Origin of the sequence: Flavobacterium tegetincola DSM 22377, assembly GCF_000425485.1 — a bacterium.
GTDB classification, from domain to species: Bacteria; Bacteroidota; Bacteroidia; order Flavobacteriales; family Flavobacteriaceae; genus Flavobacterium; species Flavobacterium tegetincola.
On record NZ_AUDN01000023.1, the window covers coordinates 1 to 57,671 of the forward strand.

Here is a 57,671-nt window from a genome sequence, read left to right on the forward strand (position 1 = left end):
GCATACAATATTGGTTTTTGACACGAGAGGTCCACCGGCTTGGTATCTTGGCGTTAGCCAAAAGGCAAAGTCCCACCAAAATTAACTTGGAATGGGTAAGGGCACTGTGCTCAAAAGTGAAGGTAAACACTAAAAAATGACCCACATTTTACTGCACAAAAAAAGAGGATCATCTAATCCTCTCGATATTCTTAAAAACGCTTTACGATAACTCCATAAGTGTTGACGGCATGTAATCGGTTCCGTTCAACACAGGTTTCATTGTTCGTTCTCCGAACGCAACGAAACCTTAGCTGTTGTACATAGTTTTTTTATCAGTCATCTGACATGAGTAGTAAAATCGTTTTATTTCCTTTATCTATTTTTACCGTGTCATTATCAATTTCCTTATGGATTCTAAAAGGAGCAGAAATATTAGATATTGTAGGAATAAATTTGGCGTTTTTTGGTCTCCAAATCGCCTTATCATTTGAATTTCCATAATCGTTCCTAATTATGGAAGTAGCACTTGCTATAAAGTATTTATTATTCAGAATATAAGCTCCTCTTTCATTATAAGCGTTTTCCACTTGAATATCATAACTTTTATCCTTATCTATTTTAATTAAGCTTTCACTGAAGTCGGAATTTCTTTTAATAAGATATAACATTCCTATTAGTCCGATTCCCATCATTACAAACACAAAATAGTTGAATTTCATTTTTTTCATTCAGATTGAGTTTTCTTAAAATTATGTACAACTAGCAAATATATGCAAGTTTATACAACTTTTTTCAATATTCATACTTGCTACCTTCTATATCTATCTAATCAGTAAATCATTTGCACTTTAACTCATGTCAACAGCAGGTGTATTTACAGGTGTAGAAGAATGATTTTTGCTTTACTTAGTCGCTTTGCAAACGCTTACAATCTGCTTCAAAAGGTAAGCAGGTACTCGATGCAATCGAGCACCAGAGGGGGAGCATTATTGCGAAAGAAATTTGTCATGCATGCACATTTCTCGCCATTTCATGAAACGGCTGTTAGCGGTTCGGCCTTTTGATATTTTGATTTTTTTCCATTAATTCACTTTTTCTAACCGCTTCATTTATTTCTTCTAGATTTCTGTAATCAATGGGAAATGGTAAATGGGTTGGATGATTTAAAAGTGTGTATTTCACTTCGCCAATATAATTTAAAGGAATATTTTTAAAATGTGTTATTTCAGTTAGCGGAAATTTATGTTTAGAATTAACACTAAGTACAAATCCTAAAGGCGGAAATGTTAGTTCATTTACTAATCCAAAATGATTAGTATACATATTAGTTAAGTTTCTTATTTTACCGACGTTATTTAGATACATAAATACTCTAAATTTTTCCGGTAACTTGTTTTCATTTGGATTTTTTATAAAATTTAGTAGTTCTGATTCATCGTCGGTAAATTCTGCATCATTTAAACAAATAAACATTGCCAATATTTGTTTGAGTAATTTTAGTGGTGAGATTTCAATCGTCGTGAAAATAGCCTTTGAAAAATTTTTATTTTGAAAAATTGCTTTTCCAGTTTGAGCCATTTTAAAATAATCAGGCACATAATTGTTTCCTAAAAAACTATTGCAATTTCTACAAAGACAGTAATTTCCAATTCCTCCTTGTTGTAATTTTTCTGAAGGTTTATAATCTTAAATGTGTGCATTTTTCGCATATTCCAAAAATGGAACGCTTTGAAATTTTGTATACTTATTGAATGCAACTTTCGGAGGAATATGTTCAAAACTTAAATCAGTTTTTTTTTACATATGCGACATATTCCATTCTGCATTTTTCTTCGTGACATAGGTGTTTAAATTTATAAAGTTTTCCCTGCGCAATTTTAGCCTGACCGCTAACTAGCAAATATACGCAAGTTTACACAACTTTTTTCAATATCCATACTTACTAGTTTAATTTCTAATACCCTCATCCGTCTACTTATTTGCTTCATCGTTGAAGCAGATAACCTCATCGAAAAGGCTTTTTTGGTGGTGAATCAGGCACATTGGGTGGTTGTTCAGGCTTTTTGACTTATGAATGACGCTTTTTGGGTGATGGATGAAGCAAAAAGCCTGTTTTTGAACCTGAAATTTTGTGGAATCAAGATTTTTGCTTGAATGTGTAAATGATTCTAAATAAATCATAAATTACTTAATAACCCCGATTGGAGGGAACATCCTCCCGTAATCATTGCGAGGTACGAAGCAATCTACGGGAGATGTGGAGGGAAAGCGGGAAAATGGAAGAGATTGCTTCTAAGCTCGCAATGACAAGCTCAAGCGATTCGCTCCTAATGCTACTTTAAATCGTATTGTTAAGAAAAAACTTCTACTAAAACCTCCAAAGATTTTGGCTTTCTAAAACCGTCGAGATGCAAGGCGTAATACTCTATAATAATTTTGAGTAGCTCTTGTCTTTCCTTTGCATTGAATAAAACTTGGGTAGAATCAAAACGCAATTCGAGTAGTTTTTTAAGTAAGTACGAATTGGTTTTGTTGAGGCAACTTACATTTTCAAAAGGGATGAAAATCCCTTCTCGCATTTCGAAAAAATCATAGTCAGGATTAGAATCTTCGGGATAAAAACCTAAAAATTTGGTGGACTCCATTAATAAAATCAAGTGGAAATTAGCGCTTTGGTCGTGCGTGTCCAACCACATCAAAGCGGCTTCAAGGAACGAGAAAAAGTCCGGATTTGCTTCTTCTTCATGAATGGAATGGTGCAGCATTTCTGACAGGAACATCACGATCGTACTCTTAAAAATATCAGTGGGAATGGAGGAGTACGGCTGACTGATTTTTATTTCTTTAAAATTTTCAAGGGTTCCTTTATTTTTATGAACTGCTTCAATTTCTAACAAGGTCAAGGGTTGAAAATAAGCAATTTTCTGATTGTTTTTTCTGCCTGAAAACGCATCGCGGACAAAGTAGGATTTGAGTCCGTCGGAAAGCGTAAAGCACTTGACTACTAAACTCTTTTCATTGAATTTTAACGCCGATAAAACGATTGCTTTGGTCTTTACCAACATTGTCGGGTGGAGGATTTAGGAATTGAGATTACCTTATGATCATTACTTTTCTAACGGCGGTTTCTACACCATCTGGCGCGGCTATAAAAATCATGTAGACTCCGGACGCCACTTTATATTTGCCAAAAGCGGTGGTGTTCCACTCAATGGTTCCTCCTTCAGAAATAACTTCATGAACTAAATTTCCAGAAATATCGGTAATTTTTACATTGGCTTTATCCAGCAATCCTGTAATTTTTACGGTTCCTGCAAAACCGGGACGAACGGGGTTTGGATAGACGATGACGTTATTTAAATCGCCGCTTCCATCTGTTGAAATTCCTTTGTAAACCACAATTCCTTGAGGTGTGGCAAAGAAAACTTCGCCCGTTATTGGGTTGATGTCAATATCATAAATGGTATTGGACGGCAATGGCGAATTGTCTACGGTAAAACGTTGTAAGGTTTGTTGCCCGTCTGATGAAAATTGAAATACGCCTGAATTTGCGGTTCCTACCCATTTATTATTGGCACCGTCTACGACAATATTGGTGATGAATTGTTCAAATAATAGCTCTTGCGCTACGTCTTCCTCTAAGATAATAATCGGGTTGGCAGTCATCTGACCCTCAGCATTAAACCGGTCCACGCTTGATAAAACGCGCAATCCTTTATTGGTACCAATCCACAGTTGGTTTCGGTTGTCAATGGCAAGTGTACGGATTTCGCGTGAAGGTAAATTTCCGTTTTCGCTTCCTTCTGTAATTACTTTTAAAGTATTTCCGTTTTCATTAAATGCAAAAACACCGTCTCTGGAAGCCATCCATTTGGTATTGTTTTTATCAATAACTAAACTTCCAAAATCGGGTAATTTGGGCAATATGGATTCTAGCGAGAAACTTTGCCATTGACCGTTTGTTTTTAAAACTTTTAATCCTTTAACTACTTTATTATTGGTAAGCCAAAGATTTCCTGATTTGTCAAAAACGGCATTGTTAATCCTAATATCATTCGGATTTCCTTCCACTTGTTCAAATTCTAATCCGTTTGGTGCTGTATTGGTTGCTGTAAATAACATAGAGGCTTCATCATTTTCCAATTTTAATAAACCCGAAAACATGGAGGAAATAAATACCTCATTTTTATTATTTGGATTAATAGAAATATGCGACAAGGCTTTTGCTCCCAAAACTTCGGTGGGCGGAATGTTTAACCACTTTTTATCTACTAGTTTTGAAATACCATATAAAGCTGGTCCACCAAAATTATCGTAATTATAAGGATTATAATCCGAATCATGTCCGCCAAAAACAACCCATAAATTTTCTGTAGAAGCGTTAATAGCAAAAGTGCTGTTCCTGATTGGACCGTCCGGAAGCAGGTAGTTAAAATTAACGGGGCCACTTGTTGAAGCTGTAATGACACCGTTTTCAGTGGTTCCAATATAAGCGGTGGTTCCGATGATTGCGGCACATGTAAATTTTGGCAAAATTAATTGATTTAACTGCGTATCATTTACAGTCAAGATGGGTCCCAATGTCGCATTAAAAAACCGAACTTGATTTGAAAATGTTATTGCCAATTGATTTTCAGTGGCACGCAAATCTACCGCTGGTTGTGCAAATTGTAAAAAGGGTTGAAATGAAGCTCCATTAAATCGTTGTAAGTTGCCACTGGTATTTATGGCTACTAATTCTGCACCTACTTGTGCTATTCCGTTCCATCCTCCGCTATTGATTTCAGTCCATTCTGAGAAATTGATAAGATTTGCACTCGTTATATTCGCTCTCCGGATTCCGTTAAAACTGCAAGAGGCATAGATAAATCCATTGAAAACAGTAGTTTGATTGACTGCAATTTCAGCACCATTGTTTCCAATAAAATACGTATCACCAAATAGCAAAGTGGCCAGATTGAACTGTACAATTCCAAAGTCGCAAGACAAGTATGCGATTCCTTCAAATTCCGTAAAATGATTGATCTTTTTTATGTTGGGCGGAAGCTGCTTGTTGATAATGTCTACCACTTTCTTTATGGAGCCGTCTGCTTCATTAACTACGATGAGTAAACCATTTTCATATCCAATCAAGGTTCTATTGAAAGTTGGACTGTGGTAAATACTAGAAATGGTTTGACCCGAAAGTCCGTCCACGGTATTGGTGGTTTTGATTTCATCCGTAGTAGTACTTCTAGAAAACAGTGCGTTTTCAGAGGCGGCAAAAAATTGAGTTGGAGATTGTGCGATGTCTTTAATATCGTTATATGAAAAATAGCCTTTCCAAGATTGGTTTTTTTGCGCAAAACCCGTTTGGATCAGCAGCATTGAGACTAAGGCTACGAAAAAATATTTCATCAGTATGAGATTTGAAGTGCAAATATACTACAAACGAAATTGTTGGCTTTTAATTCTATTTTGAAATAAAATAATCGTGTTTTCTTTCGCAAATTGCATTTGATTCCAAAAAAAAAAGACCGAATCTGAAGAATCAGATTCGGTCTTTTAAAATATATTGTAAGAATTATACTGCTCCTTGCGCTAACATTGCGTCTGCAACTTTAACGAATCCAGCAATATTTGCACCTTTTACGTAATCTACGTGTCCGTTTGCGTCAGAACCATATTGCACACATGATGCGTGAATATCTAACATAATGCGTTTTAATTTCTCATCTACTTCTTCGCTAGTCCAACCTAAACGTAAAGAGTTTTGTGACATTTCTAATCCAGAAGTTGCAACACCACCTGCATTAGATGCTTTTCCAGGTGCGAATAAAATTTTAGCATTTTGAAAGACAGTAACTGCTTCTGGAATACATGGCATGTTTGCTCCTTCAGAAACACAGATACAACCATTAGCAACAAGCATTTCTGCTTCTTCTTTGTTCAATTCATTTTGAGTAGCACAAGGCAAAGCGATGTCTGCTTTAACTTCCCATGGACGTTTTCCAGCTACATATTTAGCATTAGGATATTTGGTTAAATAATCACTAATACGACCGTAGTTTACGTTTTTAATTTCTTGAACATAAGCCAGTTTCTCAGCATCAATTCCGTCAGCATCGTAGATGTATCCACCAGAATCTGACATTGTAACTACTTTTCCTCCAAGTTCAGTTGCTTTTTCAGCAGCAAATTGCGCTACGTTTCCTGAACCAGAAACTACAATCGTTTTACCATTAATAGTATCGCCTTTGGTTTTTAGCATGCTTTCTGCAAAATACACGTTTCCGTATCCAGTTGCTTCAGGACGCATTCTTGAACCCCCAAATGAAGGTCCTTTTCCAGTTAAAACACCTGTAAATTCGTTTTGAATTCTTTTATATTGACCAAACATGAATCCAACTTCTCTTCCTCCAACTCCGATATCTCCAGCTGGAACATCTAAGTTTGGTCCGATATGACGGTATAATTCAGTCATAAATGCTTGACAGAATTTCATGATTTCGTTGTCTGATTTTCCTTTTGGATCAAAGTTAGCTCCACCTTTTCCTCCACCCATTGGCAAAGTAGTCAAACTGTTTTTGAACGTTTGCTCAAAAGCTAGGAACTTTAAAATACTTAAATTTACAGATGGATGGAAACGAATTCCTCCTTTGTAAGGTCCAATTGCTGAATTCATTTGAATTCTATACCCACGATTTACCTGAATAGTACCTGCATCATCCAACCAAACTACTCGGAAGGTAATGATACGCTCAGCTTCCACCATACGCTCTAAAAGCATCTTGTTCTGATACTTTTTGTTTTCTTCAATAAACGGAATTACAGTCTCAGCAACTTCGTGAACTGCTTGTAAAAATTCTGGCTCGTTAGGGTTATTTTTCGCAACCGCTTCAACAAATGACTTAATACTTTGTGACATGATTTTTAGATTATTAACGTTTAAGAAAACGTTTTCGTTTTAATCGGCAAAGATACTTTAAATAAATCTACTTTGTCACTATTTTTATCCAGAATTTAGATTATTTGCATTTTAGAAAGCACACGCGATACGTTAACAAAAATTACTAAAAACGCTCGTTTTTCAATGTGATATTTAATATATGAACTCATTGTATGTATTAATAATTATTTATATTTGTCCGCTTACCAACATTAACGCTATATGTTTCCTAAAAAACTACTATTGCTCTTACTATTGTGCACTATTTCTGTAGTGCATGCCCAATATGGAAGAACCTACCAAGAGATAGGAATTATGGGTGGTCCTGTCTTTTTTCAAGGTGATTTTGGCGAAAGAGGCACTTTTGAAAATACTACTAAGAACGTTGGGTTCTCCGGAAGCTTAGTATATTTTTTATCTTTAAATGTAAATCGTTCTAGTTTTGCCGAAAACTTTAAAGTTCGTTTTGATGTATCGGGAATGGCGGTAAATTTGCAACATTATGGTCCAACTACCGATTCAAATACCAACACAGGCAAGCAACTTAGAGCCATGCGAAGCGACGTTAAAATTGGTAGTGTTGGTGTGCAATTAGAATTTTATCCATGGAAAACCGATGATTACAGCGATGCCACTTGGAGTCCTTATGTAGCTGTCGGAACACAAATCAATAATTATTCGGCGAAAGCGTACTCGTTTGAAGGTCCAATTAATAATCAAAATGTAGTTCCCGAAAAATACGTGACTGGTTTTAGAAACAGTAGTGGAACCGCTTTTTCTGCTACAGGAAGTGTTGGAATTCGGTATAAACTAACCGATTACAACTATTTAGTTTTAGAAGGTCAAATGAAGTATTACTTTTCAGATTGGATTGAAGGTATGAATCCAGACCGTAACACCTATAAAGAAAACAAAAACAACGACTATTCAGGAATGCTGAATATTGGTTATGTTTACTACTTCAATTAGAAACAAATTCTGTCTATTTTTAATGTTCTTTTTCAGCTAGTTTCCGTTCCAATTCTGCTTGGAATTCTTCCATTACTGGCTTCATTGTACTTTCTGGTATATCTGCAATTCGGATGTACATCAAACCATCTACCGCATTATTAAACAATGGATCTACGTTAAACGCCACTACCTTTGCATTTTGCTTGATATATTTTTTAATTAAAACGGGCAATCTTAAGTTACCTGGTTCCAACTCGTCAATTATTTTGTCAAATTTATTCAAATCCGATTCTGCCTCGTCAAAAATGAAATCTTTGTCAGCATCTTTAAGTTTGACTTTGTAATTCTTTTTAGGATTGATGTATTGAGCAATGTACGGATCATAGTAATTAGACTTCATAAATTCAATCATCAATGATTTTGAAAAATCAGAAAATTGATTGCTAATACTCACGCCGCCAATCAGGTATTTATGTTCTGGATAACGCAACGTGGTGTGCATTATTCCTTTCCAAAGTAAGAATAAAGGCATCGGCTTTTGCTGGTATTCTTTGATCACAAAGGCACGACCCATTTCAATGGATTTGCTCATCATGTCAAATAATTCTGGCTCAAAACGAAATAATTCTTGCAAGTAAAAGCCTTCAATACCATATTTCGGGAAAATTTCTGATCCCAATCCCATTCGATAAGCTCCTGCAATTTTTTGTGCATCTTGATCCCAAAGAAACATGTGGTGGTAGTATTTATCAAACTTATCCACATCAATAGACTCATTGGTTCCCTCGCCTACTTCCCTAAAAGTAATTTCGCGCAGACGACCTAACTCGTGTAAAATGGTAGGAATTTCATTCGCTTTTGCAAAAAACACTTCATAGTTCTTACTTTGCAACAAACGTGCGTCAGCATCCCTCAACTTTGTTACCTCGGCAACAATTTTATCATGATGTGCCGCAGCGGCAATTTCTTTCTTTTTTTTAGGAATTTTTAAGCTTGGGGTTTGCAAAAGTTTACTTTCCTTTTCAAAAGGATTTGCCAACATGTATGTTTTTTTGCGTAAAAATTCGCGATAATCATCAATTGTAACGTGTTCGTTTTGCTCTGCAACAGAGATCGCTTTACCAATTCTAACTTTAATAATTCTACCCTTTTGAGTCAGTAGTTCTGATGGTAGTTTTGCAGTTCTAAAAGTCGGTCCGAGTTTAGAAAACCAGTAAAAAAACCAGCTGTTTTTAGCATGAAAATAAATGGGAACTACAGGAACTTGTGCTTTCCGAATCACTTTAATTGCCCCTTCTTCCCAAGCTTTATCCACCACCAATTTTCCATCTCTATACGTTGAAACTTCTCCCGCAGGAAACATACCCAATGGTTTTCCATCGCTTAAATGACGCAAAGTTTCCTTGATTCCAACCACGCTTGACTTTACATCTTTATGATTTTCAAAAGGATTCACTGGCATGATGTAGGGTTTTAACGGATCAATTCGGTGAAGTAAAAAGTTAGCTATTATCTTAAAGTTAGGCTCCCGTTCTAGCATCAATTTCAAAAGTAAGATGCCGTCAATTCCTCCCAACGGATGGTTGGAAATTGTAATGTAAGCACCGTCTTTTGGTAATCTTTTTAAATCTTCTTCCGGAATCTCAAATTTTATTTTTAAATCGTCTAAAATTGCGTTTAAAAAATCAACATCCGATAAATGCTTATTTCGGTCATACATTTCATTAAGATCCGAAATTTTAAGAATTTTCATCAACAACCAACCTGAAAATTGCCCTAAAATACCGTATTTTTCAGTGTTAATTGCTTTGGAAATTTCCTTTGCAGTTACTAGACCCATTCGTTTTGTTTTATATTGGCGGAAAAACAAAGATAGCAAAACTACTCATTAAATAACATTCCTACTTATAAACATTCGCCTATTTTAGAATAATCAATCCTTTTTATTTACTTTTGAGTGCATAAAATAAAGGCATAAAATGAAAATTATTTCTTATAATGTAAACGGTATTCGAGCGGCAATAACCAAAGGATTCTTGACTTGGCTTGAACAAGCAAATCCAGATGTAATTTGTCTACAGGAAATTAAAGCAATGAAAGAGCAAGTTCCTGTGGAGGAATTTGAAAAATTAGGTTACAAATACAATTACTGGTTTTCTGCACAAAAAAAAGGCTACAGCGGCGTTGCAGTCTTATCTAAAATTGAACCTAAAAACGTTGTAGAAGGAACAGGAATTGAGCACATGGATTTTGAAGGCCGAAACTTACGGTTGGATTTTGATGCTTTTTCTGTGATGAGTTTGTACTTGCCTTCAGGAACAAATGATGCACGATTGGACCACAAGTTCATGTACATGGATGATTTTCAAAATTATATTACAGAATTGAAGAAGGAAATTCCAAATTTAATTATCTGTGGCGATTATAATATTTGCCGCGAAGCCATTGACATTCACGATCCAATTCGATTAAAGAACACTTCTGGATTTTTGCCTAATGAACGTAAATGGCTGGACCTTTTTATGCAAAATGGATTTGTAGACAGTTTCCGTCACTTTAATAGTGAACCCCACAATTATACTTGGTGGAGTTATCGAGCTGGAGCCAGAGGTAACAATAAAGGCTGGAGAATTGACTATATTTTAGTCGCAAAATCACTTGAAGATAAATTAGAACGCGCGGTAATTTTGGCGGATGCAAAACATTCCGACCATTGTCCCGTTATGATTGAAATTAAATAACTTTTCCAAAACAATTAAAACTATGATTATCAAAAAAATTTCGGTTGGACTGCTTATTTTAGGCTTGACAAGTTCTTGCGTTTCCAAAAAATTGTACAATGATTTGGAAAACAAATATGCCAACTTGAAAAAGGAAAGTCGTGACATGAGCGATAGTAATGAGGATTTGGCGAAGGCCAAAAACAAGTTGGAACTCGACCAATCGGCACTTCAGGAAGAATTGAACAAGACCAAAGCAGAACGAGATAAATATCTGGCTGATTTAACTGCAGGTCAGAATAATATGAAAAATCTTCAAAGCTCCTACAGCGCTTTAGAAAAAAACAGTGATGACGCACTGAAAACAAACATGGATAAAAACCGTGAGTTACTTGCAAAACTTGAAGCTAAAGAGAAAGCTTTGGCTGCAGAACAAGAGCGCTTGAACAAATTAATGGCTGATTTTCAAGAACGCTCCAATCGTGTGGCAGAATTGGAAGGCGTGATTAATGCACAAAGCGAAAACTTAAAAAAATTAAAAGCGACACTTTCTAAAGCGTTAAATGCTTTTGAAGGAAAAGGTTTGACCGTTGAACAGAAAAACGGAAAAGTATACGTTTCTATGGAAAACAAATTGTTGTTTCAAACCGGAAGTTGGAATGTAGGTTCAGAAGGTAGAAAAGCCGTTGTGGAAGTGGGCAAAGTTTTAGGTCAAAATCCAGAAATTACGGTTTTAATTGAAGGCCACACGGACAATGATAAATTTGCTGGAGCGATGGGTCAAATTGAAAATAACTGGGACTTATCTACCAAAAGAGCTACCGCAATTGTAAACATTTTGAGCGAAAATAAATCCATCAACAAACAAAGCTTGACTGCTGCAGGTCGTGGCGAATATGCTCCTTTGGCATCCAATGAAACCGCAGAAGGCAAAGCAAAAAACCGTAGAATTGAAATCATCTTGACTCCAAAATTAGATGAAATTTCTAAGATGTTGAATGATTTGTAATTGAGGTTAAAAAGTTAGAAATTTATATTTCTTGCCGCAATAAAATAAGGCTTGATTTTGAAATTCAAAATCAAGCCTTTTTTATGCTCTGTTTCTACTAGTTAGCACTCAACCAAGGTTGTGGATTGGTGTATCCTGAATTCTGAGTTATTAAAAACTTTAAAACCGTTTTGCCGGTCTCGCTACTTGTTCTAATAGTTCCGATGTTTTGTTTGATTGACACTTTTTCTCCCTTTACAACATTTACCGAACTCAAATTATGGTACACAGAGAAGAAATCCCCGTGCTGAATGATCACAGATTTCTGAACAGGCGAAATATATTGAATACTAAATACTTCTCCACCAAATACTGCTCGTGCTTGAGCGCCTGTACTTGTTGTAATTTCAATTCCACTGCTATGCACTGTTAAAAATTTCAATTCTGGATGCGGCTGATCTCCGTAACGTTGCGTAATTTCGCCCGTGGCAACTGGCCAAGGAAGTCTACCTTTATTGGCTTTAAAACTATCTGAAATAATTTTAGCCTCTGGCGTAAGTACAATTTTCTCCGATTTTTCAATAGCACGTGTTTCTGCTACAGTCGTTTTTGGATTTGCTTTTTTCATCGCGGCCGCTGCTTTTCTGTTGGCTTCAGCAATGGCTTCCTTAATTATACGGTCAATTTTTCGGTCAATATCTTTTGACTCTTGCTGTTTCTTTTTGATCTCCTGCCCAATTTTTTTCTTGTCTTTTTGAATTGCAGCAGATAGTTTTTCTTGTTCTACTTTCTCTTTTTGCAAAGCAATTCGTTCTTTTTCTTGTTCAACAAGTAGTTTTTGCTTTTCTACCTTTTGTGCATCTAGCTTTGTATTTAAGCTTACTAATTTGTCACTTTTGACTTTTATTTCTTCACCTTGCGACTTTCTAAAACTCGCATATTGCTTCATGTATTGTGCACGTTTATAAGCTTGCAAAAACGTTTCCGAAGACAAAAGAAACATCGCCCTACTTTGTTCCGAACGACTTTTGTACGATTTGATAATCAGTTTTGCATAATCCGCTTTCAAGACTTTCAATTCCCGGTTGAGCTGATTTACTTTAAGTTGATTGGTATACATTTCGTCCTTTAAGATCTTAGCCTGCTTTTCGGTAGTTCGAATCAAGCTTTCACGCAAGCGGATTTTTTCCCTTTGCTGAATAATTTCAGTTAAAATGGACTTCTGTTTTTTGTCTTGACTGCGCAACAATGCTTCTTGGGCACGAATTTCTTTTTGAATCTGCTCTTTACGTTGTTCCAATTTTTCCTGAGCCGTTTGACTCCAAGCCGAAGCGGAACAAATTAAAAAAACGAGTATGAAAAGGTATTTTGGCATGTTTATAAAAATATTTGTGCAAATTTAGTCAATAAAAGTTCGATCGTAATCACTTGGAACACTATAAGGGAAGGAAATTTCGTCATTAAATTTAACAGAACTGTAAAAAATGCCAATTTGTGTTTTCTTATCTTGATTGAGTGCTTCGATTTTCAAGGCTGTTGGAAACGAAAGTTTATCGTATTGTTGATGGCTGGGATAACCCACTGTCAACGTCCTGTTTTCTGCCAATTGCTGAATTTGCTGTTTTTTTATTAAAAACATAGAAGCCTCAAAAAGAAAGGTTTTCAATGTGTTTTTTGTCGATTTATCTTCTAATTTGTACAGTCCTTCTTCTACTGAACTTTCTAATTTTGCGTTTTCCAAATTGTCAAAAGCTTCACCTATAAGCATGTTCTGCACTTTCGTGAAATCCAAGTCGGTTCCCAACCATTTGCTTAACGTAGTATAATCGCCTTCAAAATAATTGCCACCGCTTTTCTCGTAATACTTTACTTCTGTGGGTGTTATAAGTCCCTTTGCCATAGTAATTCCGAAAAAACGGATACTAATTAGAATTTTCTCGTCTTTCTGAATTCTAATATCTGCTGAAAGATTTAAAGATTCTTTTGGGCCTTTATAATCTACAGCTGCTTTTATGTACGCCGTTTTGAAATCTTTATTCAGTTCATAATGACTCCGAACTAATTTTTCCGCTTTCAAGGGTTTAACCGCATCTGCTTCCGTAATAAATGCTTTAGGTTTACACGCACTTATTGTCAATAGAAACAGTAATGCAAAGAAAGGAAACCACTTTTTTGAATTCATTTTTTTATTTTTTTAATAATTGGTCGGCTTTCTTAAAATACAATTCTTTCTTTTTTTGATCGCCCAAACCGTTGTATGCTTCACCCAATTGAATGTTGAAATTAATTTCCAACGCTTTATTTTCTATAACATAATCTATTCCAGATTCTAAATAATCTTTGGCTTGACTGAATTTTTTAAGCTGGTTGTTTGCTAATCCTGCAAAATAATACAAGTCCGGTTGCGAAGGAAAAAGTTCGGTCATTTCCTCGGATTTCTTTGCCAAAGCTTCAAAATCTTCCAATTTTACGTACGCTTGAAACAATAACAATGCCGTTTCTAAATCATTTGGATTATTGGACAATTGCATCGCATAATAGGTTTTTGCTTGGTTCCAATCCTCTTTACTTTGAAAAAATTTACCTATTTCTTTGGCAACGGCTACTTCTTTATCTTCACTAAAATAAGAAACTGCTTTTTGCAATTCGGCTTCGTAACCTGCATTGTTTTTAGCAAAAATCAGAAACTCGTTCAATACACGGTGTTTTATTTTATTGTCAATTTTATTGCTATCTAGAATCTGATTCATAGCTTTAACGGCTTTTGGTCCGTCATTATTGTTCAAGTGAAATTTGAATAAACTCACTTGAGCCCAATCGGAATCCGGAATAGCTTTTTCCAATTTCTTAGCAACTTCCATTGCTTTTTCTTCCTGATTGCTGTTGGAATACAGATAAATCAAAGCGATGTAATTGGATTCGTCTTTTGGATTTTCTGCAATGGACTTCAACAAATCATCCTTTTCACTTCCTTGAAATCGTGCGTCTTGTAAAATTTGTTTCTTGTAATTTTCCCTCTTTTCTGATTTTCCAACCGTATCATTTAACTCATTGATCAATGCTAAAGCTTTGTCAAATTGCTGTGTATACATATACAATGAAGTCAAATCCTCTCTATATCCTAAATCAAAAGCAACGAGTTTTTCAACAAGAACCACCGCTTGATTGTAATCTTTGGTTTGGAAACACACATCATACATTCCATGCAAATACCATCTATTTTTGGGATCAATCTGAAACGCTTTTTCAAAAGAATCATAAGATGCTTTGTAATCGCGTAATTTCAGATAATTACGACCTAATTCATTATAAACTGCGGCATTGTTGGGTTCTAAAACTAGGCATTTTTTTAAGGATTCAATTGCTCGATCATTGTTTTCAATGCCTTTTTGTTTCAAAGCTTCGTAATAGGACAATTGAAATTCATTAGTTGCCAAAGCAATATCGTCCGGCTCTTGTTGTGCAAAAGTGGTTCCAGACAAACTGAGCAATACTAGTCCTATTACAAATTTTTTCATTGTACTAATTTAAAACAGAATAATCGCCTATACTGATCGAGGTAAAATTACCATCAAATGAAGCGTGATTTCCAATCATGGCATTGTCTAAATTGGCGTTTTTTATGTGGGAATGGGTTTGAACTAAACTATTTTTAATTGTAGAATCAATAACGTGACAACCTTTACCCAAAGACACATTCGGACCAACGGTTGCATTTCTCAAAACAACGCCTTCGCCAATATAACATGGAGAGATGATTGTTGCATTTTCTTTCTTTACATCAGAAGCAATTAAATCCTCGCCATCTGCATGTAGAAAACCTAACATTCTAGTATTGGTATCTACCGTTACTTCTTTGTTACCGCAATCCATCCATTCATCTACTTTTCCGGGAACGAATTTCATTCCCTTGGCCATCATTTGCTTGATACCGTCGTTAATTTGGTATTCGCCACCGTGAATGATATTATTGTCAATAACCAACTGCAATTCTTCTTTAAGAACTGCGACGTCTTTAAAATAATAGATTCCAATAACTGCCAAATCAGATACAAACTCTTTTGGTTTTTCCACCAATTCCACGATCTCATTTTTGTCGTTCAAATTGATAACCCCAAAAGCTTCGGGTTGATCCACTTGTTTCACCCAAATTACACTATCTGCTGAAGTATCCAAGTCAAAATCGGCACGAATCAAAGTATCTGCATACGCAATTACGGCGGGACCGCTCAACGAATCTTTGGCACACATAATAGCGTGACCTGTTCCTAGAGCTTCATTTTGGTAATAAATAGTTCCTTTAGCACCTAATTTTTCAGCAATAGCAATCAAATCCTCTTCCACTTTTTTACCAAAACTTTCGTGAATGATAAAAGCTACTTCGTCTATAGGTTGGTTTAAAACTCCAGCGATATCTTCTACCAAACGGTGCACTATTGGTTTTCCTGCAATTGGAATTAATGGTTTTGGGATTGTTAATGTGTGTGGTCTTAATCGGGAACCTCTTCCCGCCATTGGTACTATTATTTTCATGATTTGTGATTTTTAACGCAAAGTTCGCAAAGGTTTTTCGCAAAGTTCACAAAGATTTTATATTTGTTTAAAATTTAATACTAGTAATTATGTACTATTTTGTCCCCGTGCTTCCAAAACCACCTTCGCCTCTTACGGTTTCTGATAATTCTGTTACTGATTCCCATTCAGCACGTTCGTGTTTTGCAATGATCATTTGTGCAATTCGTTCTCCGTTTTCTATTTTGAAAGGCACATTGGATAAATTTACTAAAATTACACCAACTTCTCCACGGTAATCGGCATCAATTGTTCCGGGAGCGTTTAAAACTGTTATGCCATTTTTAGCAGCCAGTCCGCTTCGTGGACGAACTTGTGCTTCAAAACCGATAGGTAATTCTAGGAACAAACCTGTTTTCACAATTGCACGTTCTAAAGGTTGTAATACAATAGCTTCTGAAATATTGGCTCTTAAATCCATTCCGGCTGAAGCCAAAGTTTCATAATTGGGTAATTCGTGTTGTGATTTATTGATTATTTTAATTTTCATAATGCTTTTTTTTTATGGAACCGAAAATTAAACTTTTCTTTTTAAAATTCGATTGATAAGTTCTTTTTCGTTGTAATAAATAAAATAGGTAAACGCAATTAACATCGGAACGCCTACGAAGTAATTTTCTCTGAAAAGATAAAAATAAACTGCCGAAAATAGGATAGAAATCCCAAGATAGGAACTGATTTTTTTCATGTCGTACGGAATTGGATAATACTTGTTTCCAAGAACATAGGATATGAACATCATCATTCCATAGGCAACAATCGTAGCAATTGCAGCACCCATAAATCCTTGCCCATAATTTTCTTGAAAAACAGGAATCAGTAAAAAGTTTAATACTAAGGTTAAAACAGCACCAACGATAGAAATCCAAGCTCCGATATGCGTTTGATTTGTCAATTTATACCAAACCGAAAGATTGGTATAAATTCCTAGAAAAAAGTTTGCCAAAATAATTAGCGGTACGACTCCCATTGCATCCCAATATATAGAATTTGGAATCATAATAAATTTTAAAACATCTGCAAAAACTATAATTCCTAACGTCATTAATGAACCGAAAATTACAAAATATTTAGTGATCGTTGCATACGTTTGTTTGGCATTTTCATTGGAAGCATAGCTAAAGAAAAATGGTTCAATTCCCAGCGTATATGCTGTACGAAACAATACCATAAATAAGCCTAATTTATAACAAGCGGCATAAATTCCAACTTGTTCCTCTGCTACATCAGCTGGCAAAAGGTAATTGAGCAAAAGTTTGTCCACTTGATCATTAATGGCAAAGGCGATTCCTGCAATAAGAATTGGAAATCCATATTTCATCATTCTTTTCCACAGTGAAAAATCAAATTTCCACTTAATTTGAAAGTAGTTGGGCACAAGCACAAGGAAAGTCAATAAACTAGCCACAATATTGGAAATGAAAATATAGCCAATTTCGAAATTTTCAAAGTAAATTGAGCTAATAAGACCCTTTGGACTATCCGAAGCAATTTCAGGTAAGAGAAGTAAAAAGAAAAGATTCAATCCCAAATTAACAACTACATTTCCAATTTTAATTGCTGCGTAAAATAGCGGTCTTTGGTAGGCTCTTAGCTTTGAAAACGGAATAATAACCAATGCATCTAGAGCCAAAATCCAGATGACATACGTAATGTATTGCACATCAATTTCAAGAAAATCACTTGCAGAATTCCTGAATAATAAGGCGATGGCTAAAAATGAAATCGTGGTCCAAAAGATAGAAACCATCGAAGTTTCTACTACTGACTTCTTATTTTCTTCTGTATTGTAGAAACGAAAAAAGGAAGTTTCCATTCCGTAAGCCAATATCACATTGAAGAAAATAATGTAAACAAAAATCACACTCACGCGACCGTATTCTTCGGCAGGAAGCAAATCCGTATAAAGCCGAACCAGAATGAAACTCAACATTCGCGGAACGACAGTGGCCAGTCCGTAAATGGCGGTTTGCTTAAAGAGGTTTTTGAATAATCCCAAAGTTGCGGTTTTGATTTTTTAGAGTGACAAAGATAGGAAAATTGGATTGGGAATTGGAGCATGAAAATCGGAGAATGGACAGCGTAATTTTACAATTCTTTGCTTAGTTAGCTTTTTTAGTAATTGTACTTTCAAATACAAGATTTGAAACCAATTCAACTTAAAAAATTATATTGATGTGCTTAAAATAAAAATTTCTTTCTAACAGGATTTTAAGCATCCCGTTAGAAAGAAATTTTTAACTTCAAAAAGAAGTTTTAGCGAACTCTACTTCTTTGTGATTCGTTGGATTTCCAAATTTATTTCACATTTCCAGTACAAATATATTTGAGAACCACAAAATCATCTAATCCATAAACCGAACCTTCGCGACCTTGACCCGATTGCTTGATACCGCCAAATGGCGCAACTTCTGTCGAAATTAGTCCGGCATTAAGTCCTACCATTCCGTATTCTAAAGCTTCACTTACTCTAATGGAACGGTTAAGATCATTGGTGTAAAAATAAGATGCAAGACCAAATTCGGTATCATTGGCCATTTCAATTGCTTCTTCTTCCGTTTTGAATTTAAAAATTGGAGCAATTGGGCCGAAAATTTCCTCTTTGGCAAATCGCATTTTGTTCGTCGCATTTGCAATTATGGTTGGTTCGAAGAAATACGCATCGATTTTGGAACCACCTAATTTTATAGATCCGCCATTTTCTTTGGCATCAGCTACAAACTCCACCATTTTGGCAATCGCTTTCTCGTCAATTAAAGGACCAAAATTGACTCCTTCGTCAAGACCATTTCCGATTTTTAAATTCTTAACTTCTTCAACAAATAACTTTACGAATTCGTCATGAACTTCTTCTTGCACTAAAAATCTGTTGATACAAACACATGTTTGTCCAGAAAATCTAAACTTCCCAGCAATAGCACCTTGCACTGCTTCTTGCAGGTTGGCATCTTTAAATACAATGAAAGGTGCATTTCCACCAAGTTCTAAGCTAAGTTTCTTGAGACCTTCACTGCATTGCTGCATGAGTATTTTTCCAACTCTTGTTGACCCCGTGAACGATATTTTGGCTACTTTAGGATTTTCACAAAGTTCTTTTCCCATTGCTGATGAATCAGCACCCACAACCACGTTTACAACTCCTTTTGGAAATCCAGCTTCATGTGCTAATTGAGCCAATGCTAAAGCGGTAAAAGGCGTCATAATACTTGGACGAACAATTACAGAACATCCCACGGAAAGAGCAGGTGCTATTTTTCTAGTAATCATCGCAATTGGGAAATTCCAAGGTGTAATTGCCCCTACAACTCCGATGGGCTAGCGAATTACAGAAATACGACGATCTTCAGTAAAACCTGGAATCACTGTTCCGTTGTTACGCTTGGCTTGCTCTGCAAACCATTGAATGAAAGAGGCACCATAACCAATTTCTCCCTTGCATTCTTCAAGTGGTTTGCCTGATTCTAAGGCCATAATATGTGCTATGGCCTCTTTGTTTTCCATAATCAGATCAAACCACTTCATCAAAATGATGGATCGGTCTTTTGCAGTCTTCCTTTTCCAAATTGGAAATGCTAGATGTGCTGCATCAATAGCTTCCTTCATCGTAGTGACATTACTGTTGTCTACTTGGCCAACAATAGAACCGTCAGCAGGATTATTTACATCAATTTTATCTGCTTTATTCTCTTTCCATTCGCCATTTACGTAGGATTGATGGAACATTAAATCTTTATACGTTTTCATAGTATTCTAACCTTTTTAGTCTGATTACAAAATAGTACCCTTTTTATAAAGGAAAGCTATTTCTATTATTCTAAGTAAAAATAAGCTGTCTGTTAATTTCATTTTCAAATTTATACCTCTTAAAAAAAGTAGTATTAATCGAAAATTATCACTTGCCGAATCGCCTCTCCAGCCGCAAGTCTTTCAAAACCTTCATTTATATCTTCTAGCCTCAAACGGTGCGTAATTAATTTTTCTACAGGAAGTCGACCCGCTTGATACATTGCCATAAAATTTGGAATATCCACTTTTGGAGCACCACTACCTAGGTAGCAACCCTTCAACGTTTTTTCTTGTCCCACTAACGTTAATGGATTAAGTGATAATCGAGCATCGGGATTTGGCAAAGCACCAGTAACCGTTCGGCCACCTCGATTTGTGGCATTAAAAGCAAAATCTAAAGCGGGCATTGCTCCAGCAAATTCAACCGAAATATCTGGTCCGTCATCAGTCATTGTTTTTACTTGCTCTAAAGCCCCTTTCTCACCAGAATTTACCACTTCGTCTGCACCAAAATCCTTGGCTACATCTAGTTTATACTGGCTAATATCTGCAGCAATAATTTTTGAAGCTCCAGCGGCTTTTGCACCCAAAATCGCAGACAATCCAACTCCACCAAGACCTACAACCATAATAGATTCGCCAGCATGCATTTTTGCAGTATTTACAACTGCACCAACGCCTGTCAAAACTGCGCAGCCAAATACGGCTGCAACTTCAAAAGGAATTTTCTTGTCAATTTTAACTAACGAATGGATGGAAGCCACAGAATAATCTGCAAAACCAGATACTCCTAAATGGTGATAGTAATATTCTCCGTCTTTCTTGATTTTTCGTTCACCATTTAACAGCGTTCCTGCAGCATTAGCCGCGGCTCCTGGTTCACAAAGTGCAGCTCTTCCCGATTGGCAATATTTACAGTGTCCACACGAAGGTAAAAAGGCAAAGACAACATGATCTCCGACTTCAAATCCCTTCACGTGGTCTCCCACTTTTTCTATAATTCCGGCAGCCTCATGACCTAGAACCATCGGAACGGGCCTAGGTCTATTACCATCTACGACAGATAAATCAGAGTGGCAAATTCCAGCAGCTTTAATTTTGACTAAAACTTCCTCGTATCCAGGATCTTCTAATTCTACTTCTTCAATTACTAATGGTTTGGTTTCGGTATACGGTCTTTCATGACCTATTTTATGTAGTACTACAGCTCTTGTTTTCATAATTCGGAATTTTATTTATAATATTCTTCTGGTCCTTTTTTGAATTTTTTCCAAGCGTCTGGATCGTGACCGGTTACGACTAGTGCATCGTGAACAGAAGCAATTTCTCTTAATTTTGCAACAGAACGTACCGAATCTACCGCCGAAGCCAAGAATCCAGGTAATGCTTTATCTTCAAAATGGTCTGTGGTATATGCCGCATCTACGGTAAGTAGTATCGACCCATCTTGAGGTAGCGTAATCAAAAAGCTACAGTGGCCGGGAGAATGACCTGGAGTTGGAATCATTTTAATAACACCATCATCAAAAACGTCATAAATTTCGTTTCCTTCAATTTCTAAAAAGTTCCACTTTAAACCGGGACGATCAAAATCTTTTCTAATATATCCGCCTGCTGCAAACCAATCTGCGGTAAAAGCATACTCATATTCTTTCCTTTGAACAATGTGCATGGCATTTGGAAATCTTCCAGTAGCACCGGTATGATCTAAGTGGAGATGTGACTGCAACACATATTTAATAGAGTTTGGATCAATACCCAAACTTTTTATCACATTGACACATCCTTCGGCTTCTGTCATAACAGGCCAATACACTTCCGTAATTCCGCCCCAATGTTCAATTGGATTTGTAGCACATTCAACGGCATTTCCACCATCGATAATTACATTTCCTTTTGGATGCGTAATTAGGTACCACGGCACCGGAATCTCATACGGATCCAAGGACGCATTCATTTTAATGTTGTTTTCTTTACATTTCAAAACACCTGTCTGAAACATATACAATTTAATTTCTGAGCTCATATTTTAATAATTTTAAAAGTGGTTAATAGTAGAAAATTATATGATTAGAATTGTCATCAATTTAAAAATAATCTATTGATGACTATCCCAAATATACTAAAAGTAAGTCACCCAGAAATAAATTTTGAGCACGTCTTAACTGTAAGAGGAAACATTTAACTATTCTATAACTATAGACCACTACACGAAATATCCTTGAATAATGTAGAACTACACGTATTATACTATTGAATTATAGATACATATATTCCAGATTTATAATCAGTAAACACTAAGTATGACTTAAATTTAAGATTTCGAAGCGTTTGTGATTTTAAGCTATCATTTGAACTAAAACTTAAAATTATTGCGTGTGACTACTTCGCGTACTCGAATGCTACCACTATTTTCCGTATGATGAAAGTGGAAAATGAAGTATTCTTTAATCTTTGGCAAGAGCCAAATCTATATAAAGTTGAACGAAAATATAATCCATTATTTGAGGATCAGCAATTGTTCTTCAATAAATAGCGGTTTGCTAAAAAAGAGTTCTAATTGAAGGAGTTTCAATGCAGTTTGGTAAGAAACGCAACTACTAATTTACGCCAATAAAAAAAGAGCCAACATTTGTTGGCTCTCATCTATAAAATATTTGAATAAAAATTATCCAGCTAATGCTTCTGCACCACCAACAATTTCTAAAATTTCATTTGTAATTGCAGCTTGACGTGCTTTGTTATACGTCAACTTCAGTTGATTTCTCAATTCTGTTGCGTTATCCGTTGCTTTGTGCATAGCCGTCATACGAGCTCCGTGTTCTGAAGCGAAAGAATCTCTGATTCCTTTATACAATTGTGTTTTTAACGATTTAGGAATCAATGTCAAAAGAATTTCTTCTTTCTCTGGTTCGTAAAGGTAATCCACATTTGTAGCTGCTGCAGTAGTAACAATTGGTGCAAGAGGCAAAAACTGCTCTGTCATTACAATTTGAGTTGCTGCATTTTTAAATTGATTGTAAACCAATTCAATTCTATCGTACTGACCTGATAAGAATTTTTGTGTCAAATCATCTGCAATTTCAGCAACATTTTCGAAGGTTAGATTGTCGAAAATAGCGCTTTTATTTTCGGTGATGGAACACGTTTTAGTCAATACGTCATTACCTTTTTTACCAATTGCATAAACATCTACATTTTTACCTGCGTAAAATTCCGTTCGACTTTTGATGGCTTTAATAACATTGGTATTAAAAGCACCACACAAACCTCTGTTTGATGTAATAGCAACTAGCAAAACATTGTTTACTTCGCGTTGCGTTGTAAATTCTCCACCCACATCTCCGTCAAGAGTTGCAGAAAGATTTTGCAATAATTCGGTTAACTTTTCGGCATAAGGTCGCATCGCTGTAATGGCGTCTTGTGCCTTTTTCAACTTTGCTGCAGAAACCATTTTCATCGCAGAAGTGATCTGCATCGTTGATGAAACGGAAGTAATTCTATTACGGATTTCCTTTAAATTTGCCATCTTTATTGTATTAAGACGTAAGTATTAAGTATTAAGTACCGTGATAATCTTGATACTTAATACTATTTACTTAGTACTTTTTTTAGTTATATTTTGCTGAAACTTCTTTAGCTACACTTTCGATAACACCAGTAATCTTGTCATCTAATTTTCCTGCTTTCAAAGCATCTAATGTGTCTCTGTGTTTGTTGTTCAAGAAGTCTAAGAAATCTCTTTCAAACTCTCTTACTTTATTTACAGGAACATTTCTCAACAAGTTTTTAGAACCTGCATAGATAATAGCTACTTGATCTTCTACAGTATAAGGATCATTTAAACCTTGTTTCAAGATTTCAACGTTTCTTCTACCTTTTTCAATTACGTTTAAAGTAACTGCATCCAAATCAGAACCGAATTTTGCAAACGCTTCCAATTCACGGAATTGTGCTTGATCCAATTTCAAAGTACCTGCTACTTTTTTCATTGATTTAATTTGTGCATTTCCTCCAACACGAGATACTGAAATACCTACGTTAATTGCTGGACGAACTCCTGAGTTAAACAAATCTCCATCAAGGAAAATCTGACCATCAGTAATCGAAATTACATTTGTTGGAATATATGCAGAAACGTCACCCGCTTGAGTTTCGATAATTGGCAAAGCTGTTAACGAACCACCACCTTTAACGATTCCTTTGATAGAATCTGGTAAGTCATTCATGTTTCTTGCAATTTCATCGTTCGCGATTACTTTACAAGCTCTTTCTAATAAACGAGAGTGTAAGTAGAAAACGTCACCAGGGTAAGCCTCACGTCCTGGAGGTCTTCTTAACAAAAGAGATACCTCACGGTAAGCAACTGCTTGTTTAGATAAATCATCATAAACAATTAATGCTGGACGACCAGAATCTCTAAAGTACTCACCAATTGCAGCACCTGCCATTGGAGCATATACTTGCATTGGAGCTGGATCAGAAGCATTTGCAGCAACAATAACTGTATAAGCCATTGCACCTTTTTCTTCTAACATTTTAGCGATTCCTGCTACAGTAGACGCTTTTTGTCCAATTGCAACATATATACAGAATACAGGTTTTCCTGCATCGTAAAATTCTTTTTGATTCAAAATGGTATCAATACAAACAGTAGATTTACCAGTTTGACGGTCACCAATTACAAGCTCTCTTTGTCCACGACCCACTGGGATCATAGCATCAACCGCTTTAATACCTGTTTGAAGAGGTTCAGTAACGGGCTGACGGAAGATAACTCCAGGAGCTTTTCTTTCTAATGGCATTTCGTATAAAGTTCCACCAATTGGTCCTTTTCCATCAATTGGAAAACCAAGAGTGTTCACTACACGTCCTACCATTTCTTCACCAACTTTAAGCGAAGCAATTCTTTGTGTTCTTTTTGCAGTTGATCCTTCTTTGATACCTGTTGATGGTCCTAAAAGTACCACACCTACGTTATCTTCTTCAAGGTTCAAAACAATTGCTTCAAGTCCATTATCGAATTCTACTAATTCTCCATATTGAACATTTGATAACCCGTAAATACGAGCGATACCATCTCCAACATTTAGAACTGTTCCTACTTCTTCAAGCGTTGCACCAGATTGAAAACCTTCTACTTGCTTTTTTAATATTGCTGAAATTTCAGCTGGGTTAATGTCCGCCATAATTATATAAATAACTAGTTACTTAATTCTCTTTTTAAAACGTGTAAACTGTTGGCAATTGAAGCATTATATTGCTTGTCGCCTATTCTTAAAATAAAACCTCCAATAATGGATTCGTCTACAATATTATGTAGCGTTACGGTTTTAGTTGTAAATTCTTTGACTTTTGCCAATACTTTAGCTTCTAAATCATCTGTCAAAGGAAATGCTGTTGTTACTTCTGCAGTTTCAACATTGTTTACTTCGTCTAATAATTTTTTATACTCAAGTGCAATCGCTTCCAAAATTCCAAATCTCTTGTTCACAAATAGTAAGTGAAACAATGATTTTGTGGTAGCGTTTGTTGAAGCAAAAACTTCTAACAATGCTCCTTCTTTATTATTAGCACCAATCGTCGGGCTTTTAATAAAGTTTTGCAATTCTTGATTGCTATTGATTGTAGATGCAATCAATTGCATATCCGCACCCACTTCTTGAACTGCACCTTTATCGTGTGCGATGTCTAAAATTGCTTTGGCATATCTAATAGCTGCTCTTGTACTTGCCATAGTATTAGTTTAAGGTAACGTCACCTAACATTTTCTCAACCAATTGCTTTTGTGAGTCTTTGTTAGCTAATTCTGTTTTCAATAATTTTTCAGCAATCTCTAAAGATAAAGTAGAAACTTGCGCTTTCAATTCTGACATTGCAGCATTTTTCTCTGCATTGATAGCCAATTTTGCTTGCTCAATCATTCTAGCACCTTCAGCTTGTGCGTCATTTTTAGAATCAGCAATCATTTTCTCTCTCATTTCACGTGCTTCTTTTAGCATCGCGTCACGTTCCATTCTTGCTTCTTGTAAGATTCTTTCGTTTGTAGCGGTAAGATCTTGCATTTCTCTACGAGCTGCTTCTGCAGATTGCAAAGCATTATTGATCGACTCTTCGCGACTTTTTACGGCTCCTAAAATAGGTTTCCAAGCAAATTTTTTCAATAATAGAAAAAAGATGATGAACACTGTAGTAGTCCAAAAAATTAAACTCTCTGGTGAAGTAAAATTCATATAGTTATATTTAAAATATTTTTTTTCAATTTAGAAATAAAAACTTCCTGAAGCCAACCGCTACAGGAAGTTTAAATTTTAATTACGCTACTGTAATTAACGCAACAACTACTGCGAAAAGCGCAACACCTTCAATAAGTGCAGCAGCAATAATCATAGCAGTTTGGATTTTTCCCGCAGCTTCTGGCTGACGTGCAATAGCGTCCATTGCTGAACCACCAATTTTACCAATACCTAGTCCTGCACCAATTACAGCTAATCCAGCTCCGATTCCAGCTAATACCATAACAAAAAATTTATATAGTTAATAAAAAAATAAAATACGTATTAATGATGATCATGCTCTGCTACAGCCTGACCAATAAACAATGCAGACAACAACGTAAAAATATACGCTTGTAACGCTGCAACTAACATTTCCAATACCATCATGAACAATACGAATGCTCCTGAAATTGGAGATACCGCTACGGTTTGGAAAATAAAAATTAATGAAAATAAACTCAAGATGATGATGTGACCTGCTGTAATGTTAGCAAATAAACGAATCATCAATGCGAAAGGCTTAGTCAACATTCCGATAATTTCAACAGGAATCATAATTGGCGCTAACCAAACAGGAACTCCTGGCGTATTAAAGATGTGACCCCAATAGTCTTTGTTACCACTTAAAGTTGTTACTATAAATGTAATGAATGCCATTACAAATGTAAAGTAGATATTTCCTGTTAAGTTGGAACTAAATGGAAAGAAAGGAACTAATCCAATCAAGTTATTGATCCAGATGAAGAAAAATATGGTTAATAAATACGGCATAAATTTCGCGTATTTTTTCTCACCAATGTTTGGTCTAGCAATGTCATCTCTTACAAATGTAATTAACGGCTCTAAAAATCCAGCAATCCCTTTAGGCGCTTTTGAATTTTTCTTATATGATCTAGCAACTGCCAAAAACAATAACAACATAATGATTGCCGACAAAAACATTGAAAAAACATTCTTTGTAATAGAAAAGTTCAAAGGTCTTGCGTCAAAGTTGAAAGCACCTTTTCCTTGCTCTTCTACTGTTAAAGCATCGTATTTATCTTTGTAAAAAATTACTTCGTTGTTACGAACAAATTGTTGTCCGTTAATTTCAGCAACATGATGTCCTGTATTATCATGGTGAAAATTTTCTGAAGAGAAAATCTCCAAACCACTATTCGTCCATAAAATTACTGGAAGATAAAAACTAATAGGATGTCCGTCCCAATCTGCAACATGAAATTCATGTGAATCTCCAATGTGCGAATTGATCAATTGAGTCGCGTTAAATTCTTCTGTTTCATGAGCTGAATCAGCGTGTTGATCTGCAACAACTTCCGTAGCAACAACTGTACTATCTGCCGTAGTATTTGCAATTCCAACAAGTGGAAGGCAAGCTACGAAAGCGGCTAATAGGAATTGAAGTGATTTTTTTGACATTACCATTATTAAAATGTGTATCTAATATTACTATTCAAAATTTTTGCAAAGGTACATATTTAATTTACAATTGAAAATATATCAATTATTTTTTGCGAAATAAACTTTCCATGAACAATTCTTTAATGAATTCCCTCTTTATCACTTATTTATCAATCTTACTGCAAAAATAGTTTCAAATAACAGGAACATAAAGTAAGGGATGAAGAATGCGGCAACATCTGGAACTCGACTTACAACGTCGGATTGGATCATCGGTATTAAAAAGATCACGCACGCCATCATTTTAATCACACCCATCCCCATAAAAGTATAGCCTGCATATTCAGGAAAATTTTTATGAATGAAAAGCAATAGTAGGTATGCTAAAATTGTAATAACGGTATGGAAAAGATAAATACTCCACGTTGAATAAAAGAAAGGAGTTTCAGAAAACACTTGTAAAGTGATAAAATACTGAAGTCCAAAAAGTACTAATGCAAAGGGAAGAAAAAGTTTTATAAACTGTAAAAAGGGTGCTGTCATTCTTTATTTATGTTTTTTACTTGTCTGATTACGTTAAACAATGCAATAAAGACGGATAATAATGATAATACAATGGTAAAAATGGACGAGTCTGTATACTTTTCATCCAACCAAATTCCTAAATATGTAAACGCAAAAATGATGATTCCCATTTGAACAGGAATGTTCAAAAACACCACCCATTTACTAGGCGTGCTTTTTTCTGGCGGTTTATTTTCCATTTAATCTTGTTTTTTAGATGTAGGTTGCATGACGCATGAAGCACTAAAATCAGCACCTGGTTGTACCGACAATTTTCCGCACGTTACTTCGCCACTAATAGAGGCTTTTGATTTTACATTTAGGATTTCTTCCACCTTCAATATGCCATCAAAGTTGCCCTCAATATCTGCATTTTTGCAAATTACGTCTCCTTTAATACTTCCCGTTGGTCCGATGACAATTTTTCCAGATGTGGTAAAATTTCCTTTTAACTGGCCGTCCAATCTGAAATCTGCTTCCGAAATAATATCCCCGTTGATTACGGTTCCTTCTACAATCCGATTGGTTTTTCCTAAAAGTTCGGTATAAGCTTTGGCTTTTTTATCGCTCATTTTATGGTTTTTTAGCTGGTTCACTAACCTCTTCAATAGATCCCGGAGGTCCAAATTTTTCGGAACTTCCTTCTGGAGTGCTTTCTTTTTTGCTAGCTGGCTTTAATTCTGCCTTAGTCTCATTTTGTACTTGAGTTTTAGCATCTGGTTGACCTTCCGTTTTCCCTTCCAATTTAGCCGTGGTTGTACCTTCTTGCTTCTGCTCGGTTTTAATTTCGGTTTTCACTACCTCTTGACTTTTTACATAGACGTCCAACGTTTTCTGAATTTGTATTACTTTATAGTTTTCAGAGGAAACAATAATTACCGGTTGCTTAATTTGAAAATCTTTATAATCTCTCAAAATAGTTGCAATGTCTTTTGCTTTTTCTTCAGTTGGAATTCCGTGCATGATCAGTAAAATCTCATCCATATAATAGTTGTCTATGGAATAAGAAAGTTTTTCGACCGTTCTTTCTGACGTAAATTTTTTAATTTTGTCTATCAAAGATTTGTTTTGGGTGCTAAGCGTATCAGCGACTTTATAGACTAATTTCCACGACGTAGCTTTCTCACTATTCAATTTTAATTTTTGTAAATATGGAATATTTTTAGCCAACAGCGTTTCGGCAGTTTTGCCTTCTTGACTGTTTGGGTAATTTAAAGCCACAAAATTAAGTGCCGTTTTAAACTCTTCAACACCTTTTAATTTTCCAACAATCGTTGCTTTAAGCAATTCAAATTTAGATACAATTTCATCTCCAGTATACAAATCAATTGCTTCTTCTACTTCATTAAGTAAAGCGACATCAGTATTGATCTCATACTTTTTATACAACGATTCATATTTTGCTTCTGGCGTCTGACTCAATTGTTCGGCATTTAAACCGTCATTCGCTATAATTTGCGCATAACGCGAATCCGGATATTTGGATACAATTTGTTGCTTCATCGCCAACGCTTTTGCTGGATTAATGATTTCATAAATTTTAAACAAATTATACATGGACGGCAAAATCAACCGCTCCTCCGGGTTGTTTTCCAAAAGTTTTTCAAGCTTAGCAGCCGCTAACTCATATTCTTTAAATTTCTCCTTATAAATAACACCCAATTGATAATATGCAAAATTCCGGTCCTTAATTAACAAGTCGATAGCTGCTTTTTCAGTAGGCAATTGTTCAATATAAAAAGCCGTAGTATATGCCGGATTTTCCACCTGTTCACCGTCCACTAACTTCTCCTTGTCGGCAGCTAAAAGTTCGGTCTTCTCCTCTTTTAAATTCTTAGTATCGTTGGATTGCGCATTTTGAGACCAACGCCAGTTGTCGTTTAAATTCCTTTTGCCCCACTTTTTTCGAAATTCATTTTTCCCGAAAGCAACAGTGGATGGATTATAGAAATAAAAACTTTCATTGCTTTTAGGCCCAATTTCACGTGGAGGTCCGTTGGTGTTTTTCATTGCAGCACCCGGATTGTCTTCCGATAAAAGTGCTGAATTGGATTTAATTTCCGCAATTTCTTGTTGTCTTTTTAGCACTTCAGCAGCTTTCTTGTCACTGGCTTTTAAATCCGTAATGTATTTTTCAAAATAAGCAGTTTGACCCGCCTTTGACATTTGCACTAAGTTTAAAATACTGTCGTTGGCTTGTGCAATTGCTTCGTATTTAATAACATCCTCTAGATTTTCACGTTTTTTCTTGATGGATTTATGTTCACGCGTTCGTGCATCTAAGACGGTGAGTGTACTGTCATAGTATTTTCCAGCCGTCGGATATTTGGCATCGTCAAAGTTCAGCGTTGCTAAATTTCTGTAATTCGAGGCTACTAAATATTGGTCTTGTCCTTGCGCTTTAAGCGACTTATTGTAAAATTTGGATGCTTCTTTATGATTGTCTTGCTTGTCATAAAAAAGTGCCATTTGATGGTTTAGATAATCTAAGAATGGTCGGTTTTCGCGATCTTCAAGCAAGTCGTTGAATTTTTCTAAAAACGCAATGGTGTCTCCTTTTTTATAATCAAAAGCGCTCGCTTGTTGCAAATGTGCTTGAATAACGTAGCGTCTTGGCGATTTTCTTTTCATGTCAATGACCGATTGAAAGGAAGCAAATGCACTGTCTTTCTGACCCATTCCATTCAATAACTGACCTGTAATAAATTGATAACGCGCTTTTTCCTCATCTAATTTAGTAAACTCCGTTGCCACTTTAAGCTTAACTAAAGCGCTGTCTTTTTCCTCCAAATTTAAAAATGCTTGTGCTAAAGTAGCATTGGCATCCGCAAAAATTTGATCTTTAAATTTGATTTCGCGCAGCAACTTTCGAAGATTGACTACAGCAATAGCGTCATTTTCCATACGCATATTGGTTTTTTCACGCCAAATTTTAACTTCGTAAATCTTATCACTTTCAGGATATTTGTACAAAACGTAATTGAAAGCTTCTAGTGCTGGAACAAAACGTAAGTCATAATAACGTGCTTTTCCGAGCAAAAGGTGGGCTTCATCCATTTGCGAATTTACTTCTCTGCCGTCAATATTCATCGAGCGCCTTTGGATTGCTTTTGTAGCTTTTTCTTCGGCGCGTTCAAAATTTGCATTTTTTGTATTTTCACCAGGCAAGTTATTGTCTTTAGAAACCACCATCCGTTCTACCGGAAGCAATTGCCAAAAATCATCGTTGTATTGCGATTTTAAATCTTCAATTCCCTTATCCAAGGCCAAATCTCCGTTATACAAAACATTGTACTGAGTGTTCAAAGCTTGGAATTTCCGATTTAAAAACCGGTCCTTTTGGGTAGAACAAGCGATCAAAATTCCGAAGATTCCGAAGAGAAAAAGTGATTTAATTAGTTTGTTTTTCAATGTAAAACGTTTTTATTCTTAACTTTTAAAAGTTCATTTTAGTATATCAACGGGTAAAAATACGTTTCTTTTTGTTATGTCGTAAAGATAGAAGCTGTTTTTTGAGAAAAGTAACTTCTGAATTCAAATTAAAAAACTAAAAATTGGCTAAAATTAGATCGTTTATAATTGAAAAAACCCACGGATGAAACCGTGGGCAATGGTATTTAAATCAAAAAAACGTTATAGATTTCAGTTTGATACAATTGTACCAATAAAAAAGCTGACCATCAATTTTCTTGCTAAACTAGTACAATTCGCAGTACAAAAAATTGAAATTTAAACCGCAAAAAATTCTTCCAGTTCACGTAAAGTTTCTGCAGAAGTTTTAATGTCTTTTACCACTTCTCCCTTGTGCATGGCAACAATTCTATTTGAAACTTCCACTGTATGTTGCAAATCGTGACTTGAAACCAAAACCGTAACATTGGGATCGTCTGCTAAGTCTTTAATGATTTTTTTTAGACGGAATTGCGTGGTCGGGTCCAAATTAGCAAACGGTTCATCTAAAATTACCACTTGAGGATTTCCAATTAAAGTGGCAATAATTCCTACTTTCTTCTGGTTTCCTTTGGATAAATCGCGCAAATATTTTTTATTGTTCAAAATTTCGCCGTTGAAAAATTCGGTATGCTTTAGTAACAATACATCAATATCTGCTTTATTTTGACCTCTTAAATCCCCGATGAAATAGAAATATTCTTCAGGAGTCAAATAGCCAATCAGGAAACTTTCATCAATAAAAGAAGCAGTAAAAGGCTTCCAATCTTCACTGGTGTTGACTTGAACGCCATTGTTTATAATTTCGCCCGAACTCGGCTGAATTAAATCTAACAGCAAACTGAAGAAGGTAGTTTTTCCAGCACCATTATTTCCTACTAATCCAAAACTTTCGCCTTTAGGAATTTCTAAATCATTAATTTTAAGTACGGTTGTTCCGTTATATGTTTTTGAAAGATTGTTAACTTTTATCATGGTTTGGTTTATTTTTGGTTATGCGCTTTTTTGTTTATACGAATCTAGAGCTGCGTATTTTTCGTTTTTGTAAATTTTGACAATCAAATCGAATGCTTTGTTTTTGAATGCCAATCCTAGAATTCCGGCAAGTGCTACGAATAGTAATCCTGCATTTGGACTTATCAAATAATGTCCAAGTGCATAAAATGCCATCGGTCCTCCTAATTGCGGAATCGAAATCAACATTGTTTTTATATTGAACGCTTTTTTATCACCAAAAGCCCCTTTTGTTGATGTCAAATCAATTGGTGTTTTCGTGTAAGCTCCACCTAAAAGTACTAAAAGAGAATTTACACCAATGTTATAAATAGCTCCTGCAAGAATCATCATGTAAATATGAATTCCAAAGTACAAATAGAATGATGCGACTACTGCAGTAACCGCCGTTCCAATAACCATAAGCCACCATTTGGAATTTAAATAATCACGGTAAGAAATGTTTTGCGTCATCATTAATCCGTAATACGAACTGTCCCAACTAGGAACAAATTGACCAAAAGTAATCAAGAAACCTCCTGAAACAAAGACTCCAGCAAACATGTGCATTGCAGGACTATTATACGCTTCAATTCCAGTTCCATAGAACAAAAGACCGTAAAATAAAAACATCACACTCATAAAAACAGTTGTTTTAGAACGCTTGTTTCTCTTGATTAATTTAATGTCATTTTTTAGAAACGTTCCCATTACCCCGTATTGGTTTAACCAAGCATAGTTTTCTGTTTTAGCAATATCATGTTTTGAAGCCAATCCTGCATCAAGGTATAAATTGCTTTTGAAGTAATTGAAGGTAACGAAATACAAAATTACAAGTACAATTAATGGTACTGCAATCATCCATTTTATATCAAAAAAGGATTGGTAAAATGGCCCTGTGTAAAGCGTGACGTCAAAAATTTCATAATATTGCGAAGCTCCAAAAAGTGCCGTAATTGCAAGAAAAAGGATAAAAAGCTTGTCCTTATTATTCAATAAAATATTTAGAAAATTATTGATATAAAGTAAAAATACAATAGAAAACAGCCATAAAATGACGCTTACCACATCGTATCCATTTAGTATTAAAACAATGGCAAACGGAAGAAATATAAATGCATGGAGTGTATTAAAAAACGACAAATAAGTTTTTCCAAGTGAGAAATTAACTATTGTAGCTGATTTAATGGGCAAAGTCAGTAAAGGTCGAATGTTCATAACCGGCATTTTTTGCAACGCCAATCTGAAAACCAAGTCAAAAACAAAATAATAAATCAAGTATTTATTAATAATGACCAATGGATCCGGGAAACTATCTTTAAGACCATAGTAGGCCAAAACACCCAATCCCACGAACATTACAGCAAAATAAATAACTCCAAAACCCATCAGGATTTTCAGTGCTAAATTTTTGGCAAAGGAAGCTGATCGGAAAAATGCTTTCCATTCGAGCATTAAAAATTTTTTAAACATAGTTTTGGTTTTATGGTTACTCCATTGGTAACCGAAAAACGACTTTTGTTACAAACTATTTTAAAAATTGATATTTAGTTTAGGTTTCTATAAAGTATTGTTCGGCTTTTTTGGGAATAAGACTAGAACGATGTAGTAAAATCAATTTACTAGAAAGCATCAACAAACACTGAAATAATGCTATTCACAAAATGTTGGTCCGTGAATTGGTCTACTTCTTCGCTACTTATTTTCACTAATTCCATAACGATTCATACTTTGATTTATATTCTTTTTTACTCTCAAAATAAAAAATATAATAGAAAAATGACAATACCATAAAAAAGCTAAAAACAGGAACCCACGTCCAAAGGCTTCCACTTCTTATAAATGGAAGAAAAACAAAAATATAGCTGAATAAAATTAAATTTGTAGCTGAAAGCAAGCCAATTAAGTCGCGAGATTTTGATTTTGAAGCAAAAGTCGTATACAGCAAAATTAATGTAATCGGACCAGGAAGAAGAATCGGAATTAATTCTAAATTATATAAAAACTGATCACTTCCAACGTTGTTTACGACTAAAACGATGAATAAAACAAAAAAGAAATAAGCAATCAAAAACCGTTTGGAAAATATATTTCTAAATAAATTTCGGAAACCATTACTTAATTCTAATTTCTGGAAACTCAACTGCATTTGTTTCAAAAAGTCTTTTGAGTTATCCAGTAATAATGGAAAATTTGTTTCAAAATCTCCATCCATTTTTTCAAGTTCAGACGCAAAATGATCGATGATCTCAATTCGAATATCGATGTAATGAACTCCGTTTTTTATTAATGTTGCATTAATAACTTCAATGTTTTCTTTGGTAAGTTTCATATTAAATTGATTTAATAAATTTGAAATGTGCTTTATAATTTTGATATAGAAAAACAGAGCTTATTAGATTTGCAATCAGAAAAGTTAATGATAAAACAGTAGGTCTTGAGGTTAAAAAAAAGACAACGGTCCATAAAAAAACAAAATAAAAAGCACGTTTAAATACATATTTATAGGTTGTAAATCCTTTTGAAAAAAATAGAATCAACCCAAATGCTGTGGCAATGAAAAACCAAATTCCGTAAACAATTCTAAAAGCATTGGTGTTCTGACTGTAAAAATCAATAACTTCTGAAAAATTATGATCTACAATGCCTCCAACGATCATAATTACAGCAAACGTGATCAGTTGCGGGATAAACAGCTGCTTCAATTTACCTAAAATAATTTTCGGAAAACGAGCTCTTGAACTCACCCATAAACTATCGGAAAGTTGAATTTGAGTTTCCCACTTTTTCAAAACAATTTTAATGGCATCATGAAAGGGAATTTCGCTATAGTTTTCTTCCACATCACTTGCAATATGATCGATAATTTCAAATCGCATATCGTCAAAAACTACTTCGTTTTTCACTAAAAATGAATTGATTAATTCTACTTGTTCTTTATCTAATTCCATATCAATAACTCAATTTAGGATTCACAATAGATTGCATATTTTTAATAAAATCTTCTAACTCTGCCAATCTGTTTACGGTTTCTGTCGTACCTTTTTCAGTCAGTTTGTAGTATTTCCTCAAACGATTATCTACTTTTTCCATCTCAACATCCAGTAAACCTTCGGCTTCCAGTTTATGCAAAGCGGGATATAATGCTCCTTCGGTGATGTTCAATTCGCCTTGGGTAATTTCCTTGACTTTTTGCGTAATTTCATAGCCGTACATTCTGCCTTTTTCCTCGAGAAGCTTCATGATTATGGTGTTGAGACTTCCTTTATATAGTTGTGAATTTTTCATATTGGTTGTTTTTGAAATCAAATTAATTTCATTTGCTTTTACAAACATACATAAAATTCTTATACATTAGAAACTTATGTATAAAAATTCTGATAATTATCATTTTTAGAAAACTAAAGCATTTAGTATCTTTACCAAAAAAAATTAATGTCATCATTCTATAAATTAAATGTGCAAGAAGTACGTCGGGAAACTCCCACGTCGGTATCTATTGCATTCAACGTTCCTAACGAATTAAAACCCAACTATAAATTCGTAGCTGGACAATATGTAACGCTAAAAATTACTTTGGACGGTACTGAAATTCGTCGTGCATATTCCATTTGTTCCTCACCCGATTCTGGTGAATTACGAGTGGCGGTAAAAGCAGTTAAAAACGGTGCTTTTTCGCAATTGGCAAATTCCAAATTAAAAGCAGGAGATTTAATCGAAGTTGGAACTCCAGAAGGAACTTTCACTTTTGAACCCAATTTGGACCGCCAAAAAAACTACTCCGCCTTTGTGGCTGGAAGCGGAATCACGCCTGTTTTGTCTATTTTGCAAACCGTTTTAAGCAACGAACCTAAAAGTACATTTGTATTGGTTTACGGAAATAAATCGCCTGAAGAAACCATTTTTCACCAGATTTTGCATGACTTACAATTGAAATATACAGGCCGCTTTTTTGTTCATTATGTGTACAGCCAGTCTAAATCTGATAATGCTCTTTTTGGCCGAATTGAAAAATCTACGGTGAATTTTGTGTTGAATAACAAATACAAAGACATTGATTTTGACAAATTCTACCTTTGTGGTCCTGAAGAAATGATTACTATTGTAAGTGATGTTTTGAAAGAGCATAATGTTTCGGAGAAAAACATCAAGTTTGAATTGTTTACTTCATCGGCAACTGAAAATAAAATTGATCAATCGCTTGAAGGACATACAAAAATCACGGTTTTAGTAGACGATGAGGAAACCACTTTTGAAATGTCTCAGAAGCAAACGGTTTTAGAAGCGGCTTTAAAGCAAGGTCTAGACGCTCCGTATTCTTGCCAAGGTGGAATTTGCAGCAGCTGTATTGCAAAAGTGACTCACGGAACCGCAGAAATGAAGAAAAATTCGATTCTTACGGATGGCGAAATTGCTAAAGGTTTAATCTTAACCTGTCAAGCTCATCCAACTTCTGCAGAACTATATGTGGATTATGATGATGTTTAGTCTTTAGAATGGATTTAAAGATTGAGAGATAAAAAGATAGAAAGATAGGAACGGAAGATTAAAAGATAGAAAGACGAAAAGACAAAAAGACAAAAAGACAAAAAGACAAAAAGATAGAAAGATAGAAAGATAGAAAGACAAAAAGATAGAAAGATAGAAAGATAGGAACGGAAGATTAAAAATTAATTCTTTTCCACAGTCTTAATTCTTAATACTTCTATCTTAATACATTTCGTGTCTTACTACTTGATACTTAAATCTTAATACTTTTCACATTGAAAAACAAACTCGAAATATTCAAAAATGCTAAATTGTTGTTGGACGAACCAGAAGTCCAACAACTTTTGGCTTATTGTGAAAGTTTGGAAGATGACTTGGTTGAATTTAAATTTGAAAAATCCAACAATAAAGAACTTATCATGCTTGATATGCTGAAAGAAGTGGTGAAAAGTTGTGCGGAAATCCAAAAATTGGAAATGGAACACGAGCGTTTTGGGTATGCACTTCCTGATTATTCAGAATCCATTCGGAATTTGAGAAATTATATTTTTGAGATGAACCGAATTAACAAACTTCGGTTATAGAAGTTCATTCACTTTTTCAACCACCATTTCGGGGGTAATTGTTCGCATGGCATCTTGATAGCCTTCAACGATTTTATTTCCATAAACCGAAGTTGGTAATAACGGATATTTTTCTCTGTCTGAAGTTAAGCAACGTTCTAAAGGTTGGTTAAAAGGCATAAATCCAGCATAAGGATGGGTCGCACCCCAAAGTGTAATTACCTTGGTTCCTAAAATTGCAGCAATGTGAGCGTTTCCAGAATCCATTGAAAGCATCACATCTAGATTGCTGATTATTTGCATTTCCTGCGGAAGTTTTACTTTTCCAGCAAAATTTTCCACGTTTGATTTTCCGTCAGCCAAAATATTTAGTAACGCTACTTCTTTTTTTCCACCGCCAAATAAAAAGATTTTATTTTCTTGGCTTTGTGCCAAAAGTGTCACTACTTCTTGCATCAAATCAAACGGATACACTTTCGAATCGTATTGTGCAAATGGAGCAATTCCGATCCACTTTTGAGTTTTTTCAGTTGTCAAATTCTCAAACTTCGGAAAACTTGGATTGCTTAAATCTATCGAAAGGCCCAATTTTTTAAAAACATCTTGATGCCTTTGAACCATTGAAGTCAGTGGCTTAAAAATTTTATTTTCAGCTTGTGTCAATTCTTTTTTACCTTGTCTTCCTTTATCAACTGTAGCGGTTTTGAAACCATTTAACTTGAAAAATAAGGTCACCATTTTTGAACGCAACACATTGTGCAAATCGGCTAAGGCATCTACACCAAGTGCTTTCAATTCCCTAAAAAGTCGGAACAAACCTATAAATCCCTTGTGTTTTTTTTCTAAATCAATTGGAAAGAAATGAACTTCAGGAATCGTATCAAAAAAAGGTTTGAAGAAAGGACGCGAAACTACTGTGATTTTCACGTCAGGATGTTGCGCTACGAAAGCTCTAATAACGGGAACAGTCATCGCGACGTCTCCCATTGCGGAAAGTCGGATGACTGCTATATGTTTAATGGTAGTGGACAAAATTTATTTTTTATTCTGATACAAAACTGGGTTCAAATCATCATCATTGTACATTTTCATTTGCTTGTACACTTTCATGAATTTATCGCCATTTTCAATATCGGTCAATAAATCATCAATTGCCGTTGACAAATCACTTCTTTGTTCTAAAAGCGTGTTCAATTTCTCTTGACATTTGTCTCTATGTTCTTGCGAAGCCTCTACCCTATTGGCTTCTTCTTGCATGTGGTAAATTTTCAATGCTAAAATAGACAAACGGTCAAAAGCCCAAGCTGGACTTTCAGAGTTGATTTTTGCATTCTCTTTGACATTTACAGCTGCAAATTTTTGCAAGAAATAACTGTCAATATATTCCACCATATCGGTACGTTCTTGATTGGATGCGTCAATTCTTCTTTTCAATTTTAAAGCGGCAACGGGATCAATATTTGGATCACGAATAATGTCTTCAAAATGCCACTGAACCGTGTCAATCCAGTTTTTAAAATACAGCAAATGCTCAAATTTCTCTTTAGGAAAAGGGTTAAGGATCGGTTGATCAACATTGTCGTATTTATGGTAATCGGCGATACTTTGTTCAAAAACGGAATAGGCTAATTTAGAAAACATATTTTAAAATTTAGAAAGACAAATATACTTTTTATACATTTACAATCTAAAAATAGTCCTGTTTAATTGAACTTTCAAACTCATTTTCATGCAAATTCACTACTTATCAGAAAAAAATAGCGTCCTAAATCACTTTCTTGGACAAATTAGAAATGTCAATGTGCAAAATGACAGCATGCGGTTCCGAAGAAATATCGAACGCATCGGTGAAATTATGGCATATGAAATGAGTAAAAATTTGAATTACCGTGCTGTTGAAATTCAAACTCCGCTTGGAATTAAAAAAACGACCGAAATTGACGATGAATTGGTTTTATGTTCCATTTTAAGAGCCGGATTATCACTTCATTTGGGTTTTCTAAATTACTTTGATAACGTAGAAAACGGCTTTGTTTCGGCTTACCGCCATCATTATAATAACGATGCTGCTTTTGACATTAAAGTGGAATACCAGGCGGTTCCTAAAATTGATAAAAAGAATCTAATTTTAATTGATCCTATGTTGGCAACCGGTCAGTCTATGGTTGCCGTTTTAAATAAATTATTAGAAAAGGAAACTCCAAAAGAAATCCATATTGCCGTAGTTATTGCCGCTCCGGAAGGAATTGCATACTTGCAAGAGCAGTTGCCCGACAATTATCATTTGTGGATTGCTACGTTAGACGAGAGATTAGATGCTAAAAATTACATCGTTCCAGGAATTGGTGATGCAGGTGATTTGGCGTACGGCCGTAAACTATAATTGCATAAAAAACGATAAAAAGCTCAATCCAACAACGATAATCGCAGTTACTTCTTGGGTCCATTTTATTTTAATTCCTTCAAAATAACTTGTTGCCATAACAGCTAGTGGCATAAAAGTATAGATTAAAACACTATTGTTTTTGTCTGGAGAAACGATGTAGATGATAAAGCCGATAAAAAACGCAAAAATTATTTTCTTGTACGAGTTGTGATGTACCAATGGTTTACTTGGATAAGCCACAATTTGCGAAAACAAAAATAATGCAGTGATTGCTGCATAAATGGAGATGGCAATGTTTTGAAATTTATTGGTAAAATAATCAAAATCAAAACTAAAAGTAGCTCCTTTGAGCACATAATCCCAAAGAGCAGGATCATACATCAAAATGAATACTGCCGCTAAAGTTGATATGGTAAATAAAGCGATGTAAGGCAACACCCAACTTCTATAATCGCGAGCCGAATGCAAAGCAATGGATAAAAATACCAATGCGATGAATAAGATACTCCAAAAATGAAATAAGGCGGCTAGAAAAATCCACATGGATGCGTCAAAAATTTTCTCTTTTGGCGTTACAAGTGATTGCAATGATATTAATCTTCGCAATGCTAGAAGAATGAAAAAATTGGAGATTATAAGATTTGAATTTCCTAAAGTAGTGGGAAATAATATCAGAAACATAAAGAAAAACAGGAAGGGATAAGTATTGTCTTTACTCAATCCATTTTTCTTGGTAATAAAATTTGAAATAAAAAGAGAAGCGACCAATAATCCCAGTAATACAGCCTTCTTACCAATAGATTCAGCAGACTGCAACCACTCTGTAATTTTTAATTGATACAAAAAGAAGCATAAAATGAGCAACGTGGTTACCAAAACGTAATTAAATGGTCTTGATTTGCTAAAAATTGTTGTAATCATGGGGATATTTTATACTTTTGTAAATGTAAATATAATACTTGACTAAAATGAAAGCATTTTTTAATGGAATAGCATCTTTATTCGTTGATTTTCTTTTAGCTCCGTGGGATTTCTTGAGATCTTTAGAGCTTAGTAGTTGGTTCACTGCCAACTTAGTAAACTGGATTTTCATGGCTATTTGCGCTTCTGCAATGGTGTATTGGATCTTGCAATTGCGCAATCACAAGAAAAACAATGAAGAATACCAAGATACAACGGCTCATTCCTTTTTTAAATAATAAACCCAATTCCTTTAAATTATAAAGGAACCAGGTTCAAATTATTTTTAAAGGTCAAATCCGATATCTTTTCTAAAATACATCGTGTCAAAATGTAATTTATTTATATTTTGATACGATTTTTTTATGGCTTCATGATGATCTGTTCCGAAGGAAGTAACGGCCAAAACCCGTCCACCATTGCTCAAGACTTGTCCGTTTTCTGATTTAGTTCCCGCATGAAACACCAATGAATCGGTAACCGTTTCTATTCCTGATATTACTTTTCCTTTTTGATATTCTTCTGGATATCCTCCTGAAACAAGCATGATAGTTGTTGCGGCACGTTCGTCAATTTCCAAATCAATTTCGTTTAAAGTTTCATCAGCCACCGCTTTAAAAAGCGCTACTAAATCCGTTTTCAATCTCGGAATCACAACTTCAGTTTCAGGATCACCCATTCTTACGTTGTATTCAATCACGTATGGATCGTTATCCACGATGATAAGCCCAATGAATACAAAGCCTTTATAGGTAATTTTATCATGGTTCAATCCATCAATTGTTTGCTTAATGATTCGGCTTTCAATCTTTTCAAGTAATTCTGGCGTTGCAAAAGGTACTGGAGAAACAGCAGCCATTCCACCGGTATTTAAACCTGTATCGCCTTCGCCTATTCTTTTATAATCTTTAGCTGTAGGCAAAACCTTGTAGTTTTTACCGTCTGTTAAAACAAAACAGCTCAATTCAATTCCATCTAAAAACTCTTCAATGACCACTTTTGAACCAGCCGTTCCAAATTTGTCATTCAGCAACATATTGCTCAATTCAAATTTTGCTTCGTCCAAATCACTCAAGATTAAAACGCCTTTTCCAGCCGCTAATCCATCTGCTTTTAAAACGTAAGGTGGTTTTAAACTCTCTAAAAAGTGAAAGCCTTTTTCCAATGTCTCTTTTGTAAAACTATGATACGCTGCAGTTGGAATTCGGTGTTTTAGTAAAAATTCCTTTGCAAATTCTTTACTACCTTCTAATTTTGCTCCTAATTTTGACGGACCAATTACTGGAATGGATTTCAAAAATTGATCTTCTTGGAAAAAATCATAAATTCCTAGAACTAAAGGATCTTCTGGACCCACAACAACCATGTCAATTCTCTCTGCCAATACTAACTTTTTAATCTCACCAAAATCGGTTGGAGAAATCGCTACGTTTGTGGCAAAGGCTTCTGTACCAGCATTTCCTGGGGCAACAAATATTTTTTCACAAAGCGGACTTTGTGCCATTTTCCATGCCAATGCATGCTCTCTTCCTCCAGATCCTAATAATAAAATAGTCATTGTTGTGTGTCATTTAGTTGTAGCGCAAAAATACCTCGTTTTGCACGGATATAATAATAATTTTAAAATTTTATTCATTTCGTGCACTATCTTATAGACAATATGTATTTTTGAGTAAATCTAAATCTTGATGGGAATTTTTGAATTATCGCTTCGGTTGGCTGGCTTTCCAATAAAGAAGGCACAAACTGCTTTTGAAGCAATACTTCAGATTCCTGAAACTGACTATCAAAATTTTATTGAAAATAAAAAAACAGAAATTGTTCATTTTCACCTCAAAAATAATTCTTTCTACAGTGATTTATGCAAAGGTAAAAACATTGAAAATTGGAATGACTTACCTGTTTTAACCAAAGCCGACTTACAGCAACCGCTTTCGCAACGGCTTTCAAAAGGTTTTTCGGAGCCAAATGTTTTTGTAAATAAAACATCGGGGTCAAGTGGCACGCCGTTTATTTTTGCAAAAGATCGAATGGCTCATGCACTCACTTGGGCTCATATTATCCATGTTTTTGGTCAACATGCAGTCGATTTCAACACTGATTTTCAAGCGCGTTTTTACGGAATTCCAAAAGCGTATTGCGGCAATCGGAAAGAACGTTTAAAAGATGTTTTAAGCAATCGATATCGTTTTTCAATCTTTGACTTGTCCGATGCAGAATTGGAAAAGATATTGAAGAAATTTGAAAACAAAAAATTTGATTACATTAATGGATACACCAGTTCAATTGTTTTATTTGCAAAATACCTCGAAAGCAAAAATATAATTCTGAAAAAGATTTGTCCTTCGCTGAAGGTTTGTATCGTTACTTCTGAAATGCTGTTTGACGCTGATAAAGTAGTACTCGAAAAGCAATTTGGCATTTCCATTGTCAATGAATACGGCGCTTCTGAATTGGGTGTTATTGCGATGCAAAATTCCAAACAAGAATGGGCCATCAATTCTCAGACGCTTTTTGTTGAAATTCTTGACCACAATAACCAACCTGTTCCTCACGGAATTGAAGGTAAAATTGCAGTCACTTCTCTTTACAATAAAGCCCATCCGTTTATTCGCTACGAGATTGGCGACACCGGAATTCTTGACGAGAAAAGTACTGCGAAATTTCCGATTCTAAAGAAGCTTATTGGTCGTACAAATGATATTGCCATTTTACCGAGTGGCAAAAAATCGCCTGGATTGACGTTTTACTACGTAACTAAAAGTATTATTGAAGATGATGGAAACGTAAAAGAATTTGTAATCAAACAACTTAAAGCAGACACATTTGAAATTGAATACATTAGTTTAAAAGCACTTGAAACAACTCAAATTGAGAAGATAAAGGCAGCGATTGACCTCTATTTAGAGCCCAATTTGAAGTTGATTTTTAGTAAAAAAGACTTTTTAAAACGGTCCAAAAGTGGTAAGTTGAAGCAGTTTGTGTCTTTGATTCAGTAGTAAAATTAAATCATTGAAGTGCACAAATTATGGTCTCCAAATTAAAATTTTTATATTTAATCGTCCTGTTTTGTTGTGCTAAAACTGTAAAATCTACTCCTTTCAATTTACTTAGATTACATGTTAAATCAACATTATATTTTATAACTTAGCAGTGCTAATTAGCTTTTAAACGCCAAATACGTTATTATGGGAAATTCTATTTTATCAGAAGAAACCATTTCTAACAAAATTTATTTTATTAGAAATCAAAAAGTAATGCTTGATCGTGATTTAGCCAAACTTTATGGAATAGAAACCAAACGCTTAAAAGAACAAGCAAAACGCAACAGTTTTAGATTTCCCGAAGATTTTATTTTACAATTGACAAAAGAAGAATTTGCGAATTGGAGGTCGCAAATTGCAACCACCAATTCCGACAATATCGGTCTACGCTATGCACCAATGGCTTTCACTGAACATGGCGTTATAATGTAATCTAGTATTTAAACATTGATAAAGCGATACAAACCAACACTCAAATTATGCGTATTTTTGCAAAAGTCCGGCAAATGCTTCTAAACACGACAGAAATTAGACTTGATATTGCAGAAATGCAAAAGAAGTTAGAAAATAACAGCAAAAATATCGAATTGATTTTCTCCTATTTAGATGAATTCTCGGATAAGGGAGACACGATAAAGCCACGAAATACAATCGGTTACAAAAACTAATTTTACGCTTCCTTTCTAACAAATTTAGGTTTTAAAACCAATTGTGTAAATAAAAAGCCGACCATACAGATCAGTGAATGGATGAGATTCAATCTATGGTACTTTCGATATACATTGAAATTGTATTTTAATAATTTCAATTTTGAAGCCGAAATAGAATTTTGATGCACTCTGTAAAAGGCTAAACTTTCAGGAACAACGTAAGCCACTTTGATTTTCTTCAAAATAGTGAGCCACATGGTCCAATCTTGTCTTTTTCGAACCGATGAAATTTCAATTTTCCCAAAATATTCGGTATCGTATATTCCTGTTAAGTTTCCCACATAATTACAGAAAAACAGTTGTCTGTAGGTCAGTTTTAATGGAGCTTCTACGCTTTTTCCTATTAATTTACCTCCTTCATTTATACAATCATAAAAAGAAAAAGTAAAAGGAATTTGCTTTTCATTTAGAAAATAGATTTGCTTCTCGAGTTTGTTAAATTTCCATAAATCATCGGCATCTAAAAATGCAATGTATTTTCCTTTTGCTTTACCGATGGCGAAATTTCTGGCAACTCCTGCACCTAAATTGATTTCCAATTCATGAAACTGAATTCTAATATCCTTGTAAGCTTCTACCTTTACTACTTTTGCTGTATCATCTGTAGATGCATCGTCCACAATAATCAATTCCCAGTTTTGATACGTTTGCTCTTGAACAGAGCGAATGGTTTCTATAATGAAGGCTTCAGAATTGAATGTTGGTGTAATTATGGAAACGAGCCCTTCCATTAATATGCTTTTGCTTCGCCCTTGATAGCGTTGAATAATGTCATGAAAACAATCTTAATATCAAGCAGTAAAGACCAATTTTCCATATAAAAAATGTCGTATTTTACGCGGTAGATTATGTCTTGATCATTTTCTACCTCTCCTCTAAAACCATTGGTTTGAGCCAGTCCGGTAATACCGGGTTTGATGAAATGCCGCACCATGAACTTGTCCACTTTTGCCGCATACATTTCTGTATGACTCACCATGTGTGGTCTTGGTCCAACAACTGACATTTCTCCCAGAAATACATTGAAAAATTGAGGTAACTCGTCAATACTTGTTTTTCGCATAAAGCGACCGATTTTGGTAATTCGCGGATCATTTTTAGAAACCTGCTCAATGTCAGCATCTTCGTTGGGTGTCATGGATCGGAACTTATAGCAATTGAATTCTTTGTAATTTAAACCGTTCCGCATTTGCATAAAAAATACTGGTCCTTTAGATTCTTTTTTTATAAAGTAAGCTAATATTGGAATTAACCATGACAAGACAAAAACAATGATAATCAATGAAAAGACAATGTCAAATGCTCTCTTAATCAGCTGATTGATCACGTCGTCCAGTGGAATACTTCGCAACGATAGCACCGGAATGTATCCGTAATAATCCAATTTTAAATTTCGTGCAAAAAACTCTTTATTGTCCGGCAAAAACTTTAAAATTTTCAGATTATTGTCGGCAAAGTTAATTAGGTCATTCACTTGTGTATTGTTCAAATCAAACAAGGAGACATAGATTTCATCAACTTTTTCTTCTTTTACAAATTTGTAGCATGCTTCAATAACTGCTTTTTTATCGGTTTCGGTGGAGAAGTTCTTAACCAACTTGTATCCATAATCCAGATTCTCATCAAAAAAAGTGGCCAATTGTGCCACTCTTTTCGGACTTCCTAAAATGACTACTTTTCTATAGTTTCCGCCATATAAAGTTCGGTATTTTCGTAAAAAATAATAAATAGAAATCTTAAAAAGGGCAATCAGTAAAATGGCACTAACGGTATATTTAATGGTGTCTTGTGGATTAGGATCTTTGACATACATTCCTAAAAAGGCAAAACAAACAAGTGTAAAGAGTGCAAATTGCTTCAGAATCCGATTTCCGATAGCGACCACTTTTGTAAAACGATACACTTCATAGAACCCAATATTGAGCGAGATTATAATCCACGACGCTGAAATGAACACAGCAAAATAGAGCGAATAAAACCTTTCCGACAATGTTAGAAATGCAAATAAATTAATAATTGCTAAGTCTAAAACGTACGAAAACGGACGAATATAAGCCGAATATCTACCGGTTTTGCTTTTCATATTTAATTGATGAACTTAGAGAAATCTTTGTGCTCTTCCTTGAGCAATTCTTCCGTAGAAAGCGATTTAAAATAATCATACGTCATTTTCATCCCTTCAGCCCTACCGATTGTGGGTTCCCAACCTAATATTTGTTTTGCCTTGGTAATATCGGGTTGCCGCTGCAAAGGATCATTTTCAGGTAACGGACGGTACACAATTTTTTGATTGGTTCCGGTAAGCTTTATGATTTCTTCTGCAAAATCTTTTATGGTAATTTCATCAGGATTTCCCACATTTACAGGATATACATAATCGGAATGCAGCAATCTGAAAATTCCTTCCACTTGATCACTTACATAGCAAAAAGAACGGGTTTGCATGCCATTTCCAAAAATGGTTAAATCTTCGCCACGCAAAGCTTGACCTATAAAAGCGGGAATAACACGGCCGTCGTTCAGACGCATTCTTGGTCCGTAGGTATTGAAAATCCGTAAAATTCGGGTTTCTACACCGTGAAAAGTGTGATAAGCCATCGTTATCGATTCTTGAAAACGCTTGGCTTCATCATAAACACCTCGTGGCCCGATGGTATTTACATTTCCGTAATATTCCTCCGTTTGGGGATGAACCAGTGGATCTCCATACACTTCTGAAGTAGAAGCAATAAGGATTCGCGCATTTTTAACCCGAGCCAATCCCAACAAATTATGTGTGCCTAATGAACCCACTTTCAGGGTTTGAATGGGAATTTTTAAGTAATCAATGGGACTTGCAGGTGAAGCAAAGTGTAAAATATAATCCAGCTTGCCAGGAACTGTAACAAATTTAGTGATATCGTGATGGTAAAACTCAAAATGTTCCAGCTTAAATAAATGTTCAATGTTCTTCAAGTTGCCCGTAATCAGGTTGTCCATTCCAATGACATGATAGCCTTCGGCAATAAAGCGGTCGCACAAATGAGAACCTAAAAAGCCAGCTGCACCTGTTATAAGAATTGTTTTCATACGTAGATTATAAAAATTATTTAATAGTCCTGATATTGCAACAGGGAGGAATTATATTCGTTTTAATTTCGAAATTATAGTGTCAAACCTTGTTCCGAATGTCGATGGCAAAGTTATACTCATTTCACTGAAATCTACTGTTTTAAATACTTTTCCTGAAAATTGGAATTGAACAAGCAATATAACATAATGAAAAATGTTATTCCTCTTTGACGGCAGAAAAATGATTCTGTCAAAAATAAGATAATCATCGTAATTCCAAAGGCTATATGTAAGAAATTTCTACTTGAATACGCTTTTTTTAGTGTAGTATAAATCATTGCAATAAGTAGTAAAAAGCCAAAAATTCCGAGTTCTGCAAAAGTTTGCGTGTATTGATTGTGAAAATTGAATTCGCCATAGCCGTCGTATAATTTGTACTGTTTGGCTTTTTTTAGAATTTGCTCTTGCGTCGCTTCTAGACCAAAACCCGTCATAACTACCGATTCCTCTTGCATTATTTCGGTAAAAATTCGAAATTGATACACCCGTAAAGCGGTTCCGGGGAAAAACTGGTTGGCTTGAAATTCTGGATCGTTCCACGCTTGCTGCAAGCTCACATTGTATACATTTCCGGTTTCATTGCCAATTTTTTCATTGATGGTATTGTCTACAAAAGCAGTTTCGTACTCCAAAAGAAAGCGCTCTCTGACTTCTTTGACAAAAAATAGGGAAAAGAATAAAAAACCACTTATGGCGGTCATAGTAAGAAATCTCACACTTTTTGGAACGTCAGAGAAGAACGAATAATAACAGATTATTAAAATAAAATCGATTAAAATGATGCTTTTTGACGAAAGTAAGAAGATCATAATTGCGAGAAAACCGATGATGATTCGCGTGTAGTCATTTTTCTTTTTTTTATCGACAAAGTAAAATAAGGCGAATGAAGTAAATACCGAAATGTAAATAGCATTGACTTCTAAGGTAACCAATTCATGGTAGAAAAAAACGTCTTTAATGCCCGTTGCTGCAAACCTGAATACGGCTTTCGCCAAATAATAAATGCAGTATAAAACCATTCCGTAGCTGAATAAGCCCAAGATTTTATAGCGTTGCGGCAAAGTCAATTTGGGCATGAACAAAAAAGCAATCGGAATCAGCAGAAAAACAAGTTCTTTTTGTAAACCCGCTAACGAAAGTTGGAAATCGCGCGTCCATAAAAGCGACAGCACCATTATGCTGTAAAAAGCAATGGGAAGTACTAATGCTTTGGTAAAAGCAAACTTATTTCTTCTAAAATTGACAAGTACGGCAACTAAAAAAAGTATAATGCTGATACTTCCAACAATATGTTTGAGCGGAATTGCTACTAATATAAATGCAATTAAAAAAACAAAAACTTCATTATCCCGTCGTAAGTCACTGATTTTCAGAAATCGATTTTTCAAATAATTGTAAGTATTGGCCATTTATCAAATCCCAGTTGAACTCTTGCGCAATTGCCAAGAAGTTGTTCTCAATAAATTGCAAGTTATCACTTTTTTTGATTTTTGATGTTAATTTTTGCACGTCTTCTGCATCAGAAAAATAATGTGCGTTTTGCTTTAGAATGGCTTTATTAAAATCATTATCATGAGCGATAATTAATGCCCTGGAAGCCATTGCCTCCAACAAGGAGGGATTGGTTCCTCCTACAGAATGACCGTGAAAATACAGGTTGGAATAATACCTTAAATTGTCCAAATGGTTCATATTATAAACTGCACCTAGAAACCGAATAGTTGGTGTGGCTTTGAACTTATTTTTTAAATAAACTCCAAATTTGGTTTCATGTTTTCCAATGACTAAAATGGGTGTTTCCGTCTTGCTTAAAACAATGCCGTCTAAAATGGTTTCAATATTATTTTCGGGCTCCAATCGTGCCAAAATCATGTTGAACTCTTGTGGTTTTACCTTATATTCCTGTAAAATCGAAACATCGGAGTTTAAGAATTGATGTGCTCCATAAGCGATGTAGGTAGAATTCTTTTGGTATTTCTTTTGCAAATACTTTTGAATCCCGATTGAATCTGAGACCAAATAATCACTGCTTTTTACCGCCAATTTTTCGGCAAATTTCAAGACTTTTTGAACGGGTTTTGAATATTTTGTACGTTTCCATTCCAAGCCATCCATGTTAGTGATGATCAAGGCTTTTTTTGGTAAAAGAAAATACCAAACCGAACTACTGGTGTAACCAAGTTGTAAAATGATGTCGAAATTTCTTTTTCTAGAGTCTAAAATACAGTTTAAATCATAGATGAACTGACCTGCAGTTCCTACTTTAAATTCCGGATCGTATTGGTGTAAGATATGAACACCTATGTACATTTTTTCTTGAAACGGATGATTGTGTGAATTGTAGACATACACTTCATGTCCTTTTTTAGCTAAGAACACCGAGAAAAAGTCGGCAAATTGCTCAAAACCTCCGTAATGATTTGGAACACCACGCGTTCCGAGAATGGCTATTTTCATGAAATAATTCTCTTTAAAAGAAGTGCAAAAGTACTTTATTTAAAAGTCAAATGAAAACGCAGATGGCTTTTAAATAGTACACTTAGCTTGTAATTAATGATTTTTAATTGCCTTCAATAATATTTCAGCAGATAACTTCCAATTATATTGGGCTTTAAGTAATTCGATTTTATTAAAATCAAATTCCTCCGCTAAAGTTTTTCTGATAATTACCGCCATATTTTCTTTATCTTCCGGATTGAATTGGTTTCCGTCTAAAAAATGAAAATCCTGCATCGCTGTAGTGTTTGAACATACCGTAGGAATTCCGGCGGCAATTGATTCTAAAGGCGGAATGCCAAAACCTTCTGCATACGAGGGATAAACCGACAAATCAGCACCTCTCAAAAGCAATAGTAATTGTTGAAAATCGACCTTATTCAAAGTTAGGATTTTGGATTTAATTTCGTCTGATAAAGTCAGGTAATACTCATTATAGGCTGCATTTTCAATCGATTTATCACCAATAAAAACTAGAGAATATTCTTTGTAAGATTGATTTTTAACAAAAACCTTCAGTAAGGTATCGTGGTTTTTTCGGGGTTCCCAACGACTGATGTAGATCCAATATTTATCTAAGTTGTACTTTTCTTTTACTTGTTGTTTGCAAACAGCCTTATCATAACTTTCATAATAAATGGGGTCTACAGCATTTGGTGTTATTAAAATATCTTGAATTCCAAAATGTTGTTGAATTTCATTTTTTGAAAATTCTGAAACCGTCAAATTAATATCGGATTTTTTTGCACTCCATTTAAAAAGCCATTTATTTTTGATTTGGTAGGATTTTGGAAAATAATTGGGGTAATCCAAAAACAAAATATCGTGAATCGTGTTTATGTATTTGCAATTTTTTATGGGTGGAACGATGTATTGAAAATGGGCAAAATCAATTGTATTTTCTTTGATTAATCTTGGAATGTCAATCAATAAACGGTAAAATTTGTTGTGTGAACGGTATTGTAAATAATGTACATTTTCTTGATGGCCAAAGATTGCTTGGATTTTTTCTTGATTATTGGCTGCAAAAAAGAATTGAATGTTGCTGTCTTTAATCATTTCCAAATAAAGCCCTTTCAAATACGTAGTAGTTCCTTGGAAACTTCCATCGAAAACGTGGCAGTCGATGAAAATTCTATGTTGCATGATTCACTTTATTTAATTTTAGTTCTTGATTCGATCTTTTTATGATAAGTTCTCTATAACACATTAAAAATCCAATTAGTATAGACTTATTATCCAACTTGAGATATAATCCTAGTAAAACCCAATTCGCCACAATTAAAAATATTCCTGTACTGAACAATAATACGTTTATTTGTTGTACAATTGGAATATTCGATTTCTTTTGTCGGCATAGGTATACGACGGAGAGGATTAGGAAAAAAACACCTACCAAGCCTGCTTTTAGAAATACGGTTGAATTGGCGTTGTGCAAAATGGCTTGTTTTCTTACAAAGGTTCCTTCATTGGTTCGTACTTCCCTACCCATGTTTACTGTTGCCCCAAGTCCCTTACCAAAAATAATAGCTTGTGTTCCCGTATTTGCTACTTGCTTTACCGTTCTAATAGTTTCATAAGAGCGGTAATTGTCATTAAAATCGGCCCAATCGTTTGGATCTACTTTTGTTTTAAAAGGTTCGATTGGTGCATTCTTAATTTTAAACAACAAGGCTTCCATTCCTTTACCATTTCTTGAAAGATTCATATTATAAATAACCGAATATCCGATTAGTAAAAATGCCGTAAATAGTGAGAATATGACAATAGATTTTTTATTTAAAGACAAAAAACCTTTCATTGCCAAATAAAATATGACAAACTGAATGAAATTTGTTCTGGAAAGATACATAAACGATGATAAGGCCAGTATAGCAATAATTATCCAAAATTGTCGAGTTGAAAAAACCAGGCCTAATTGCTTGTAAAACATAATCAAAATTAAAGAAAATACCTCAAAATCACTAAAGTAGCCCCCTCGCATTCTTAAAGCATGAATATTAACTATTCTATAAATTACAACACTGTGCATTAAGATACTCAAATGTATAATAGCGATGGCAACTCCCGTGTAAATGATGGTTTCAAAGGGTTTTATATCATAATTTCGACACAATTGATATCCTACTAGCAGGCCTAATATGGGTTTTATTAAATAGGTAACATCCCGAATAGACTCATAAAAACTGTTATCATAAAAGAAAGTAGCAATAAAAGCAATTATAAAAATGGCGACAAAAAATGAGGTATATTTTAAAAGATCTATGCTGTAACTTTTCTTAAACGTTATAGCAATAGTAAATACCCATACTGCAAAATTAAGTTCGTAAATATTGAGGTAAGTTACCCCAATACAGAGTCCAAACAAAATTTGATACGGTAAATTTTTTGAAATTTTAATTCTCATTTTTAATTGTTATGTTTCCCTTGAAATGTTTCATTAAAATAATATTGTAAACGATGATAATTATAATTTCAATAAGTATTATCGATAAAAAAGCACCTCCTAAACCATAGTATTTTGTAAATAGCAATAATAGGATGAAATTTAAAATAGTGGTAATTATTGTAATTCTTATGTAACTTTTATTTTCGCTAAAAGCAAACATCAACTGTCTTAAAGGCTGTGATATGGAAACAAGAAACGGAACAATTATTCCAATTCTGAAATACAGAACATTTTTAGCTAAGTCTTCAGCGTCTATTTTAAAATAAGTCAAAATTAACTCTGCATTATAATAAAAGACCGATAATATAAAAAACAAAAATAGAAAATTAAGTCCGTTATATTGCTTCCATACCTTTAATCCTTGCTTTACTTCCTTGCTTATTTCTAAACAGATATTGGCATACACAAAATAGAAGAACATATTCAAATAGGTTTTGAATATTGAAACAATCTGATCGATAACTTTAAATTGTCCAGCCACAAAATCTCCAGCCACATAACTAATTAAAAGAATAGGCGAATATTGATAAAGCGAAAGAAATAATTGAGAAACGCTAAAACTAAATTCATTCTTAATGATATCCAAGGCTGGTTTTAGTTCGAAGGAAGTAACAGAAAATGAATATTTTTTGATAAGCCAAATTAAACCAATAACATTTCCGATTATCGCTCCCAAACCTAAGAAAAAATTGACATAAATATAATCAGATGCTTCATGTAATAATATAAAGACTAAAACAATATAAATAATTTTTGAAGTAACGTTTATAAAGGAAATCAGTTTAAAATTTTCGATACCTTGAAAAAACCATATTGGATTTATAAATTGGCCAATTACAATAAAAAAGCTGTAAAAATAGAGCTTTTTGTCTTGTTCAAAAAAAGGTACAAATAAAATTAGTAAAGTAAAAACGAAGAGAACACCTACTAACAAGATAAATTTTGATAAGTAAATGGATTTAAAATGATATTCTAAAACCTTCTTATTAGTCCTGTTAATAGATATGTCCTTTACACCGTTGATATAAGATCCATAATCTATAATTCCGCTGAGAATAAGTGCTAAAGACATTCCAACTCCTACTTTTCCTAAACCTTCTTGGCCACAAATATAAATGATGTAAGGCAATATCAAAAGTGGACTAACAATGTTAATTGCTTGTCCTAGTCCGTATATAAAAAAATCTTTTATTTTCTGTTTGTTAAAAACACTCATACTTTTTTAGAATTGCAAAAGAGACTGCAATTTAACTGTGGGGTTTTTATTCTTCTTTGATGTAAAAACTGTTCATATCTGTTATAGATTTTGATTTCATAAATGGATTGATCAAATAAAACGAAGCGTATAAAAGATGTTTAGAATATTTAAATTTCAAAAAACTAGTTCCTAAAAATCCAATTTTTTGTTTTGTCAGAACATGCACGTTCATTGCATTGTAGTAGTTCAGTCCAAATTTTTTAGCAATTTCCTTAAACGACTTCTTTGAATAAAATGCTACGTGTTGTCCGTGTTCAGACGCATAATACCACCAGTCTTTATGGGCAGGTGCTGGCACTGAAATTAAATCGGTTGTTAAAATGATTGTATCGGTAACTTTAAGAATTTTCTCAATTTCTTGCAATGGGTTTTCAAAATGTTCAAAACTCTCAAAAGTAGTTACTGCTTCGTATTTACGATCTAAACCTCCCTCAAAGCCTCTGGCCAATTCATTTTTGGTATACGGATCATTCCAAAGAAAATCAAATCCAATATCTCGCATTTGACGTGTAAAAACGCCCAAACCTCCAGCATAATCAAGAAAAGTTCCTTTTTTATTGAAAAATAGAGTAATTAACGTTGTAGTAATTTTAGACATTCGTTCACTTCTAAACATAACACCTGTATCAGATAAATTCATTGGACTAATGTAGGATTCCGCAAGCCAATAAGGCTCTTCTGTTTGTCCAAAACCGCAATTAGTACATTGATAATACTTTACATCGTATTTATATAAGACAACTGCATCAAAAATTACCTTTGATTCATTGTTACAAATTTTACATTTCATTCTAAAACTATATCTATCATTTATTTTCCAAATATACTGTTTAATATGTTTTTAGCATACAAAGAATATTAGATATTCCATTAAATAAATTCTGAAAAACCAGCCTGATCTATTTCTAATTATCGATTTCCAGTAGCTACACTATATATTAAATTCATACTTCTTTTAAAAATAAAACCTACAAAAACACAAATCAAAATGGTAATTACTGGTGCTACAAGAAATACTATCAAACTAGTTAAACTATTAATGGATAACGCTGCGAAAAGAACTTTTTTTACAATGGTTAACAAAGGCTCGTGGAAGAGGTAAATGAAAAAAGAAAAGGTCATTATTGATATAAACACTTTATTTCTTCCTAAACGAATAATACTACCGTCTAAAAACCACCAAAATGCAACAATTCCAACTAAAATGGACACTTTTAATAGAATAGATTCTAAAAACACATTCACTATAAAAAGAGGCAGAAATGTTTTCAAACTTAAAATTAAAATCCAAATGGATATCATTAAGCAGTTTTTATCACTTTTCACTTCAATACTCTTAGGTCTAAATAAAGAAAGATAAATACCTGTAGAAAAAAACAAAAGAGCTTCACTTGTTAAGAAAATAGCATCTTGACTCAAGATCCAGAAAATAAAAATCATACTTAAATAAAGCATTTTTAATTTCTTAACGGCCAAAACAATTAGAGGTGAAATGAACACCATTACAATCAAGTCTTTCAAAAACCACAGCTGATACGGAATGGGTTGGACAAAAATAGCATTAAGCCATTCCGCCAAATTATAATCTTTAATCAATTTATTGGTAAAAAAACCTTGACTTTGCGGGATACTTTGCATGATAAAATACATTAGTAATCCAAAAAGCGTCCAAAATAAATACGGGATAACCAGTGTTTTTAAACGTTTTGCGATCTTAACTTTATAATCTTCTAAAGTAAAAGTGGAAGAGCGAACAAACAAAAATCCCGAAATTAAAAAAAATAACGGTACGGCAATTCGGGTAATTCCATTGGAAACAAAATTTTGAATCAGCCAGTTAAAATCTTTCTCAACAAAAATAAGTGCATTTCCTTGCTTCATATCCAGATTATAGCTGTGCAAAAACACTACCATAATCATCAGCAGAAACGAGGAAATCTTTATCTTTTGTGAAGTATACTCATCCATAGTTAACATAAAAAAAACCTTAAACTGATTTGCAATTTAAGGTTTTCTCTTTACTTAATTATTTTTTGAATTTCTTCATAAAGACCCAATTCAGAATAAGTTATTGGATCGTAATTGCCATTTTCAAGAATTTTAGGCTTTAAAGAAGAATTTGCTACATCTTTAGTGATAGTTTGTTCGTTAACAACAAAGTAATTAAAAAAAGAACTACCTTTTGCTTCAAAAATCTTATCAAAATAATTTATTTTAAAGTTTGTAATAACAATGTCAGACTGCTCTTTATTTACGCCAAAATCAATTCTTAAAAAATTAGGAAGTTCATCCTTAGGTAATTTAAAAACAATATCTTGAGAAACTGGACTTCCTTTTATATCAATAAAAAAGGATTTATTTTCGTCAAAAGGCTGACTATCATCATCCATATAATACAATTGAAAAGAATCGTCTTTTGTAACAATAGCACTTAATGTTACCTTAAAAAGTTCTTTATCATCTTCAATTTTTTCTGTTTCATTTGTGTCTTTTGATGTTTTGTTTTCATTACAAGAATACAAACAAAACGTTAGCACTAGGCATACTAAAATCGTTTTTAATTTCATTATTTCTGAATTTTATAGGGTACAAATCTAAACTAAAATAATTGACAATTGAAAAAAAAATAATCCATAAATTTAAAAAATTTATTTATTTATTTTTTTTGAAAAGTTTTATCTGTCATTACTAATTCTTCCTCTTTAGTTTCGGTATTTATTATCATAATTGCTACTGTATATTCCCCGACCGGTATTCTTTCAGTTTTCAAAATTGTTTGAAATCCTGAATTATCAAAATTAAAATTTCCCTTATTTGCTTTTGAAACATCTGGTCTATATACACTTTGAGCTTGGATTCCTAAACATCTTTCATCCTTAGATACAAGAAGGACTTTAGTACGTAATTTTATAGAGTTTTGTCTTTCTATATATGCCCATCCCGATAAATTTATAGAGTCTCCAACAATTTCGAAATTTTCAATCCAGTATTTGATTTTACTTTTTGATTTTTTTATTAATCTATCAAAATTACTAACATTAATTTCTTTTAACTTATTCTCTCCAATAACATAATGTTTTGTCCAAGCATCATAATAATCAATACTGTTTTCAATTGTAAAGTATTTCTCGAGATACTGTGTTGCTTCACTGCTTAATACAAAGGGTTTTGAATGCGCATCAGCATACCAAAATGAAGCTTTTTTTGTTGAATCTACCATCATTTCATCAACAAATAATTGTAATGGTTTATCAATGATTATTGTTTTGAACTTGTCATTATTTAAATAAAAATTAAAGTAGGGAGCTAAACTTGTTGCAACAGGTTCATCTGAACTTTTATTTTCTATTATAAAATTAGATACTTCTCTAAATTGTGATTTATAGGGTGTGAAGTAAAATTTTTTTACAATCAAAATATCAGTTAAAGAAAAAATAATAATAAATGATAAAAAACTTGTTTTAACTATATTCGATTTTATACTTTTCAATCCGATGGCAATTAAAATAAGAATAGCAGGCAGAATATTTATAAAGTATCTGTTGATGAGTATTGGCAAGCTTGTATATGTTCTGATAAGAGGTAATAGTAAG

Annotated in this window: 55 protein-coding genes and 1 pseudogene (1 of these 56 running past the window's edge); 10 read left to right on the forward strand and 46 right to left on the reverse strand. The window is 34.3% G+C overall.

Annotated elements, in window-relative coordinates:
* Positions 1 to 314: 314 nt before the first annotated feature.
* The 5 genes from H602_RS0106040 to gdhA form a co-directional block, all read right to left on the reverse strand.
* Entirely contained in the window at positions 315 to 710 is a 396-nt protein-coding gene (locus H602_RS0106040; RefSeq protein ID WP_026977205.1) for a hypothetical protein, read from the reverse strand.
* 316 nt (positions 711 to 1,026) lie between these two features.
* Complete coding sequence (locus tag H602_RS19290; protein ID WP_026977206.1) at positions 1,027 to 1,560, reverse strand: hypothetical protein; 534 nt, start codon at positions 1,558 to 1,560, stop codon at positions 1,027 to 1,029.
* Positions 1,561 to 2,333: 773 nt separating this feature from the next.
* Positions 2,334 to 3,047 (reverse strand): DNA repair protein RecO, encoded by a 714-nt coding sequence (recO, locus tag H602_RS0106055; protein ID WP_026977207.1) that lies wholly within the window; start codon positions 3,045 to 3,047, stop codon positions 2,334 to 2,336.
* Between the two features lie 28 nt (positions 3,048 to 3,075).
* Positions 3,076 to 5,379, reverse strand: coding sequence for a type IX secretion system anionic LPS delivery protein PorZ (gene porZ, locus H602_RS0106060; protein ID WP_026977208.1), 2,304 nt, complete (start codon positions 5,377 to 5,379; stop codon positions 3,076 to 3,078).
* 166 nt (positions 5,380 to 5,545) lie between these two features.
* Positions 5,546 to 6,889 carry an NADP-specific glutamate dehydrogenase gene (gene gdhA, locus H602_RS0106065; protein WP_026977209.1) on the reverse strand — a complete coding sequence of 448 codons (1,344 nt, stop codon included), beginning with the start codon at positions 6,887 to 6,889 and terminating at the stop codon, positions 5,546 to 5,548.
* A gap of 243 nt (positions 6,890 to 7,132) precedes the next feature.
* Here gdhA and H602_RS18260 point away from each other — a divergent pair, with 243 nt between their 5' ends.
* Positions 7,133 to 7,879: a THC0290_0291 family protein gene (locus H602_RS18260; RefSeq protein ID WP_051224222.1), complete on the forward strand. Its 747-nt coding sequence runs from the start codon at positions 7,133 to 7,135 to the stop codon at positions 7,877 to 7,879.
* Positions 7,880 to 7,898: 19 nt separating this feature from the next.
* On the opposite strand, the gene H602_RS0106075 is transcribed toward H602_RS18260, so the two are convergent.
* Positions 7,899 to 9,701 (reverse strand): GNAT family N-acyltransferase, encoded by a 1,803-nt coding sequence (locus H602_RS0106075; RefSeq protein ID WP_026977210.1) that lies wholly within the window; start codon positions 9,699 to 9,701, stop codon positions 7,899 to 7,901.
* A 139-nt stretch (positions 9,702 to 9,840) separates the two neighbouring features.
* On the opposite strand from H602_RS0106075, the gene H602_RS0106080 reads away from it, so the two are divergent.
* Together H602_RS0106080 and H602_RS0106085 are read left to right on the forward strand one after the other, a co-directional pair.
* Positions 9,841 to 10,602, forward strand: coding sequence for an exodeoxyribonuclease III (locus H602_RS0106080; RefSeq protein WP_026977211.1), 762 nt, complete (start codon positions 9,841 to 9,843; stop codon positions 10,600 to 10,602).
* A gap of 25 nt (positions 10,603 to 10,627) precedes the next feature.
* Complete coding sequence (locus H602_RS0106085) at positions 10,628 to 11,590, forward strand: OmpA family protein (RefSeq protein ID WP_026977212.1); 963 nt, start codon at positions 10,628 to 10,630, stop codon at positions 11,588 to 11,590.
* 97 nt (positions 11,591 to 11,687) lie between these two features.
* Here the strand turns inward: H602_RS0106085 and H602_RS0106090 are convergent, their stop codons facing one another.
* From H602_RS0106090 to H602_RS0106215, 24 genes and pseudogenes are all read right to left on the reverse strand, one after another.
* Positions 11,688 to 12,944 (reverse strand): murein hydrolase activator EnvC family protein, encoded by a 1,257-nt coding sequence (locus tag H602_RS0106090; RefSeq protein WP_026977213.1) that lies wholly within the window; start codon positions 12,942 to 12,944, stop codon positions 11,688 to 11,690.
* A 24-nt stretch (positions 12,945 to 12,968) separates the two neighbouring features.
* On the reverse strand, positions 12,969 to 13,751 hold the full coding sequence (lolB1, locus tag H602_RS0106095) for a lipoprotein insertase outer membrane protein LolB1 (RefSeq protein ID WP_026977214.1): 783 nt from the start codon (positions 13,749 to 13,751) through the stop codon (positions 12,969 to 12,971).
* A gap of 4 nt (positions 13,752 to 13,755) precedes the next feature.
* Complete coding sequence (locus H602_RS0106100) at positions 13,756 to 15,087, reverse strand: tetratricopeptide repeat protein (RefSeq protein ID WP_026977215.1); 1,332 nt, start codon at positions 15,085 to 15,087, stop codon at positions 13,756 to 13,758.
* Positions 15,088 to 15,091: 4 nt separating this feature from the next.
* Complete coding sequence (locus tag H602_RS0106105; RefSeq protein ID WP_026977216.1) at positions 15,092 to 16,102, reverse strand: sugar phosphate nucleotidyltransferase; 1,011 nt, start codon at positions 16,100 to 16,102, stop codon at positions 15,092 to 15,094.
* 94 nt (positions 16,103 to 16,196) lie between these two features.
* Complete coding sequence (dut, locus tag H602_RS0106110) at positions 16,197 to 16,631, reverse strand: dUTP diphosphatase (protein ID WP_026977217.1); 435 nt, start codon at positions 16,629 to 16,631, stop codon at positions 16,197 to 16,199.
* 27 nt (positions 16,632 to 16,658) lie between these two features.
* Positions 16,659 to 18,140 (reverse strand): lipopolysaccharide biosynthesis protein, encoded by a 1,482-nt coding sequence (locus H602_RS0106115; RefSeq protein WP_026977218.1) that lies wholly within the window; start codon positions 18,138 to 18,140, stop codon positions 16,659 to 16,661.
* Between the two features lie 299 nt (positions 18,141 to 18,439).
* A pseudogene (locus H602_RS18265) lies at positions 18,440 to 19,885 on the reverse strand (NAD-dependent succinate-semialdehyde dehydrogenase).
* A 134-nt stretch (positions 19,886 to 20,019) separates the two neighbouring features.
* Positions 20,020 to 21,147 carry a zinc-dependent alcohol dehydrogenase family protein gene (locus H602_RS0106125; protein WP_026977219.1) on the reverse strand — a complete coding sequence of 376 codons (1,128 nt, stop codon included), beginning with the start codon at positions 21,145 to 21,147 and terminating at the stop codon, positions 20,020 to 20,022.
* Between the two features lie 11 nt (positions 21,148 to 21,158).
* Positions 21,159 to 21,953, reverse strand: coding sequence for an AttM family quorum-quenching N-acyl homoserine lactonase (gene attM / locus H602_RS0106130; protein ID WP_211224039.1), 795 nt, complete (start codon positions 21,951 to 21,953; stop codon positions 21,159 to 21,161).
* Positions 21,954 to 22,595: 642 nt separating this feature from the next.
* Positions 22,596 to 23,456 (reverse strand): ATP synthase F1 subunit gamma, encoded by an 861-nt coding sequence (gene atpG / locus H602_RS0106140; RefSeq protein WP_026977221.1) that lies wholly within the window; start codon positions 23,454 to 23,456, stop codon positions 22,596 to 22,598.
* A gap of 82 nt (positions 23,457 to 23,538) precedes the next feature.
* Positions 23,539 to 25,116 (reverse strand): F0F1 ATP synthase subunit alpha, encoded by a 1,578-nt coding sequence (gene atpA, locus H602_RS0106145; protein ID WP_026977222.1) that lies wholly within the window; start codon positions 25,114 to 25,116, stop codon positions 23,539 to 23,541.
* 14 nt (positions 25,117 to 25,130) lie between these two features.
* Complete coding sequence (atpH, locus tag H602_RS0106150) at positions 25,131 to 25,664, reverse strand: ATP synthase F1 subunit delta (protein ID WP_026977223.1); 534 nt, start codon at positions 25,662 to 25,664, stop codon at positions 25,131 to 25,133.
* A gap of 4 nt (positions 25,665 to 25,668) precedes the next feature.
* Complete coding sequence (locus tag H602_RS0106155; RefSeq protein ID WP_026977224.1) at positions 25,669 to 26,160, reverse strand: F0F1 ATP synthase subunit B; 492 nt, start codon at positions 26,158 to 26,160, stop codon at positions 25,669 to 25,671.
* A gap of 82 nt (positions 26,161 to 26,242) precedes the next feature.
* Positions 26,243 to 26,446, reverse strand: a complete 204-nt coding sequence (gene atpE, locus H602_RS0106160) for an ATP synthase F0 subunit C (protein ID WP_026977225.1) — start codon at positions 26,444 to 26,446, stop codon at positions 26,243 to 26,245.
* A 41-nt stretch (positions 26,447 to 26,487) separates the two neighbouring features.
* Complete coding sequence (gene atpB, locus H602_RS0106165) at positions 26,488 to 27,630, reverse strand: F0F1 ATP synthase subunit A (protein ID WP_211224046.1); 1,143 nt, start codon at positions 27,628 to 27,630, stop codon at positions 26,488 to 26,490.
* Between the two features lie 135 nt (positions 27,631 to 27,765).
* A complete protein-coding gene (locus tag H602_RS0106170) occupies positions 27,766 to 28,149 on the reverse strand; it encodes a hypothetical protein (protein WP_026977227.1) in 384 nt (127 codons plus the stop codon).
* Positions 28,146 to 28,370, reverse strand: coding sequence for an AtpZ/AtpI family protein (locus H602_RS0106175; RefSeq protein ID WP_026977228.1), 225 nt, complete (start codon positions 28,368 to 28,370; stop codon positions 28,146 to 28,148). Before H602_RS0106175 ends, H602_RS0106170 begins: the two co-directional genes overlap by 4 nt.
* Positions 28,371 to 28,742: a bactofilin family protein gene (locus H602_RS0106180; protein WP_026977229.1), complete on the reverse strand. Its 372-nt coding sequence runs from the start codon at positions 28,740 to 28,742 to the stop codon at positions 28,371 to 28,373.
* A gap of 1 nt (position 28,743) precedes the next feature.
* Positions 28,744 to 31,581 carry a type IX secretion system periplasmic lipoprotein PorW/SprE gene (gene porW, locus H602_RS18270; protein ID WP_157504938.1) on the reverse strand — a complete coding sequence of 946 codons (2,838 nt, stop codon included), beginning with the start codon at positions 31,579 to 31,581 and terminating at the stop codon, positions 28,744 to 28,746.
* A gap of 318 nt (positions 31,582 to 31,899) precedes the next feature.
* A complete protein-coding gene (locus H602_RS0106195) occupies positions 31,900 to 32,595 on the reverse strand; it encodes an ABC transporter ATP-binding protein (protein WP_026977230.1) in 696 nt (231 codons plus the stop codon).
* A gap of 18 nt (positions 32,596 to 32,613) precedes the next feature.
* Complete coding sequence (locus H602_RS0106200) at positions 32,614 to 34,086, reverse strand: DUF5687 family protein (RefSeq protein ID WP_026977231.1); 1,473 nt, start codon at positions 34,084 to 34,086, stop codon at positions 32,614 to 32,616.
* 235 nt (positions 34,087 to 34,321) lie between these two features.
* Positions 34,322 to 34,945: a hypothetical protein gene (locus H602_RS0106205; RefSeq protein ID WP_026977232.1), complete on the reverse strand. Its 624-nt coding sequence runs from the start codon at positions 34,943 to 34,945 to the stop codon at positions 34,322 to 34,324.
* Between the two features lies 1 nt (position 34,946).
* Positions 34,947 to 35,564, reverse strand: a complete 618-nt coding sequence (locus H602_RS0106210; RefSeq protein WP_026977233.1) for a hypothetical protein — start codon at positions 35,562 to 35,564, stop codon at positions 34,947 to 34,949.
* Position 35,565: 1 nt separating this feature from the next.
* Entirely contained in the window at positions 35,566 to 35,901 is a 336-nt protein-coding gene (locus H602_RS0106215) for a PadR family transcriptional regulator (protein WP_026977234.1), read from the reverse strand.
* Between the two features lie 147 nt (positions 35,902 to 36,048).
* Here H602_RS0106215 and H602_RS0106220 point away from each other — a divergent pair, with 147 nt between their 5' ends.
* Together H602_RS0106220 and H602_RS0106225 are read left to right on the forward strand one after the other, a co-directional pair.
* The gene (locus H602_RS0106220; protein ID WP_026977235.1) at positions 36,049 to 37,101 is read left to right on the forward strand and encodes a ferredoxin--NADP reductase; all 1,053 of its coding nucleotides are present in this window, start codon (positions 36,049 to 36,051) and stop codon (positions 37,099 to 37,101) included.
* Between the two features lie 275 nt (positions 37,102 to 37,376).
* On the forward strand, positions 37,377 to 37,685 hold the full coding sequence (locus H602_RS0106225; RefSeq protein WP_026977236.1) for a hypothetical protein: 309 nt from the start codon (positions 37,377 to 37,379) through the stop codon (positions 37,683 to 37,685).
* Here the strand turns inward: H602_RS0106225 and H602_RS0106230 are convergent.
* Together H602_RS0106230 and H602_RS0106235 are read right to left on the reverse strand one after the other, a co-directional pair.
* Complete coding sequence (locus H602_RS0106230; RefSeq protein WP_051224226.1) at positions 37,680 to 38,651, reverse strand: glycosyltransferase family 9 protein; 972 nt, start codon at positions 38,649 to 38,651, stop codon at positions 37,680 to 37,682. The genes H602_RS0106225 and H602_RS0106230 overlap by 6 nt on opposite strands.
* A 48-nt stretch (positions 38,652 to 38,699) precedes the next feature.
* Complete coding sequence (locus tag H602_RS0106235; RefSeq protein WP_026977238.1) at positions 38,700 to 39,305, reverse strand: DUF4254 domain-containing protein; 606 nt, start codon at positions 39,303 to 39,305, stop codon at positions 38,700 to 38,702.
* 88 nt (positions 39,306 to 39,393) lie between these two features.
* Between H602_RS0106235 and upp the strand changes: the two genes are divergently transcribed.
* Positions 39,394 to 40,047: a uracil phosphoribosyltransferase gene (gene upp / locus H602_RS0106240; RefSeq protein ID WP_026977239.1), complete on the forward strand. Its 654-nt coding sequence runs from the start codon at positions 39,394 to 39,396 to the stop codon at positions 40,045 to 40,047.
* On the opposite strand, the gene H602_RS0106245 is transcribed toward upp, so the two are convergent.
* Complete coding sequence (locus H602_RS0106245) at positions 40,042 to 40,971, reverse strand: hypothetical protein (RefSeq protein ID WP_026977240.1); 930 nt, start codon at positions 40,969 to 40,971, stop codon at positions 40,042 to 40,044. The two genes, upp and H602_RS0106245, sit on opposite strands and share 6 nt — an antisense overlap.
* Before the next feature lie 47 nt (positions 40,972 to 41,018).
* On the opposite strand from H602_RS0106245, the gene H602_RS0106250 reads away from it, so the two are divergent.
* Positions 41,019 to 41,249 (forward strand): DUF6341 family protein, encoded by a 231-nt coding sequence (locus H602_RS0106250; protein WP_026977241.1) that lies wholly within the window; start codon positions 41,019 to 41,021, stop codon positions 41,247 to 41,249.
* Between the two features lie 47 nt (positions 41,250 to 41,296).
* On the opposite strand, the gene purD is transcribed toward H602_RS0106250, so the two are convergent.
* Positions 41,297 to 42,568, reverse strand: coding sequence for a phosphoribosylamine--glycine ligase (gene purD, locus H602_RS0106255; protein WP_026977242.1), 1,272 nt, complete (start codon positions 42,566 to 42,568; stop codon positions 41,297 to 41,299).
* Positions 42,569 to 42,695: 127 nt separating this feature from the next.
* Here purD and H602_RS0106260 point away from each other — a divergent pair, with 127 nt between their 5' ends.
* The 3 genes from H602_RS0106260 to H602_RS20330 all read left to right on the forward strand — a co-directional run bounded on the left by H602_RS0106260 (position 42,696) and on the right by H602_RS20330 (position 44,722).
* Complete coding sequence (locus tag H602_RS0106260) at positions 42,696 to 44,009, forward strand: phenylacetate--CoA ligase family protein (protein ID WP_026977243.1); 1,314 nt, start codon at positions 42,696 to 42,698, stop codon at positions 44,007 to 44,009.
* A gap of 189 nt (positions 44,010 to 44,198) precedes the next feature.
* On the forward strand, positions 44,199 to 44,486 hold the full coding sequence (locus tag H602_RS20325; RefSeq protein WP_245574927.1) for an ORF6N domain-containing protein: 288 nt from the start codon (positions 44,199 to 44,201) through the stop codon (positions 44,484 to 44,486).
* A gap of 74 nt (positions 44,487 to 44,560) precedes the next feature.
* Positions 44,561 to 44,722, forward strand: a complete 162-nt coding sequence (locus tag H602_RS20330) for a hypothetical protein (RefSeq protein WP_245574928.1) — start codon at positions 44,561 to 44,563, stop codon at positions 44,720 to 44,722.
* Positions 44,723 to 44,724: 2 nt separating this feature from the next.
* On the opposite strand, the gene H602_RS0106270 is transcribed toward H602_RS20330, so the two are convergent.
* From H602_RS0106270 to H602_RS0106325, 12 genes are all read right to left on the reverse strand, one after another.
* On the reverse strand, positions 44,725 to 45,495 hold the full coding sequence (locus H602_RS0106270; RefSeq protein WP_026977244.1) for a glycosyltransferase family 2 protein: 771 nt from the start codon (positions 45,493 to 45,495) through the stop codon (positions 44,725 to 44,727).
* On the reverse strand, positions 45,495 to 46,847 hold the full coding sequence (locus H602_RS0106275; RefSeq protein ID WP_026977245.1) for an exopolysaccharide biosynthesis polyprenyl glycosylphosphotransferase: 1,353 nt from the start codon (positions 46,845 to 46,847) through the stop codon (positions 45,495 to 45,497). The genes H602_RS0106270 and H602_RS0106275 overlap by 1 nt, the downstream gene beginning before the upstream one ends.
* Positions 46,848 to 46,849: 2 nt before the next feature.
* Positions 46,850 to 47,833 carry a UDP-glucuronic acid decarboxylase family protein gene (locus tag H602_RS0106280; RefSeq protein ID WP_026977246.1) on the reverse strand — a complete coding sequence of 328 codons (984 nt, stop codon included), beginning with the start codon at positions 47,831 to 47,833 and terminating at the stop codon, positions 46,850 to 46,852.
* 134 nt (positions 47,834 to 47,967) lie between these two features.
* A complete protein-coding gene (locus H602_RS0106285; protein ID WP_026977247.1) occupies positions 47,968 to 49,284 on the reverse strand; it encodes an O-antigen ligase family protein in 1,317 nt (438 codons plus the stop codon).
* Positions 49,235 to 50,332: a DUF1972 domain-containing protein gene (locus tag H602_RS0106290; RefSeq protein ID WP_026977248.1), complete on the reverse strand. Its 1,098-nt coding sequence runs from the start codon at positions 50,330 to 50,332 to the stop codon at positions 49,235 to 49,237. Before H602_RS0106290 ends, H602_RS0106285 begins: the two co-directional genes overlap by 50 nt.
* A 93-nt stretch (positions 50,333 to 50,425) precedes the next feature.
* Positions 50,426 to 51,517 (reverse strand): glycosyltransferase family 4 protein, encoded by a 1,092-nt coding sequence (locus H602_RS0106295; protein ID WP_035759046.1) that lies wholly within the window; start codon positions 51,515 to 51,517, stop codon positions 50,426 to 50,428.
* Positions 51,507 to 52,778 (reverse strand): hypothetical protein, encoded by a 1,272-nt coding sequence (locus tag H602_RS0106300; RefSeq protein WP_026977250.1) that lies wholly within the window; start codon positions 52,776 to 52,778, stop codon positions 51,507 to 51,509. The genes H602_RS0106295 and H602_RS0106300 overlap by 11 nt, the downstream gene beginning before the upstream one ends.
* Positions 52,768 to 54,036 carry an oligosaccharide flippase family protein gene (locus H602_RS0106305; protein ID WP_026977251.1) on the reverse strand — a complete coding sequence of 423 codons (1,269 nt, stop codon included), beginning with the start codon at positions 54,034 to 54,036 and terminating at the stop codon, positions 52,768 to 52,770. The genes H602_RS0106300 and H602_RS0106305 overlap by 11 nt, the downstream gene beginning before the upstream one ends.
* 46 nt (positions 54,037 to 54,082) lie before the next feature.
* A complete protein-coding gene (locus tag H602_RS0106310) occupies positions 54,083 to 54,868 on the reverse strand; it encodes a class I SAM-dependent methyltransferase (RefSeq protein WP_026977252.1) in 786 nt (261 codons plus the stop codon).
* A gap of 119 nt (positions 54,869 to 54,987) precedes the next feature.
* Positions 54,988 to 56,046, reverse strand: coding sequence for an acyltransferase family protein (locus H602_RS0106315; protein ID WP_169516023.1), 1,059 nt, complete (start codon positions 56,044 to 56,046; stop codon positions 54,988 to 54,990).
* A gap of 50 nt (positions 56,047 to 56,096) precedes the next feature.
* Positions 56,097 to 56,645, reverse strand: a complete 549-nt coding sequence (locus H602_RS0106320; protein ID WP_026977254.1) for a hypothetical protein — start codon at positions 56,643 to 56,645, stop codon at positions 56,097 to 56,099.
* An 89-nt stretch (positions 56,646 to 56,734) separates the two neighbouring features.
* Positions 56,735 to 57,671, reverse strand: the 3' portion of a protein-coding gene (locus H602_RS0106325) for a glycosyltransferase family 39 protein (protein WP_026977255.1). It continues 920 nt past the right edge of the window; the window shows 937 of its 1,857 coding nt (coding positions 921–1,857); the start codon falls outside the window, past its right edge; the stop codon is at positions 56,735 to 56,737.

Excerpts from the sequence above, each read along its gene's own strand:
- H602_RS0106040 (WP_026977205.1), bottom strand. The coding sequence starts at position 710 with ATGAAAAAAATGAAATTCAACTATTTTGTGTTTGTAATGATGGGAATC.
- H602_RS19290 (WP_026977206.1), bottom strand. The coding sequence starts at position 1,560 with ATGGCTCAAACTGGAAAAGCAATTTTTCAAAATAAAAATTTTTCAAAG.
- recO (WP_026977207.1), bottom strand. The coding sequence starts at position 3,047 with ATGTTGGTAAAGACCAAAGCAATCGTTTTATCGGCGTTAAAATTCAAT.
- porZ (WP_026977208.1), bottom strand. The coding sequence starts at position 5,379 with ATGAAATATTTTTTCGTAGCCTTAGTCTCAATGCTGCTGATCCAAACG.
- gdhA (WP_026977209.1), bottom strand. The coding sequence starts at position 6,889 with ATGTCACAAAGTATTAAGTCATTTGTTGAAGCGGTTGCGAAAAATAAC.
- H602_RS18260 (WP_051224222.1), top strand. The coding sequence starts at position 7,133 with ATGTTTCCTAAAAAACTACTATTGCTCTTACTATTGTGCACTATTTCT.
- H602_RS0106075 (WP_026977210.1), bottom strand. The coding sequence starts at position 9,701 with ATGGGTCTAGTAACTGCAAAGGAAATTTCCAAAGCAATTAACACTGAA.
- H602_RS0106080 (WP_026977211.1), top strand. The coding sequence starts at position 9,841 with ATGAAAATTATTTCTTATAATGTAAACGGTATTCGAGCGGCAATAACC.
- H602_RS0106090 (WP_026977213.1), bottom strand. The coding sequence starts at position 12,944 with ATGCCAAAATACCTTTTCATACTCGTTTTTTTAATTTGTTCCGCTTCG.
- lolB1 (WP_026977214.1), bottom strand. The coding sequence starts at position 13,751 with ATGAATTCAAAAAAGTGGTTTCCTTTCTTTGCATTACTGTTTCTATTG.
- H602_RS0106100 (WP_026977215.1), bottom strand. The coding sequence starts at position 15,087 with ATGAAAAAATTTGTAATAGGACTAGTATTGCTCAGTTTGTCTGGAACC.
- H602_RS0106105 (WP_026977216.1), bottom strand. The coding sequence starts at position 16,102 with ATGAAAATAATAGTACCAATGGCGGGAAGAGGTTCCCGATTAAGACCA.
- dut (WP_026977217.1), bottom strand. The coding sequence starts at position 16,631 with ATGAAAATTAAAATAATCAATAAATCACAACACGAATTACCCAATTAT.
- H602_RS0106125 (WP_026977219.1), bottom strand. The coding sequence starts at position 21,147 with ATGAAAACAAGAGCTGTAGTACTACATAAAATAGGTCATGAAAGACCG.
- attM (WP_211224039.1), bottom strand. The coding sequence starts at position 21,953 with ATGAGCTCAGAAATTAAATTGTATATGTTTCAGACAGGTGTTTTGAAA.
- atpG (WP_026977221.1), bottom strand. The coding sequence starts at position 23,456 with ATGGCAAATTTAAAGGAAATCCGTAATAGAATTACTTCCGTTTCATCA.
- atpA (WP_026977222.1), bottom strand. The coding sequence starts at position 25,116 with ATGGCGGACATTAACCCAGCTGAAATTTCAGCAATATTAAAAAAGCAA.
- atpH (WP_026977223.1), bottom strand. The coding sequence starts at position 25,664 with ATGGCAAGTACAAGAGCAGCTATTAGATATGCCAAAGCAATTTTAGAC.
- H602_RS0106155 (WP_026977224.1), bottom strand. The coding sequence starts at position 26,160 with ATGAATTTTACTTCACCAGAGAGTTTAATTTTTTGGACTACTACAGTG.
- atpE (WP_026977225.1), bottom strand. The coding sequence starts at position 26,446 with ATGGTATTAGCTGGAATCGGAGCTGGATTAGCTGTAATTGGTGCAGGA.
- atpB (WP_211224046.1), bottom strand. The coding sequence starts at position 27,630 with ATGGTAATGTCAAAAAAATCACTTCAATTCCTATTAGCCGCTTTCGTA.
- H602_RS0106170 (WP_026977227.1), bottom strand. The coding sequence starts at position 28,149 with ATGACAGCACCCTTTTTACAGTTTATAAAACTTTTTCTTCCCTTTGCA.
- H602_RS0106175 (WP_026977228.1), bottom strand. The coding sequence starts at position 28,370 with ATGGAAAATAAACCGCCAGAAAAAAGCACGCCTAGTAAATGGGTGGTG.
- H602_RS0106180 (WP_026977229.1), bottom strand. The coding sequence starts at position 28,742 with ATGAGCGATAAAAAAGCCAAAGCTTATACCGAACTTTTAGGAAAAACC.
- H602_RS0106195 (WP_026977230.1), bottom strand. The coding sequence starts at position 32,595 with ATGATAAAAGTTAACAATCTTTCAAAAACATATAACGGAACAACCGTA.
- H602_RS0106200 (WP_026977231.1), bottom strand. The coding sequence starts at position 34,086 with ATGTTTAAAAAATTTTTAATGCTCGAATGGAAAGCATTTTTCCGATCA.
- H602_RS0106205 (WP_026977232.1), bottom strand. The coding sequence starts at position 34,945 with ATGAAACTTACCAAAGAAAACATTGAAGTTATTAATGCAACATTAATA.
- H602_RS0106210 (WP_026977233.1), bottom strand. The coding sequence starts at position 35,564 with ATGGAATTAGATAAAGAACAAGTAGAATTAATCAATTCATTTTTAGTG.
- H602_RS0106215 (WP_026977234.1), bottom strand. The coding sequence starts at position 35,901 with ATGAAAAATTCACAACTATATAAAGGAAGTCTCAACACCATAATCATG.
- H602_RS0106220 (WP_026977235.1), top strand. The coding sequence starts at position 36,049 with ATGTCATCATTCTATAAATTAAATGTGCAAGAAGTACGTCGGGAAACT.
- H602_RS0106230 (WP_051224226.1), bottom strand. The coding sequence starts at position 38,651 with ATGGGAGACGTCGCGATGACTGTTCCCGTTATTAGAGCTTTCGTAGCG.
- H602_RS0106235 (WP_026977238.1), bottom strand. The coding sequence starts at position 39,305 with ATGTTTTCTAAATTAGCCTATTCCGTTTTTGAACAAAGTATCGCCGAT.
- upp (WP_026977239.1), top strand. The coding sequence starts at position 39,394 with ATGCAAATTCACTACTTATCAGAAAAAAATAGCGTCCTAAATCACTTT.
- H602_RS0106245 (WP_026977240.1), bottom strand. The coding sequence starts at position 40,971 with ATGATTACAACAATTTTTAGCAAATCAAGACCATTTAATTACGTTTTG.
- H602_RS0106250 (WP_026977241.1), top strand. The coding sequence starts at position 41,019 with ATGAAAGCATTTTTTAATGGAATAGCATCTTTATTCGTTGATTTTCTT.
- purD (WP_026977242.1), bottom strand. The coding sequence starts at position 42,568 with ATGACTATTTTATTATTAGGATCTGGAGGAAGAGAGCATGCATTGGCA.
- H602_RS20325 (WP_245574927.1), top strand. The coding sequence starts at position 44,199 with ATGGGAAATTCTATTTTATCAGAAGAAACCATTTCTAACAAAATTTAT.
- H602_RS20330 (WP_245574928.1), top strand. The coding sequence starts at position 44,561 with ATGCTTCTAAACACGACAGAAATTAGACTTGATATTGCAGAAATGCAA.
- H602_RS0106270 (WP_026977244.1), bottom strand. The coding sequence starts at position 45,495 with ATGGAAGGGCTCGTTTCCATAATTACACCAACATTCAATTCTGAAGCC.
- H602_RS0106275 (WP_026977245.1), bottom strand. The coding sequence starts at position 46,847 with ATGAAAAGCAAAACCGGTAGATATTCGGCTTATATTCGTCCGTTTTCG.
- H602_RS0106280 (WP_026977246.1), bottom strand. The coding sequence starts at position 47,833 with ATGAAAACAATTCTTATAACAGGTGCAGCTGGCTTTTTAGGTTCTCAT.
- H602_RS0106285 (WP_026977247.1), bottom strand. The coding sequence starts at position 49,284 with ATGGCCAATACTTACAATTATTTGAAAAATCGATTTCTGAAAATCAGT.
- H602_RS0106290 (WP_026977248.1), bottom strand. The coding sequence starts at position 50,332 with ATGAAAATAGCCATTCTCGGAACGCGTGGTGTTCCAAATCATTACGGA.
- H602_RS0106295 (WP_035759046.1), bottom strand. The coding sequence starts at position 51,517 with ATGCAACATAGAATTTTCATCGACTGCCACGTTTTCGATGGAAGTTTC.
- H602_RS0106300 (WP_026977250.1), bottom strand. The coding sequence starts at position 52,778 with ATGAGAATTAAAATTTCAAAAAATTTACCGTATCAAATTTTGTTTGGA.
- H602_RS0106305 (WP_026977251.1), bottom strand. The coding sequence starts at position 54,036 with ATGAGTGTTTTTAACAAACAGAAAATAAAAGATTTTTTTATATACGGA.
- H602_RS0106310 (WP_026977252.1), bottom strand. The coding sequence starts at position 54,868 with ATGAAATGTAAAATTTGTAACAATGAATCAAAGGTAATTTTTGATGCA.
- H602_RS0106315 (WP_169516023.1), bottom strand. The coding sequence starts at position 56,046 with ATGGATGAGTATACTTCACAAAAGATAAAGATTTCCTCGTTTCTGCTG.
- H602_RS0106320 (WP_026977254.1), bottom strand. The coding sequence starts at position 56,645 with ATGAAATTAAAAACGATTTTAGTATGCCTAGTGCTAACGTTTTGTTTG.